This is a genomic window from Bradyrhizobium sp. SZCCT0231 (assembly GCF_018130245.1).
In the GTDB taxonomy this organism is placed as follows: Bacteria; Pseudomonadota; Alphaproteobacteria; order Rhizobiales; family Xanthobacteraceae; genus Bradyrhizobium; species Bradyrhizobium japonicum_F.
Genome location: NZ_JAFCKP010000005.1, coordinates 111,415 through 167,894, shown reverse-complemented (window position 1 = coordinate 167,894; position 56,480 = coordinate 111,415). Strand labels below are relative to the sequence as shown.

The window sequence follows — 56,480 nt, the reverse complement described above, 5'->3', positions numbered from 1 at the left end:
TGGCGTCGAGCGCGGCCGGCTCGACATAGCCTTTTTCGGTGAGGATCGTCTCGAGCGCGCGCACGCGCAGCTCGGTCTCCGACAGCTCGGAATGGTCGTGATCGTGGTGATGGTCGTGATCGTGGCTCATGGCGGCAAAGATAGGCGCAATGGCCCAGGCCTGTCGAGGGTTCGTTGCAGCGCGATCCGGGCACGTATGCGTGACGACATTTGTGCGCTAGCATCGCCGCAAACATCGTGGAGATGATGGTGACCGACTACGTGAAGATCGAGAAGGGTCTTGGGCCTGAGGGGCGGATAGCGGTGGTGCGATTCGACCGCGGGGACGGCATCAACGCGTTCTCGCCGGAGGCGCTGCGCCAGCTCACGGCGGCCGCGCGCAGCTTCGAGGACGATGCTGCGACCTCAGTCGTTGTGCTGACCGGCAGCACAAGCACGTTCAGCGCCGGCTTCGACCTCAAGGACGCCGAGGGACGTTCGCGCAAGGAGATGGATCTCGGCACGCTGCGGCGGCATCTCAAGCTCGGACCGCGCCTGACCCACGCCTGGCAGGAGATGGAGCAAATCACGATCGCGGCGATCGAGGGCTTTTGCGTCGGCGGCGGCGTGGCCCTCGCCGTTGCGCTCGACTTCCGCATCATGGGGCGCGACGCGCATCTGCGCGTGCCCGAGATCGGGCTCGGCATGAACATGAGCTGGCAGAGCATCCCACGCATGCTGCATCTGATCGGGCCGGCCCGCACCAAGCAGGCGGTGATTCTGGCCGACCAGCGCATCAGCGCGGACGAGGCCCATGAATGGGGCCTGGTGGAGCAGGTGACCGATCCCGGCCATGCGTTCGATGCCGCCATGGAGCTTGCCCGCAAGGTTGCCGCGCAGCCGCCGCTCTCGGTCGCCATGACCAAGCTGACCGTCAACCGGCTCGCGCACGTGCTGGACGATCTTGCGAGTCACATGGATGTCGATCAGTTCGCGCTCGCGAGCTTCACCGAGGACCACAAGGAGGGCGTCGAAGCATTCCTGGCCCGCCGCAAGCCGCGCTTCCGGGGGCGGTAGATCAGGGGCGGCAGGAGGATGATCCCCGTCGGCAGATGAATTTTCTTCGCACGCGACGGATTGGGAAAACTTCGTCCAACTCCTCGCAAATATCTGACATTGCAAGAAAGACTGGAAACGGCGATGGTGCGTGCTGCGGTGCAGCGCGCTTCACCCCAGCCGGCATCGCAATTTCACCCCCGTCGCTCCATGCGACCTGGTTCCCGTGCGCCCGTGAGCGGCGCGGGAACGCGAACTATTGTGCATGAAGGCCACCTCCATGAATGCCCACCAATCGCTCGCGGTCGGACAGCCGATCGAAACGCTTGAAGCGATTTCACCGGCCGCGACCGAGCCGGACGCGATGGTCCGTTTCGCTGGCATCTCGAAGACCTATCCGGCCTATCGCGGCAAGCCCGGCGTCAACGCGCTGCAGAACATCGATTTCGCTATACCGCGCGGTTCCATCACCGGTGTGATCGGCCGCTCCGGCGCTGGCAAGTCGAGCCTGGTGCGACTGATCAACGGGCTGGAGAAGCCGACCACGGGCCGCGTGATCGTCGACAACAAAGACATCTCGGCACTGACCGGCCGCGAGCTTCGGCTGGCGCAGCGCTCGATCGGCATGATCTTCCAGCACTTCAACCTGCTGTCGTCGCGCACCGCGGCCGACAATATCGCGCTGCCGCTGGAGATCGCCGGCTGGACCAAGGCGGACATCAAGGCTCGCGTCACTGAGCTGCTGGCGCTGGTCGGCATCGCCGACAAGCACGATCGCTATCCGTCAGAGCTCTCCGGCGGCCAGAAGCAGCGGGTCGGCATCGCGCGGGCGCTGGCGACGCGGCCGGACGTGCTGCTGTCGGACGAGGCGACCTCGGCGCTCGATCCGCAGACCACGCGCGCGATCCTCGATCTGCTCGCCAGCATCAACCGCGAGCTCGGCGTGACCATCGTGCTGATCACCCACGAAATGTCCGTGGTGCGCCAGCTCGCCAAGGAAGTCGTGGTGCTGGATGCCGGCCATGTCGTAGAGAGCGGTCATGTCGCCGACATCTTCACCCATCCCAAGCATCCCATCACGCAGTCCTTCCTGGCCGAGGTGGTCGGCGACAGCCTGCCGGTGTCGCCGGCGAGCCGGATCGTTTCAGAGCCATCCGCCGGCGGGCGGGCCGTGATCCGCATCCAGGTGCGTGGGGCAGGGGCCGGTGACACCGTGGTGGCGCGGCTCGCGCGTGAGCTAGGGCTCGACGTCGCGCTGCTGTCGGCCCGCATCGACGAGATCGGCGGCCAGCATGTCGGCTCGCTCACGCTCGGAATTCCCGGCGGCGAGGACGCGGTGACGCGGACGCTCACCTGGCTCTCTCAATATCAATTCTCGGCGGAGCGTCTCGGCTATGTCGCCTGAACTCATCAACCTGATCATCCAGGCCACGGGCGAAAGCCTGTACATGGTCGGCATCGCGGCGCTGCTCGGCACCGCCTTCGGCCTGCCGCTCGGCGTCTTCCTTGCCACCAGCCGCAAAGGCGAGCTGTTCGCCGCGCCCATCGTCAATCGCGTGCTCGGCATCGTCGTCAATGCGACGCGGTCCACACCCTTCATCATCCTGGTCGTCGCCATCATCCCGTTCACGCGCCTCATTGCCGGCACCTCGATCGGATCGACGGCGGCGATCGTGCCGCTGACCATCGCGTCAGCGCCATTCATCGCGCGGCTGGTGGAGGCCGCGATCCGCGAGGTCGACGGCGGTCTGATCGAGACCGCGTCCTCGTTTGGCGCCTCACCGCTTCAGATCGTGCTCAAGGTCCTGATCCCCGAGGCGCTGCCGGGCCTGTTGCTGGCGCTGACGCTCGCCGTGGTCAGTCTGCTCGGCTACTCCGCCATGGTGGGCGCGGTCGGCGGCGGAGGGCTTGGCGATCTCGGCATCCGCTACGGCTACCAGCGCTTCATGCCGGAAATGATGCTGGCCGTCGTGGTCGTGCTGATCGCACTGGTGCAGCTCGTCCAGAGCGCCGGCGATTATCTGGCGCGCCGGGTCAATCGCCGGCTGCGGCATCGCTGAACCGTTTCCAGATGTTGCGGACAGGCAGATTCTGCTTCTGCCTGTCTGGAAACATTCCAAACTCCGATGCACGCCTGAGCGCATTCGCCGCACGCGCTTCGCACACGTCTGGAGAGATTCTAACGTCGTTCCTATCGCGCTCGAAAACCGCCTGAGTTAGGGCGGGGCATCAAAAACGATACCGGCGAAGCCGGCAGTGCGTGGGGCCTCGAAAGACGTGACCGACTTCCAATTTTCTTCGCGTGGCGACACGCGTCGTCGACAGATTCAGGTGTTTTTCCTCGGAGCGGTCAGCACATTCTCCCTTGTCGTTCCCTTCGGTTCCGTGGAGGCGCAGACGCAAATTCCTGAAGTCACCGTGGAAGCGCCAGCACAGCGCGCCCGTCCGGCGGCGATTGCTTCGTCGCGAAGGGCGGCGGCGACACGCACCGCGCGCGCCAATCGTCGCGCTCCGGCGCAGCAGGCCGCGCCAACCCAGTCGGCATCATCGAATGGCGCCACGGGCGAACGCGCCAATGGTCCGGTGCGCGGTTTCGTCGCGACGCGCAGCGGCACCGCCACCAAGACCGACACGCCGCTGATCGAAACGCCGCAGTCGGTGTCCGTCGTCACCACCGATCAGATCAGGAACCAGGGCGCGGTCTCGATCGGCGAGGCCCTGCGCTACACCGCCGGCGTCAGTGGCGACGTCAATGGCGGCTCGGACACCCGCTTCGGCGCTCTCCAGATTCGCGGCTTCGACACGACCATGTCGGGCCTCTACATCGACGGTTTGCGGATTCCCTCCAGCGTCTACGTGCATTTCAACGGCCTCGATCCCTATGGCGCCGAGCGGCTCGAGATTCTCAAGGGGCCGTCCTCGGCGATGTATGGCGGCAGCGGCACCGGCGGCATCCTCAACTACGTGACCAAGCTGCCGACCGCGCAGCAGTTCGGGGAAGTCTCGATCTCCGGCGGCAGCTTCAACCGCTATCAGGGCCAGTTCGACATGGGCGGCCCCGCCAACAAGGAAGGCACCGTGCTGTGGCGCCTGACCGGCGTCGTCCGCGACGGCGAGACCCAGGTCGACTTCACCAAGGACAACCGCGTCTTCATCGCGCCCGCGGTCACGTTCAAGCCGAACGAGGACACGTCGATCACGTTGCTCGCCAACTACCAGCGGGACCGGGCCGGGTGGGGCCTGCAGTTCCTGCCGGCCTCGGGCACGGTGTGGCCGAACAACGGCCGCACCATCCCGGTCTCGTTCTTCGCGGGCGTGCCGAGCTTCAACGCGTTCAACACCGAGATCGCAACCGCCGGCTATCAGCTGTCGCACAATTTCACCGACAACATCACGTTCCGGCAGAACCTGCGCTACGCCTATCAGCACAACGAGGAAAAGACCTTCTACGGCACCGGATACACCGACGAGGCGGCGGGGCAGCTGGGGCGTTTCGGCAGCTACAGCAATTCCTACATCAACTCCTTCGCGGTGGACAACCAGCTCCAGGGCAAGTTCACCACCGGCATCCTCAGCCATACCACCCTGGTCGGGCTCGACTATCGCAACACCACGTTTCGCGATACGGCCTTTGCCGTCACGACGTCGGCGCCGGAGATCAACGTCTTCAACCCGGTCTACAGCTACGACTGGGCTCTCGGCGGCATGAACGACAACAAAGGCATCAAGCAGTCGCAGCTCGGCCTCTATGCGCAGGATCAGATCAAGCTCGGCCGGCTCTCGTTCCAGCTCAGCGGCCGCCAGGACTTCGTGACGACGCAGCTCGACACCAATCTACCGCCGGCCGATACTTCCACCTCGAAGGACTCCTCGGCCTTCACCGGCCGCGCCGCCGTGATGTACAATTTCGACAACGGCATCGCTCCCTATTTCAGCTATTCCGAGTCGTTTCTGCCGCAGCTCGCGACCAGTCCGTCCGGACAGATGCTCGATCCCGAGACCGGCGTGCAGTACGAGGTGGGCGTCAAGTATCAACCGCTGGGCTGGAACGCGCTTTTCACCTTCGCCGCCTTCGACCTGACGCGTGACAACGTCGCTGTGTACGTGCCTGCAACCACCTTTTACGAACAGATCGGGCAGGTAAAATCGCGCGGCGTCGAGCTCGAAGGCTCGATGTCGCTCGCCGACGGCTGGAATTTGCGCGCGGCCTATGCCTATGTCGATGCCATGGTCACGCAGGACCCGGTCAATGTCGGCAAGGCGCCGGTCACTGTGCCGCTCAACCGCGCTTCGTTGTGGAGCGACTACACGCTTCAGAACGGCATGCTGGCGGGCTTGCAGATCGGCGGCGGCATTCGCTATGTCGGCGCGACGTGGGGCGATGATGCCAACACGTTCAAGGTGGGATCAGCCACGGTGCTGGACGCGCTCCTTGCCTACACCAGGGAGAATTGGCGTCTGTCGCTGAACGTCACCAACCTTGCGGACACGCGCTACGTCGCGGCGTGCTATGGCCTCTCGGGCTGCATGTATGCCGAGGGACGGAAAGCCATCGGCAAGCTGACCTATCGCTGGTGAAATCGAAGACGGTCCGGCCCCCCGGGGGCCGGACCCGCTGGATGAGAGTGGAAGACGATGAGAGCGATATTCGGCAGGCTGCATCGTTGGGCGGGACTGCTCACGGCCGGATTCCTGTTCTTCTCCGGCATCACCGGCGCGATCATCTCCTGGGATCACGAGATCGACGACGTCCTGAACAGCCATCTGTTCGATGTCTCGACGAAGGGCCCGGCGATTCCCTCGATCGAGCTCGCCAAGATGATCGAGCAGCGCGATCCCCGCGCGCGCGTCGTCTATCTCTTCATGACGCCGGAGCAGGGCCACTCGCTGTGGTTCTTCGTCATGCCGCGGATCGATCCCGCAACCGGCAAGCGCTACCCGCTCGACTACAATCAGGTCTTCCTCGATCCCAACACCGGTGCGGAGCTCGGCCGGCGCTATTGGGGAGCAGTGTGGCCCGTGACGCGCGAGAACTTCGTCTCGTTCCTTTACAAGCTGCACTACACGATGCACATCCCGGAATTCTGGGGCAGCGACCGCTGGGGCATGCGCGTGCTCGGCATCATCGCCATCATCTGGACCATCGATTGCTTCGTCGGCTTCTACCTAACGCTGCCCTCGCGCCGGCGCGCCAAGGCGGCGCGGGCGCCCGCCGTCACGCGCCAGCTCGAACGTGGCTTCTGGGCGCGCTGGGCGCCGGCCTGGACCATCAAGACCTCGGGCAGCGCCTACCGGATCAATTTCGACATTCACCGCGCCTTCAGCCTCTGGACCTGGGGCGTGCTGTTCATCATCGCCTTCACGGCGTTCTCGCTGAACCTCTATTTCGAGGTGTTCTCACCGCTGATGAAGATGGTGTCGAACTACACGCCGACGCCCTATGAGCAACGGCCGTATCGGGATCTCGATGATCCCATCGAGCCCAGGGTCACCTTCGCCGACATCGCCGCGCGCGCCGCCGCCGACGGCAAGGCGCGCGGGTGGACCATCCCGGTCGGTTCGATCAATTACGGCCCGGCCCATGGCGTCTATGCCGCCGCCTTCTTCCACCCCGGCGACGACCACGGCGCCGGCGGTGTCGGCCCGGCTCAGCTCTATTACGACAGCGAGGACGGCCGCCCCATCGGCGAGCGGCTGCCCTGGATCGGCACCGCCGCCGACATCTTCGTGCAGGCGCAGTTTCCCCTGCATTCGGGCCGTATCGTCGGATTGTTCGGGCGCATCCTGATCTCGGTCATGGGGCTGGTGGTGGCGGCGCTCTCGGTGACCGGCGTCGTGATCTGGTGGCGCAAGCGCCGCGCCCGTGTTCGCGTGCGCGAGACCGCCGCGATGCGCCTGACCCGGCAGCAACTCACGCCGGCAGAGTAGGGCACCCGCATTCAAGGGATGAACCTTCGCCCCCGGCGCCCGCACAAAGACTGGAGATCGCTCCCAGTCTTCCGGAATTGCAATGAGATCGCTCGCCTTGCTCTGCCTGCTCGTGTTCGGGTCCTGCGCCCATGCGGCCACGCCCGAGCAGCACTATCTCGACCTGCGCGATCGCCATATCGTCAAATTCTCGAAGGCCAAAGAGAGCGAAGAGACCTCGAAGCAGCATGACGCGGCGCTCAGGGAACTCGCCACCGCGCTGCGCGCACTGGTGGGTCCGGTCACGATCAAGGGGCTTCCGGCCGACGGCAAGTCGAACGTCGACACGCTGTTCAAGGGAGACATCGGCTTCGGTCATCTCGACGGCCTCGGTTTCGCCACCGAAGGCGACAAGCTACAAGCGGTGGTGACCACGACCGGGCTGCTCAAGCACTGGCTTGCCGAGCACCGCGAGGACGGCATGCCGCAGGAGATCGGCGCGGCGCTCAGGTCGGACCGCTTCTATTATTACGCCATTCAGGACGCCGCCTTCGCGAAATATGCGGACCTGCCGATCGCCAAGCCCGCCGGCGCGGGCGCGGCGGTTGCTGTGCTCGGCGTGCGCGGCAATGGCGGGCTCAAGGGGCCGCCGAGCGAGATTGGCGTGGTTGCGATCCAGGGCGACAAGATCTTCTATCTCGCCGCAACCGACGCCGTGAGGACGGCCGAGATCCCGGCCTGCGAGAAGGTCTGGAAGCAGATGATGGCCAGGAAGATCCCGCAGGACGCCATGGCCCGCGAAGACCAGGCAATGGACGCCTACACCAAGTGCTTTGCCAGGGAAGCGCCGAGCCAGAGCTGGTTCGCGGCTGCCGTCAAGAAGGCGCAGAGCCAGCTGGACCTGCTGCCGCTGCGCTAGAATCCTGGCCGCGCCCGGGTGGCGTCGGCCAGGTGAAGACTCATTTCACGACGGAATCACGCTCGAACAATTACCAAAGCACGGTGCCGCCAGATCAGCGAGTGCGGCATCGACGCAGGGCTCCTGCACGCCCTATAAAGGGGTCTTTCGACCTGCAACTTTATCGCTAGTTTCTCCAGGGAACAATCATCCCCGTGTTGCAATCGATGGTCGTCGATTTGGGAGCATAAGCGGCGATGACACCACAGATCGAGTACGTTCTCGGCGCCACGGTCCTGTCGATCGCGCTTGGTCTGCTGATCGGCTTTGCTTACGCGCGCGGTTACCGCGGGATGTTGCTCTCGGCCTCGTTCGTTCACGCCTGCGTCGTCATTGTGCCGCTGACAGCGTTGGTGATGCATACGATCCGCTCGGCCACGGCGTTCGACAACGCCAACAGGGCCATGGGCGAGGGGTTCGCCTTCGCGTTGATCGGCCTTCTGGGCCTCATCCGATTCCGAACGATCGTCCGTGACACGCGAGAGTTCACCTTCGTCTTCATATCGATCGTAACAGGCGTTGGCATCGGAGGCGGTCAGTTCGTTCTGACCGCCGGCGGATGCGTATTCGTGCTGATCCTCCTGATCGTTTTGGAGCGCATAAAATTCGGCACACCCCGCGCGCCCTCGCTGCGCGTCAAGGCGACGGGCGCCGAAGATGCATTCGCACAGTACGAAACGACCCTGAGACGCGTTGCCGAGCGGGTCAATTCCGTGTCTTTGCGGCACACGGCCGATCGCGGCACGACCTACGCGTTTGAGATTGTCGCCGGCGCCGGCCAAGACATCCCGACCATCGTTGCGGCCGTTCGCGCCGTACCAGGGACGTCGGAGGTCAACATCGTTCGCCTGCAGCGCGGCAAAGGCCCGGAAGGGGACGGGGACTGACACTTGCGGAAGCGTCGGCAAGTCGATCCGGACAACGCGGCCCATCTGGGCAGACTAAAGCGCGATGCGATTAGGATGAATCGACATCGCGCTTTAGGCTATTGTTTGAGCATGATCTCCGCGCAAACGCGTTCCGCGTTTGTCGCGAGGGAAAACCGCTGCACACTTTTCCGGATCATGCTCTAGGCGACCAACTCGACCGACTTGCCGGCCTCGTCGATCAGATGCACGCGATCGATATCGACGCGCGGCAACAACGATCGAATCTCGTCCTCCTGCATCAGGCTGAACGCCGTCGACAATGCGTCCGCGGCCGTCGCGCTGCGGGACACCGTTGTCACACTGCGATGGTGCAGAGCGCAGCCGCCTGTCCGGGGATCGAACAGGTGGTTGAAGCGCGCCTTGGAATCGAACCGGAAGCCATAGCCGCCCGAGGTGGACACAGCGCGGTCGACGATCGGCAGCACCGTCTGCGTGCGGTCTGCAATGTCTGGATCGGCAATGCCGATGTCCCAGGGGCGTCCGTCCGGACGCGAGCCGATCGCGCGGGCCTCGCCCATGTCGACCAGACTGCGAGCGATGCCGTGCGCCCGCAGCAGGTCGACCACCTTGTCCGTGACGTAACCTTGCGCGATCCCGTTCAGGGTGACGGCCATGCCCCGAGGCATCACGATCCGGTCGCGGCTGATCGACATCCGGCCGCTACCGATGCGCGCGAGCGCGGTCTGGACCTCGGCTGCCTCGGGACCTGCCGGATTGGCGTCATCCTGCGCGAAGTGGCGGGCATAGAGGTCCCACAGCGGCTGCACCGTGACATCGAACACACCGCCGGTCAGCGTGGAGTAATGCTGCGAGATCGAGAGCAGGTCGACCATTTCGGCGGCGGGATCAATCAGGATGCCCTTCCGGTTCAGCTCGACCAGGGCGGAGTCGTCGAGGTAAAGGCTGAACAGCCGCTCGAGCCGGCGCGCCTCGGCGCATGCCAGCGATATCAGGAGCTCGGCCCGGCGGCGGTCGTCGTCGTGGATCTCCATCGTCGCGACCGCCCCCAGCATCATGCCCCGCCAGGTGACCGGCGCAGCCTCGGCACGAGCGGGACGTCCGAGGGACAGGGGGCCGAGCCCCGCCGCCGTGGCGCTGATCCGGATGAAGCGTCGGCGCGTCAGCGCTTGCATCATGGCATCCTCCTCGAGCGGTCGCCCGGCGGGCCTTCGGCCGCTTCGTCGGACGCCGCGCCGCCGGTGACATTCGCCGATGTCAGGACATAATCGCGGGGCACCTCGTCGAACCCGACGATCCTGCCCCCGTTCTCACCGGCGAACCTCTCCGCCGCCGCCCGGTCCGAGAACGGAACGGCCTCGTCCCCGCCCATGCCGCTCTTCACCCGGCTCTCGATCACGAACAACGCCTTGCGCGCCTCGACCCAGTTGTCGGCGCCGGGCTGGTCCCAGTTTGGCGCCTTGCCCATGTCGGAAACGTAGATCGCCTGGATGTCCTTGGGCTCGTCCGGCAGCATGGTGAAGGCGATTGTGTCGCGTACGGACGAGAACCAGACGGGCTGAATGAGGCTCGTGGCGAAGATATGGCCCTTCGGGCCCGGGTGCTCGAGCACGTTCATGCCGCAGTAATGGCCGATGTCCTCCGCCGTCATCCGATGCGGCGGCGGGATCTTCACAGCCTGCTTCTCGTTGCAGCCCGCGAGCGCCAGCGGCAGCAGCAAGGCACAAGCGATGGCCAGCCGCCTCATAGCTCCCTCCGTGAGAAAGCGAGTGCGGCCAGCCCCAGCGGCAGCAGCGTCCAGCAGAGCAGGGCGGTCAGAAGGACCGGTATCGTCAGGGACGTGCTTTGAGCAAGGCCGGCCATGCCGGCGAAGGTGCTGACATTGGCGAACCCGGTCAGGTTGATCAGCCGGTAAGCGTCGGTCGGGTTCGACAGGAGCAGGGCGTTGAGCACGCTCGCCGAGATGCTGCGTCCCTTGTCGAGCGCAAGCACGCCCAGCAGCGCCATGTCGTAGATCAGCACCAGCAGCAGCCACAACCCGATGCAGATGCCGGCTGCCGTTCCGCGGTCGCGCACGAGCGCGCTGACCAGATAGCCAATGGCGACGAACGCAGCTCCGAGCAGCACCGAGGAGCCGACCATCGCCGCAAAGGCCAGGAGACTATCGCTATCGATGTCGCTACCCGTCGCTGCCAGCGCTCCGACGGCCGCGCCATAGCCGAGACAGGTCGCAAAGCCGAGGACGGCGAGGTGGCCCAGGAACTTGCCGAGCAGCACCTGCCATCGCGCGACCGGATAGCTCAGCAGCAACAGCATCGTCCCTCGCTCCATCTCGCCGACGATGGCGTCGTGGGAGATCAGAAGCGCAATGAGCGGAACGAGAAAGATCGTCAGGCTCGACAGGCTGACGATGACCACGTCCAGCGCGCGCACGCCGACGTTTCCGGTTGGCGCGCTGCCGAGAAAGGTCAGTGACAAAGCGAGCCCTGCGAGCAGGAGCGTTGCCGCCAGCACCCAGCGATTGCGGATGGCCTGGTGGACTTCCTTGGCGGCGATGATCAGGACGTTCATGGCGCCTGCTCCGATTGCCGAAGGAAGTGAGCGTAGAGCTCGTCGAGGGTCGGTGGGACCACATCGACGTCCTCGACAGCATTGCCGGCGGCCGTCGCACGGTGCAGCAGCTCGATCTTCCGCTCCGGCGCGGCGTCGATCTCGACGATGTGGCCGTTCAAACGGCGGCAGGTCGCGTCCTTGGGCGCCCAGCCCGGCAGCTCGCTCGGAGCGAGCCCTGCGACCCTGAGGCGGATCCTGGTGGGCAGCCGGGCGAGGCGACGCAGCTCGTCGATCGATCCATCCGCGACCTTGATGCCGCGGTTCATGATGATCACCCGGCCGGCGCGTTCCTCGAGCTCGGTGAGCGCGTGCGACGACAGCAGCACGGTCGCGCCCCCGGCGGCGAGCCGCGCGATGATGTCGTAGAAGGCCTGCCGCAGCTCCGGATCGAGGCCGGTGGTCGGCTCGTCCAGCAGCAGCACGCGCGGCTGACCCAGCAGCGCCTGCGCGAGCCCGAGCCGCTGGCGCATGCCCTTCGAATAGGTGTTGACCCGGCGGCGGCTGGCGGCGCCGAGGCCAACGGCGTCAAGCAGCTCCAGGGCCTTGGCGACCGGCTCCCGCTTCAGCCTGGCATAGAAGGCCTGCGTCTCGCGGCCGGTCAGGGCAGGGTCGAAGGAGACGTTTTCCGGCAGATAGCCGAGCTGTCGTCGGCCCGCGAACTCGCCGGCGGCGGGATTGTCTCCGAGAACCTCGATGGCGCCGCTGGTCGGCCGGATCAAGCCGAGCATGAGCTTCATGAGCGTCGTCTTGCCGGCGCCGTTGTGGCCGATCAAGGCGACCAGCTCGCCTTGGCCAAGCGTGAACGAGGCATCGCACACGACCTTGATCTGGCCATATGCCTTGGTGACGTCGCTGACGCGTACCGTGCCGGTCATCGCGTTTCCTTCGAGGCTCGGCTCTTCGGTGGTGCCACCAGCGGATGGCTGTCGACCACGCCGCCCGGCAGCAGTGCCGGAAATTGTGCTTGCGCCCAGCGGATCACCTGGACGGCAGGGCTGTTGATCAGGACCTTCGCAGTGGGCGCCGTCCACAGCACGCGATCGATCAGGTCGTTCGGCCGGTACGCCGTGTCGGCTACTCCATCCCCGTTCAGGTCGAATGCAGGGTTGTCGCTCCAGTAGTTGCCGCGTCCCCCGATCGACCAGTCCAGATGCCGGGTGCCGACATATTTCACCTGGTTGGCGTTGCCGACGAAGGCATTGCCCGTGATTTCGTTGCCTTCGGAGCCGGCCGTGAAGTGCACTCCGATGGCGCAGCGTTCGAACCAGTTGTTGCGGAACTTGTTGTGATTGGTGTTGTAGATGAACACGCATTTCTCCGGGCCAGTCCTGAGAGTGCTCTCCCGCTTCGGCTGCGGAAGCATGCCTCGCTCGTCGTCCGGACCATCCTCCGTCTTCTGCATGATCGGGTTCAGCGGGCCGCCCGTGACCCGGTTGCCTTCGATCTGGGCGTAGTTCGCGTAATTGAAGAGAAGTCCATAGTCGCGATCGCGATCGGAGCTGTTGCCGCGGATCACCAGGCGGTTCGAATACATGATCGCGTAACCGACGTGGTTGCCGATCGAAACGTTGCCGCTGACTTCGCTGTCGTTGGTGTACATGTAGTGGACCGCGAAGCGAACCTGCTCGAAGCGGTTGTCGACGAAGCGGTCCTTGCTGCTGGAGATCGAGAAGATGCCGTCGCGACCGTAGCGGAAAATGTTGTTCGCGATGGTGACGTCGGGCGCATTCCACAGTGAAACGCCGTTGCCCGCCTCGCTGAGACGCCCGCCGCGCAGTCCCTCGATCTCGTTGCGGACGACCCGGGAGCCCCTGGCGCCATGCACATAGACGCCGAACAGGTTTCCCACCAGCCGGTTGTCCTCGATCGTCGCGCGCTCGGCCGTCTTCTGCAGGAAGATGCCGGAATTCATCGCCTGCAGATCGCGGCCGGAGGCCCGGATGGTCAGACCGCGGATGGTGACATCGGGCGCGCTGACGGTGATGACGTTGCCAGAGCCGTCGCCGTCGAGCACCGCGCCCTCGGTCCCGACCAGCTGCAGGGGGCGGTCGATCCGGATCGAGCCGTGATAGTCACCCGGTGCAAGCTTGACGACGTCGCCAACGCGCGCGCCATCCAGCAACGCCTGCAACGGCTGCCCAGGCGCAGCCGTCAAGGTCTCCGCTTCGGCGAAGCTGGACATTCCGGCGGCGACGAGCGCCGCCGGAAACATGCGTGACAGGAGACGCACGAGGTCGCTCCGATCAGACCGACTTCGGTTCGACGAACATCCGGCCCTTCATCTCCATGTGCATGGCGTGGCAGAACCAGGAGCAATAGTACCAATAGACGCCCGCCTTGTCGGCCGTGAAGGTCACGGACGCCGTCGCCATCGGCCCGATTTCCATCTGGATGCCGTAGTTCACGATACAGAAGCCATGCGTCAGGTCTTCGACGGCGTCGATGTTGGTCACGAAGACGGTCACTTCGTCACCCTGCTTGACCTGGAACTGATCGAGGCCGTAGGCGGGGGCGGTTGACGTCATGTAGACGCGCACCTTGTTGCCGTCGCGAATGACCTTCGAATCCGCCTCGAGGTTGATGCCGTCGGCCTTGGCCTGCTTGACCGCATCGGCAAACATCGGATCCGCGCGGTCATAGATCGAGATCGGGTTGATCTTGGAGCGGTGGACGATGGTCGCATCGTGCGGCTCGGCGAAGCTCGGGCCGTCATGCACCAGCTTCATCTGATCGCCCGAAATGTCGATCAGCTGATCGTTCTCGGGCTTGAGAGGCCCGACGTTCAGGAAGCGGTCCTTCGAGAACTTGTTCAGCGAGATGAGCCATTTTCCATCCGCCTCCTTGGTCTGTCCCATGGAGGTGTGGTTGTGGCCCGGCTGATAATGCACGTCGAGCTTCTGAAGGATGGGATTGACCTTCTCACCCTTGAAGGCCCGCTTGGCCAAGTCGATGTTCCACTTGCAGACCTGGCTGTCGAGGAACAGCGTGGTGTAGGCGTTGCCCTTGCCGTCGTAGGCGGTGTGTAGCGGGCCGAGGCCAAGCTCGGGCTCCGCGACGACGACGTCGCGCGGCTTGATCTTGTCGTCGAACAATTGATCGAACAGGCGAACGTCCATCACGGTTACGGTGGGCGAGAGCTTTCCGGCCGCCACGACGTGGATGCCGTCCGGAGCCGTGTTCATGCCGTGCGGATTGTTCGAGACCGGAACGTAGCGGGTGTAGGCCGAACCCTTGCGGCCGTCGATGACAGGCACGCCGTTCATTTCCTTGAAGTCGCCCTTCTTCACGGCCTCTTCGATCCGCTTGATGTTGAAGATGACGACCCAGTCCTGTTCGCTGGCGGTCATTTCCGCGAGAGTGACGCCTTCCTCACCGTTGTAGCAGGTCGCGAAGCAGTATTTGCCCTGATAGTCGGCGTCGACATTGTCGAGGTTGCCGCTGACGATCACCTGCCAGGCCACCTTCATGGTGTCGCCGTCGATCGCACTGAATATGGAGCGATACCGCTTGGGATCGTCGAGGACCTTGCCGTCATTGGGCAGCGGCACGCCATCCTCACCGTTGGCGAACACATAGCCCGTGCGCGGATATTTCTGCAGGCGCAGGCCGTGGACCGTGTGCTGGTTCGGCAGTTCGACGATCTTGTCGCATTTCATGATGTCGAGCCGCACGCGCGCAACGCGGCTATTGGCCTTGTCGTTCATGAAAGCATAGCGACCGTCATAGGTGCCGTCTGTGAACGAAATGTGCGGGTGGTGGAGGTCGCCGTTCATGAACGTGCCGCCGCGAGTCTTGAGGAATTCGCGGGTCGCGGGCTGCATCCCTTCCGTCAGAACCTTGAGACTCTCGTTGGTCTGGCCCCAGCCGGTCGCGCTACAGCGGTTGAACACCGGCACGCGCATCAACTCGCGCATCGAGGGAAGGCCGATGACCCGCATCTCGCCGGATTGGCCACTCGAGAAGAACACGTAATATTCGTCGAGCTCGCCGGGCGCGACCTCGGCCTTCTGCACCGCCGGCCGGGCAGCCGGAGCCTTCGGAGCAGCATTCTTGGTCTGCGCGTCCGCAGACGAGACGAAGCCGTCCTTCATCACTGCTCCGCCGGCAAGGCCCACGCCCGCCGCAGCCGCCGTCGTTCCCAGCACAGCTCGTCGGCTGACGCCGCCCTTTGCCCTATCGTTCTCGCTCATGATTGCCTCCTCGGCTTCCGGTTCAGTTTGGTGGTGGAGAGATGGCGGCTGCAGCGCGGACAGGTTTGCCGCCGGCGGTGATGACGGTCGCAGGACCCTTGCCGCCCGAGCGCATCGAGGGGGAGGACATGGCCGCGAACTTCTCGCGCTTGAGCCGCACCTGAATCATGTGCGGGCAGCGGTGATCGTCGTAATAGAGTTCCTGGCAGTGCATGCAGTAGATGCACTCATTGACGTTGATGTGCCCCTCGGGGTGGATCGACTGCACCGGGCATTCCTTGGCGCAGCGTTGGCAGGGCGACCCGCATTCTTCCCAGCGGCGGAGCCATTCGAACGTCCTGATGCGGCCGGGAATTGCAAGCGCCGCGCCGAGCGGACAGAGGTAGCGGCAGAAGAAGCGCTCAATGAAAAGGCCGATGACGAGAAGCGCGACGGCGTAGGCCACGAATGGCCAGCTCCGTGAAAACTTCAGGATGATCGCCGTCTTGAACGGCTCGACCTCGGCGAATCGCTCGGTCATCTCGACGGAGTAGAGCGACAGGCCGAACAGCCCGAGGAAGATGATGTACTTGATCGGCCATAGCCGCTCATGCAGTCCCCACGGCACGGTTATCTGCGGCACCTTCAGCCATTTCGCGGCCGTGTTGGTGAGCTCCTGCAATGCGCCAAAGGGACACAGCCAGCCGCAGAACGGGCCCCGGCCCCAGAACAGAAGCCCGCCGGCCGTCGCGGCCCACAGAATGAAGATCAGGGGAGCGGCCAGGAAGAATTCCCAGCGGAAGCCGGTCACCAACGCATTGGTGAAGGTGACGACATTGACGACGGAGAGCTGCGCGTTGGCGTACCAGCCGAGCCAGACCAGAACGAAGGCGAGATAGCCTCGTCGTACCCAGGTGTATAACACCGGCCGGCGCACAAGCAGATTTTGGAAGAAGAAGATGCCGGTGAGGGCGGCGAGCATGAACGCGGTGATGCCGATCGAGACAGTGCTCGACCGCCAGATCCGCATCCAGAGCGGCTCATCTGCCTCCGCGGGCGGTGCGGCCGCAGCTTTTGCCTGCGAGGGGGGAGGCGCGCTCTCGGGCACAGTTACAGCACGCTGCTCGCGGCGTATGTAGCCGTCGGGCAGGGCGTAGTTGATATCGAAGGTCAGGAATGCCTTGTCACGGCCGCCGAGGCTCCGCTGCACCAGCAGCTGAAGCTGCCACGGCTGCGTCGGATCCAGAGTGAATTCAGGAGGCGTGACGAACAGGCCGATTTCCCGGAACTCGGGCGCATCGACCGCGTCCAGCGCGCCAAGCCGAGTGTGATTGCGGTCGCGGAAGCGGGTGCTGTTGCCTTCCTGCAGGATCTCGATGCGATCGAAGATGCCGCCGCGAACATAGGCCGAGCCTTTGAAGGAGTAGGGCCCGTTGCCGGCGACGACGATCGCCTGCTGCCCGGGCTTCAGGCTGTGCTTCAGCCGTTGATAGCCGTCCTCACCGAGCAGGCTGCGGCCGATCGTGGGCGCGCTCACGAGCGCCACGTAGAGGTCGATGAAGCTGTCGCCCGCGTCGCCTGGTTCGGGATACTGGCTCGCCGCAGCGCTGCCGGACTTCGCAAAGGCGTCGTTGACGTCGCCGATGCCGAGATGAAGCCGGCGTATCGAACCGTCGCCGACGAGGCTCTCCCAGTCGTGGACCTCGCTGTGTTCGAGATCGAGCGTCTTGATGACAGGGGGCAGGGCTGCCGAAGCCGCCGCGCCGTCGCCGCCCCCAACGCGACCGCTTCGGATGAGCTTGGACGCCGCGCGGACGATACTGTCGCCCATCACCAGCACGGTGACGGTCGCGCCGCTCACGATGTCCACCTGCGGCGGCTTCTCGGCGCCACTTGCGACAGGCTTCATGTCCTTGCCGATCAGCGCGTTGACGGCGGCAATGATGCGGGCTTCCGGAATGCCGATCAGCACGATCGGCTCTTTGTGATCGACGAGCTTGAGGCCGGTGATGACGCCTTTCGGGTCGATGCCGGCCAGCAGGTGAATTGGTTTGCCCGAGTAGCCGACGGAATTCGCGAAATCGGAGTTGAGGAAGACAAATCCCTGGAGCTGGTCGCCGCGATAGACCGGCACGATGGGCGGATCGCCTTGTGGCGGGCCGAAGCGATCCGCGCCCGGGAAAAAATCCGCAGGCGCAATCTTCGGCAGGTAGGTCGGCAAATCGCCGGCGGCGCATGCGGGCGAAATATAAGTCAGGCACATCAGCAGCAAGCCTGCGAGCGCTAGCGCTGCACGCCTCCCGACGACGGTATCTTTCGGCCGCTTCGACATGTCGCTTCAAATGCGATTTGCGCGACCAATTGGGCCGCGTGTGCCTTGAACTTCTTCGTCGATGATTTGTCGCCGCTGACGTGCCAAACTCATCGCGCGCAACCGCATCTGTCAACCCCGGCGCAAGGATTGTGCTCGCGCGGAACCAAGCCAGACGTCTGCATTTGGAGACCTTGCCATGCCATTTCTACGCACTTCATTGCTCAGTGCTGAGCCCGCGGGTGTATTGGAGTCTCTCGACGAGCTCTTTGCGCTAGCGCATGCAATGGAGCAGGAGGCCGCGCATAGGTATGATGCTCTTGCCGAAGACATGCGCGGGCAAGGCAAGGCTGATCTTGCGGACGTGTTCACGCGACTAGCTGCCGCCGAGCGCGAGCACGTGGACAGCGTCACAAGGTGGTCGCAATCGCAGCGTGGCAAGCGGCCGGATCCCGCTCTGGTGCGCTGGGAAGCGCCCGAACGCCTCGATCCGGAAGCGGCCGCTGAAGTCAAAACATCCCGCTTGATGACGCCGTACCGCGCGCTCGCCATGGCAGTCCGCAACGAGGAACGTGCCTTCGCCTTCTGGTCCTATCTCGCAGCCTACTCGCGAGATCCCGAGGTCAAGAAGGCGTCCGAGGCCATGGCCAAGGAAGAACTCGTCCATGTCGCCACCCTGCGGAAGGAGAGGCGCCGCGCCTATCATCACGAACAAGAACGGAGCGGCGCCAAAACATCCGCCGCGCCCCAGCCGCCGATCGATGCGCAAAGCCTCGAGCTTCGCCTGGTGGCGCACCTCGGCGAACTCGAACAACGCCTGACCGGACCGGCTGCCGCCCGGACCCGGGACATACGCCAGCAAACGACCCAGATGGCGGCCGCCGCCGCGGGCCTGGGGAGCTTTCCGGCGTCCATGGAACGAAAGGATCCACTGGAGATCGCCGAGGCCCTTGTCGACGGCTACCTCGACGGCGCCGAGCGCGCGAGCGATGCGGCCCGGGTCGAAAGCCTGCAGCACTTGGCGGAGCAAGCGATCTCGAGACTGGCCTGGCTGCGCTCGCTGTCGGCGGACTAGACCTTGCGGATGCCGTGCCGAGTCGCGCGGCGGCTTCGCCGGGGCAGTGGCTGCCAGTCCTCCGGTGCAAGAGCAAGATGGCGATACGAGCTCAATGCGGAGAGGATCTGACCGGCAGGGCTGGATCGGCACAGCCCTATCTATAATTCGCATAAGGTATATTATGGAATATCTTTATATACAATCGGATCAGATATTTAGGCGAAATTCCTATCACTGCACCTTCGCTCCAGCGCCGTTTCCGGTCTGGCGCTCGACCATCGTCCAGAGCGCTTGACGGCTACTGTGCATGGGGTTGTTTTCGCATTTTTTTGTCAGGCCCCATGTAGCGAAAGCCGATATTGCCGTGACGTTGTCCGGCTGCAATAAGCGAGGCCTCGCGAGATCGCAGATGACCTTAAGACCGACCGTCCGTATAGGTTTGCATCTCAGAACAACAACAAACCTTCCGAGGAAGCAGACCCATGGTCTTTTCGACGCGCTTTTCCCGACGCACGCTTCTCAAGGCCTCCGCCGCGACCGCGGTCCTGGGCGGCCTCGGTGCGCCCCATGTGGCCCGCGCCCAGAGCGCCGAGTTCACCTACAAATACGCCAATAACCTGCCCGACACCCATCCGCTGAACGTGCGCGCCAAGGAGATGGCGGCAGCGATCAAGACCGAGACCAACGGCAAGTTCGACCTCCAGATCTTCCCGAACAACCAGCTCGGCTCCGACACCGACATGCTGAGCCAGATCCGCTCCGGCGGCGTCGAGTTCTTCACGCTGTCCGGCCTGATCCTGTCGACGCTGGTGCCGGCGGCGTCCATCAACGGCATCGGCTTCGCGTTCCCGGACTACGACACGGTCTGGAAGGCCATGGACGGCGACCTCGGCGCCCATGTCCGCGGCGAGATCAAGAAGGCCGGCCTCGAGGTGATGCACAAGATCTGGGACAACGGCTTCCGCCAGACCACGTCGTCGACCAAGCCGATCACCGGCCCTGACGACCTCAAGGGCTTCAAGATCCGCGTCCCGGTGTCGCCGCTGTGGACCTCGATGTTCAAGGCGTTCGATGCGGCGCCCGCCTCGATCAATTTCAGCGAGGTCTATTCGGCATTGCAGACCAAGATCGTCGAGGGCCAGGAGAACCCGCTGGCGATCATCTCGACCGCCAAGCTCTACGAGGTGCAGAAGTACTGCTCGCTGACCAACCACATGTGGGACGGCTTCTGGTTCCTGGCCAACCGCAGAGCCTGGGAAAAGCTGCCGCAGGACGTGCGCACCGTCGTCGCCAAGAACATCAACGCCGCCGCCGTCAAGGAGCGAGAGGATACCGCCAAGCTCAACGCCAACCTGCAGCAGGAGCTCGCGGGCAAGGGCCTGACCTTCAACCAGCCGGCCGTGGCGCCGTTCCGCGACAAGCTGCGCTCTGCCGGCTTCTATGCCGAGTGGAAGGGCAAGTATGGCGATCAGGCCTGGGATCTCCTGGAAAAGGCCGTCGGCAAGCTGTCGTAACGCGTTGGGGCCGCCGAGGTTCGTGTCAGGATGGCTCATGTCGAAGTGACCGAAGTGGTGGGTGAGGCGGCGCATCAGTCCCCTCGCCGACCTTCGTTGCTGGCTTCGGCCGAGCGCTTGCTCGGTCTCGTCGTCGAAGTCCCGGCTGCGATCCTGGTCGTCGCCGAGATCGTGATCCTGTTTGCCGGCGTGGTCGCACGCTACGGCCTGCACCGGCCGCTGATCTGGTCGGACGAGCTCGCCTCGATCCTGTTCCTGTGGCTGGCGATGCTGGGCGCGGCGGTCGCATTCCGCCGCTCAGAGCACATGCGCATGACCGCGGTCGTGGCCAGCGCCAGGCCGGCGATGCGGGCCTATCTCGATCTGGTCGCGACCTCAGCGGCGCTGGCGTTCCTGGCGCTGATCGTCTGGCCGTCCTGCGACTATGCCTACGAAGAGAGCTACATCACCACGCCGGCGCTGCAGATCTCCAATATGTGGCGCGCCGCCGCACTGCCGGCCGGCATCGGCCTGATGGCGGCCTTTGCCTTGCTGCGGCTGCTGCGCGCAGCCGACTACCGGATGGTCGCCGCCGCCGTGCTGTCGGTTGCGGTCGCGATCGGCCTGTTCTGGCTGGCGGGGCCGTTGCTGCGGCCGCTCGGCAATCTCAACCTCGTCATCTTCTTCGTCGGCGTTGCCGGCTTCTGCGTCTTTGCCGGCGTTCCCATTGCGTTCGGCTTTGGCCTCGCGATCTTCGGCTATCTCGCGCTGACGACACGCACGCCCGTCATGGTGCTGGTCGGGCGGATGGACGAGGGCATGAGCCACCTCATCCTGCTCTCGGTGCCGCTGTTCGTGTTCTTAGGCCTCCTGATCGAGATGACCGGCATGGCGCGGGCCATGGTGGCGTTCCTGGCGAGCCTGCTCGGCCACGTCAGGGGCGGCCTGCATTACGTGCTGGTCGGCGCCATGTACCTGGTCTCCGGCATTTCCGGCGCCAAGGCCGCCGACATGGCCGCAGTTGCGCCCGTGCTGTTTCCCGAGATGAAGGAGCGCGGCGCCAAGCCCGGCGATCTCGTCGCGCTTCTCGCGGCGACGGGCGCCCAGACCGAGACCATCCCGCCCAGCCTCGTGCTGATCACGATCGGCTCGGTCACCGGCGTCTCGATCGCGGCGCTGTTCACCGGCGGCCTGCTGCCCGGCGTCGTGCTGGCGATCACGCTGTGCATGCTGGTGTGGTGGCGCTACCGCCATGAGGACATGAGCCACGTCCGCCGCGCCACGGGTGGCGAGATCGGCAAGACCTTCGTCGTCGCCCTGCCCGCGCTCGCGCTGCCTTTCGTGATCCGCTACGCCGTGGTCGAGGGCATCGCGACGGCCACCGAGGTCTCCACCATCGGCATCGTCTATGGCGCTCTCGTCGGCCTCCTGGTCTACCGCCGCTTCGACTGGCGGCGGCTGTTTCCGATGCTGGTCGAGACGGCGGCGCTGTCGGGTGCGATCCTCCTGATCATCGGCACGGCGACCGGCATGGCCTGGGGCCTGACCCAATCTGGCTTCTCGCGCTCGCTGGCGGCGGCCATGACGGGATTGCCCGGGGGCGCGGCGACCTTCATTGCCGTCTCGATCCTGGCCTTCACCATCCTCGGCAGCGTGCTGGAGGGCATTCCGGCCATCGTGCTGTTCGGACCGCTGCTGTTCCCGATCGCCCGCGCCGTCGGCGTGCACGAGGTGCACTATGCCATGGTGATCATTCTCGCCATGGGTATCGGGCTATTCGCCCCGCCCTTCGGCGTCGGCTATTATGCCGCCTGCGCCATCGGACGCGTCGATCCGGCCGAAGGCATCAGGCCGATCTGGGGCTATCTGCTGGCGCTGCTGGTGGGATTGATCATCGTCGCGATCTTCCCCTGGATCTCGATCGGATTCCTGTGAGACGCATTTGAGGAGGGTGTCGATGAGTGAGCGGCAGAACCCATACAATATCGGCCTCGGCAAGACTCCCGCCAACTACGTGCCCCTGAGCCCGCTGAGCTTCCTTGCCCGCAGCGCCGCGGTGTATCCCGATCACGTCAGCACGGTCTACGAGGGGCGCAGCTTCACCTGGGCGCAGACTCACGAGCGCTGCCGACGCTTTGCCTCTTATCTGGCGGGCAAAGGCATCGGCGTGGGCGACACCGTGGCGGCGATGCTGCCGAACATCCCGGCGATGAACGAGGCGCACTTTGCCGTGCCGATGACCGGCGCCGTGCTCAACGCCCTCAACATCCGCCTCGATGCGCCCTCGATCGCGTTTCAGCTCGATCACGGCGGGGCGAAGATCATTCTTGTCGATCCCGAATTTTCCAGCGTGATCACCGACGCACTGGCGCAGATGAGCGGGCCAAAACCGTTCGTGATCGATGTCGACGACGCCGCCTTCAAGGGCGGCAAGCGGATCGGCGAGATCGAGTACGAGGCCGCCGTTGCCCAAGGCGATCCCGGCTTCGAGACGATCACGCCGAATGACGAGTGGGACGCGATCGCGCTGAGCTACACCTCGGGCACGACGGGCAATCCCAAGGGCGTCGTCACCCATCATCGCGGCGCGTACTTGAACGCGGTCAGCAACATCCTCGCCGGCAACCTCGGCCAGCATCCGGTCTATCTCTGGACACTGCCGATGTTCCACTGCAACGGCTGGTGCTTCCCGTGGACCATTGCGGCCGCTGCCGGCATCAATGTCTGCCTGCGCAAGGTCGAGCCGACCAAGATCTTCGAACTGATCAAACAGCACGGCGTCACCCACATGTGCGGCGCGCCGATCGTCTATAACACGCTGATCAACGCGCCCGATGCGCCCAAAGGCAATGCCGCCCGCCGCGTCGTCGGCCTGATCGCCGGCGCCGCTCCGCCGGTTGCCGTGCTCGAAGGCGCCGAACGCATCGGCATCAAGCTGACGCATGTGTACGGCCTGACCGAGGTCTACGGCCCCGCCTCCGTCTGCGCCGAGCAGCCGGGCTGGGACGATCTTCCGCCTGCCGAGCGCGCGCGCATGAAGCGCCGGCAGGGCGTGCCCTACCCGCTCGAGGAAAGCGTCACCGTCATCGATCCGCAAACGATGCAGGAGGTGCCGCGCGACGGCGAGACCATCGGCGAGGTCATGATCCGCGGCAACATCGTGATGAAGGGCTATCTCAGGAACGAGAAGGCGACCAGGGAAGCCTTCGAAGGCGGCTGGTTTCACACCGGCGATCTCGGCGTGCTCGACGAGCACGGCTACGTCATCATCAAGGACCGCTCCAAGGACATCATCATTTCCGGCGGCGAGAACATCTCCTCCGTCGAGGTCGAGGACATCCTCTACAAGCACCCGGCCGTGCTGTTCGCCGCCGTGGTCGCAAAACCCGATCCGAAATGGGGTGAAGTGCCCTGCGCCTTCGTCGAACTGAAAGACGGCGCAAGCGCGAGCGAGGCCGACATCATCGCCTTCTGCCGTTCGCACATGAGCGGCTTCAAGACGCCGAAGGCGGTCGTGTTCGGGCCGATCCCGAAGACGTCCACGGGCAAGATCCAGAAATTCCTGCTGCGCAACGAAGTGGGCTCGGCGAAGGCGATCTCGGCCTGAGAGCAGCCTGGAGAGTCTTCCGCCCGCACGCTGAATACAGCGAGCGGAAGCCTTTCTCCGTCCTCACATCTTCTTGTAGGCGTCGACGACCGCCTGACCGTCGGCGCCCGCCTTCTTGAGCCAGTCGCCCGTGAGCTGGTCACCGATCTTCTGGAAGCCGGCCTTCAGTGCCGGGCTCGGCGGCTCGACGCTCATGCCCTTGGCCTTGAGCTGATCGAGGTACCAATTGGCCTTCTCTTGCCAGGCCTTCCAGCCGCGCGTCTCCGCGGTGGCGGCGGCCTTCAGGATGGCCTCCTGGGTCGGCTTGTCCAGCGCCTCGAACGCAGCCTTGTTGACGAAGGTGTAGTCCTTCGGAATCCAGGCCTGGACGTCATAGAAATATTTGAGCGACTCCCAGGCCTTCGAATCGTAGCCGGTGCCGCCCGACGACATGAAGGAGTTCACCACGCCGGTCGCCAGCGCCTGCGGCAGTTCGGCGGCCTGGATCGTGACCGATTGTGCGCCGACCAGCTCACCGATGCGTGCGGTCCCGACGTTGTAGGCGCGCCACTTCAGGCCCTTCATGTCCTCGATCGTGGCAAGCGGCTTGTTGACATAGACGCCTTGCGGCGCCCACGGCACCACGAACAGCAGCTTGAGACCTTGGGCATCGAGCTTCTTGACGATCGCAGGCTTGGAAGCCTGATACAGCTTCATCGCGTCGGGGAAGCTGGTCGCGAGGAACGGCACGACGTCGATGCCGAACATCGGGTCTTCATTCTCGTGGATCGACAGCAGCACCTCACCCATCTGCGCCTGCCCGGTCACCACGGCGCGCTTGATGTCGGGCGCCTTGAACAGCGAAGCGCCCGGATGAATCGTGATCTGGAGCTTGCCGGAGGTGGCGGCTTCGACGTCCTTGGCGAACGCCACCAGGTTCTCGGAGTGCGGGTTATCAGCAGGATAGGCTGCCGGCAGATTCCATTTGGTCTGGGCCATAGCAGGTGTCGCGGCCATCACGACGCCGGCGAACAAGGATGCGCGGAATAAACGAGATATCATCGGGCTTCTCCTCACAGTCGATCTAGAGAACGGGTACGCTCAGTCTGGGAAAGCGAGCTTGGGCAGGAACATCACGATCTGCGGATACTCCGTGATGATGAAGACCGCAGCGAGCAATAGCACGAAGAACGGGAAGGCCGCCCGCGCGACCGTGAACGTATCGCGGCCGCTCATGTTCTGGAGCACGAACAGGTTGAACCCGACCGGCGGCGTGATCTGCGCCATTTCGACGTGGATGATCAGATAGACGCCGAACCAGACCAGGTCGAGACCGGCCTGCTTGACCATGGGCAGCACGATGACGGCGGTCAGAACGATCATCGAGATGCCGTCGATCAGGCATCCGAGGATGATGTACATGATGCTCAGATACAGTGCGAGCATGCTCGGCGTGAGCTGCTGCCCCTGGACCCAGGTGGCGAGCGCGGCCGGAATGCCCGTATAGGCCATCGCAGCCGTGGTGTAGGCCGCACCTGCGAGGATCAGCATGATCATGCAGGTCAGGCGCGTCGCGCTCATGATGCTCTCGAGGAAATTCTTGCGCGTGAGCGTCCCGCTCCACCACGCCAGCAGCAGCGCGCCCGTAACGCCCCATGCAGCGCATTCCGTGGCAGTCGCGAAGCCCAACACCAGTGACAGAAATACGGCCAGGATCAGCAGCAGGCAGGGCGCGAGCTTGGCGGACTCGCGCAGCTTCTGCCGGAATGGCATCGGCGGATCGCGCGGCGGAATTTTCTTCGGGTTGAGCAGCGACCAGACGATGATGTAGCCGGAATAGAGCACGATCACGAGCAGTCCCGGCAGGAAGCCGCCGAGAAACACTTGAAGCACGGAGACGTTCGCCGTGACGGCATAGACCACCATCGGAATCGACGGCGGGATCAGCAGGCCGAGCGTGCCGGAGCCCGCGAGCGAGCCGAGGCTCAGGCCCTTGTCGTAGCCGCGCTTGTCGAGCTCCGGCAGCGCGATCTTGCCGATCGTCGCGCAGGTCGCCGCCGACGAGCCCGACACCGCCGCGAAGATGCCGCAGCCGATCACGTTCACATGTGTCAGCCGTCCCGGCAGCCACTGCACCCAGGGCGACAGGCCGCGGAACATTTCCTCCGACAATTTGGTGCGGAAGAGGATCTCGCCCATCCAGATGAACAACGGTAGCGCCGCCAGCGTCCAGGATGAGCTCGCGCTCCAGGTGGTGGTCGCAAGCACGGTGCCGAGCGGCAGGCTCGTGGTGAGCGCCATCGCCACGAAGCCGACCAGCCCGAGCGAGACCGCGATCCAGACGCCGCTTCCCAGCAGCAGGATCATGACGCCGAGCAGGACGAACGACAGCTCGATCATGCCGAGATTGGCCATGGTCAGCCCCCACCGCCCTGCGAGATGCGTTCGACGAACTCTTCCGGAGTTTCGTCGGGCGAGCCCTTCTCGTAGCTCGGACGGTTGCCGCCGATGACGTTGACCATCTCGTCGATCAGCGCGATCGATAGGATCACGAGGCCGCCCGCGAAGCCGAGCTGGGGAATCCAGAGCGGAAGCGCGACGACGCCCTGCGCCACGTCGTTGAAGCGCCAGGAATCGTAGGTCATCTGCACCGCATGACGGGTGAAGTAGAGGACGAAGGCGGCGGCAATGCCGAGCGCCACGACCTCCGCGATCTGCTTGGTCCGCCCGTGCAGACGTTCCAGCAGAAGGCCGACGCGGATCATCTCTCCGCGCTTGAAGGTGTGAGCGAGACCGAGGAAAGCCATCGCCGCCATGCACCAGGACGCGAAATCATCGCCGGCGGGAATGTTGATCGCAAACTGACGCCCAACCGACATGACCATCATGATTGCAAAGATCGCAACCAGGAAGATGCCGGCGGCGTAGCCCGCGCCGAGATAAAGGAGATCCAGAGCGCGTCGCACCAGTCCCCGAGCCGCTACATCGTCCCCTGCCAACGCGATCCCCATCCTCACACGAGGCGTTTCGACCGACCCCGCGATTGCGCATCAGGGGTACCGGTCCAGCTTCGATATCGTCCTGCCCAGCGCCTGTCTTTCAGACGTTAGATCAACATGATGGGGCCCGTGCAAGCAAGGAGTATGCCGGCCGGCGCCGGAATTTCCACCGTAGGTTCAGCGCGTCTCCAGTCGCATCCCGTCATAGGCCGGCACCACGTCAGGGGGCAGCGACTGCCTGATGACCTCGTAGTCGACGTCGGCGGTCATATTCGTGATGACCGCGCGCTTCGGCTTGAAACGTTCGATCCACGACAGTGCTTCGTTGATGCTGAAATGGCTGACATGGCTGGTGTAGCGCAGGCCGTCGACGATCCAGAGGTCGAGATTTTCCAGTGCGCCCCAGCTCTCGCGCGGGATGTCGTTGAGATCAGGCGTGTAGGCGGCATCCCCGATGCGATAGCCGAGCGCGGGAATGTGGCCGTGCTGCACCAGGAAGGCCGTCATCGTCACCGCGCCGCCCTTCCCCAGGATGGTCTGGCTCTCGCCCGCCTCGATCGAATGCCGGGTCAGGATCGGCGGATAGTCGCTGCCCTCCGGCGAGATGAAGCAGTAGGAGAACCGCGCCATGATGTCCTTGGCGGTCGACAGGTTGAAATAGGTCGGGATGCGCCGGCGCATGTGCATGACGACTGAGCGTAGATCGTCCATGCCGTGGGTCTGATCGGCGTGCTCATGCGTCAGGAACACCGCGTCGATGTGGTCGACATTGGTCGAGAGCAATTGCTCGCGCAGGTCCGGCGAGGTGTCGATCACGATGCGTGTCGTGCCGTGCTCGGACGTCCGTTCGACCAACAGCGAGCAGCGGCGACGGCGGTTCTTGGGATTGTTGGGATCGCAGGCGCCCCAGCCGAGCGCCGGGCGCGGCACGCCGGCGGAGGAGCCGCAGCCCAGGATCGTCAGCGTCAGCGTCATGTGGTTCCCAGTCTCAAGCTCTCACCTTCGAGAACAGGCGGAAGAAGTTTTCGCTTGTTTGGCGCGAGATCTCGTCAAGCGACACGCCGCGCGTCTCGGCGAGCACCTTTGCGACCTCGACCACATAAGCGGGTTCGTTGCGTTTGCCCCGGAACTTGCCCGGCGCAAGATAGGGCGAGTCCGTTTCAACCAGGATACGATCGGATGGCAGTTCGGCCGCGAGCACGCGCAGGGCGTCCGATTTCTTGAAGGTCAGGATTCCCGTGAAACCGATATAGAGCCCCAGCGATACTGCCTTCAGCGCAAGCTCCCGCCCGCCCGTGTAACAATGCAGCACGGCGCGAAACGATCCCTTTGCCACCTCGTCTTCCAGAATGCGCGCGCAGTCCTCGTCGGCCTCGCGGGTATGGATCACCAGCGGCAGGCCGGTGGCGCGGGCGGCGGCGATATGGGCGCGAAAGCCCCTCGCCTGCGCTTCCGGCGAGCCGTTGTCGTAGAAATAATCGAGCCCGGCTTCGCCGAGCGCGACGACCTTGGGATGCTGCGTCAGCGCGATCAACTCGTCCGGCGCGATGCCATCCTCCTCGTCCGCGTTGTGCGGATGGGTGCCGACCGAGCAATAGACGTCGTCATAGCGCTCGGCGATCGCGAGCAGGTCCTTCAGCCGCCGCACCCGCGTCGAGATCGTGACCATGCGCGCGATGCCGGCCGCTCGCGCCCGCGACACGATCCCGTCGAGATCTTCCGCAAAGTCCGGAAAATCAAGGTGGCAATGGCTGTCGACCAGCATCACGCGAGCGCCTTCAGGCCGCCGGCTCGACGTAGCGCGGGAACGCCGGCGTCGGCGCGGGCAGCGTCGAACCGGGCGCGATGCGCCTGGCGCCGTCGAGCATGGCGAAACTGCGCTCGATCTCGGGGATGCCGAGGCTGTCGAGCAGCTTGCCGGAGGCGGTCGGCATCGCGGGCTGAGCCAGGATCGCGATCTGGCGCACGACTTCGGCGGTGACGTAGAGCACCGTCTTCTGCCTGGCGGGATCCGTCTTGGCGAGCGCCCACGGCGCCTCGCCCGCAAAATAGCGGTTGGCCTCCGCGACCACGGCCCAGACGGCGTTGAGCCAGTGGTGGATCTGCTGCGTCGCCATGGCCTCGCGGGATGCTGCGATCATGCCGTCGGCCATCGCCAGGATCGCCTTGTCGTTGTCGCTGAACTCGCCGGGCTCCGGCAGCACGCCGCCGAGCTGCTTGGCGATCATCGACAGCGAGCGCTGCGCGAGGTTGCCGAGATCGTTGGCGAGATCGGCGTTGATACGCGCGACGATCGCCTCGTGATTGTAGTTGCCGTCCTGGCCGAATGGCACCTCGCGCAGGAAGAAATAGCGCATCTGGTCGACGCCATACTGGTCGGCGAGGTTGAAGGGATCGACGACGTTGCCGACCGACTTCGACATCTTCTCGCCCCTGTTGAACAGGAAGCCGTGGGCATAGACCCGCTTCGGCAACGGGATTCCTGCCGACAGAAGGAAGGCCGGCCAATACACCGCATGGAAGCGGATGATGTCCTTGCCGATGATGTGCACGTCGGCAGGCCAGTAGCGCCAGTTCCTGTCGCTCTCATCGGGGAAGCCGACGCCGGTGATGTAGTTGGTCAGCGCGTCGACCCAGACATACATCACGTGCTCTTCATCGCCGGGCACCTTCACGCCCCAATCGAAGGTGGTGCGCGAGATCGAGAGATCGCGCAGGCCGCCCTTGACGAAGCTCACCACCTCGTTCTTGCGGGAGTCCGGCCCGATGAAATCGGGGTGATCCGCGTAGAGCTTGAGCAGCTTGTCCTGGTACGCCGAGAGGCGGAAGAAATAGCTCTTCTCCTCGACCCATTCCACAGGCGTGCCCTGCGGCCCGAGCCGCACGCCGTCGTCGTTCACGCGCGTCTCGTCTTCGGCGTAATAGGCCTCGTCCCGGACCGAGTACCAGCCCGAATAGGTGTCGGCATAGATGTCGCCGTTCGCTTCCATGCGCCGCCAGATCTCCTGGCTGGAGCGGTGATGCTGCTCCTCGGTGGTGCGGATGAAGCGGTCGAACGACACGTTCAGACGCTCGTCCATCTCCTTGAAGCGGCCGGCATTGCGGGTCGCGAGCGCAGAGGCGGACATGCCCTCGCTGGCCGCCGTCTGAATCATCTTCTGACCGTGCTCGTCGGTGCCGGTCAGGAAGAACACGTCCTTGCCCTCGAGGCGCGCAAAGCGCGCCAGCACGTCGGTCGCGATCGCCTCATAGGCATGACCGATATGCGGGCTGCCGTTGGGATAGGCGATCGCGGTCGTGATGTAGAAGACATTGTCGCGCGGGGGCGCGACTGTGGCCGCGGCGGCCTGCGGAGCCGCGACGGGATTCGGCGCACGCGGGGTCTTGACTTTCGATGCCATGGGCTTCGATGCCATGGGCTTCGATGCCTTGGGCTTCACGGCCTTCGGCGGCGTGACGACAGGGGCCGGTGCGACGGTCACGGCAGGCGCAGCCGCCTTTTTCGCGACCTTCTTCGCCGGAGCCTTGGCCGGCTTTTTAGCAGCCGATTTCGTCGAAGCCTTCTTGGCGACGACCTGCTTCTTCGCAGCCTTCTTGCCGGCCTTCTTTGCTGTGACCTTCTTCACGCTCTTCTTGGCGGCAGCCTTCTTGACCTTCTTGGCGGCTTTGCTCGCGCGCGCCTTCACAGCCTTTTTCGCAGCTTTCTTGACAGCTTTCTTGGCAGCCTGCTTGCTGCTCTTGCGTTTGACGGTCTTCTTAGCTCGCGTTGCCACCACGAATTCCTTTACCGGCTTGTCCGAAATTTGGAAACGAACCTGCGTTCGGTTATTGTTTTGAGCATGATCCTTTGGGAAAACCGCTGCACACGTTTCCGGATCATGCTCTAGCGCGTTGCGTCCGCCAGCCAGCCGAACACCGAGAAAACCAAGGGCTTTCGCTCCAGATTGTAGGTTTCGGTGTCGCGCGCGGCGCGGACGATCTTTTCCCATACCTCAGCTAGGCGCGCAAGGCGCGGCAGGTTCTGGTTGGCATTGGCCTCATCCGCATGCAGGCGTTCGGCGATCCAGCGGTCGATGCCGTCGATGAAGGCCGCAAGCGCGACGCGGTCGCTGGTGCCAAGCGAATCGCCGAGCGTGTGCAGTTCGCGCGGGTCGACCTGCGGCAAACGCGCCAGCAGCGCTGCCGTGCGCTGCTGCAGTTTCAGGGCGTCTCCCCCAAGCAACGTCAGCGCCCGTGCTACGCTCCCCTCGGAGGCCTCGGCCGCCTCGCGCAGCGCGGGATCGTTCGGATCGAGCTCGGCCGCCGAAGCCGCAGCCCCGATCACATCATCCGTGGCGAGCGGCCGCAGGCGCAGCTTGCGGCAGCGCGACTGGATCGTGGCGAGCACCCGAGCGGGCGCGTGGCTGACCAGCAGGAACAGCGATTGCTGCGGCGGCTCCTCGAGGATTTTCAACAGCGCGTTGGCCGCGTTTGGATTGAGCTCGTCGACCGTGTCGACGACGCAGACGCGCCAGCCTTCGGCTGCCGCGGTCGAGCCAAAGAACGCAATCGTCTCGCGCGTCTCGTCCACGGTGATCACGGTGCGCATCACGCCGCGATCGTTGGCGGTACGCTCCAGCGTCAGCAGGCCGCCATGCGAGCCGGCCGCCACCTGCCGCGCCACGGCATCGTCCGGATCGATCGCGAGGCCTTCGGCGCACTGCACGGCCGGCGCCAGCGGCTGAGGATGGGCGAGAACGAAGCGCGCCATGCGATAGGCCAGCGTCGCCTTGCCGATCCCTTGCGGTCCGCCGATCAGCCAGGCATGCGGAATGCGCCCGCTGCGATAGGCCGCAAGCAGCGCGGCCTCGGCCTCGCGATGGCCGAACAGCCGCGATGTCTCGCGCGGATGCGGAATGGCGGTTTCGCGCTCGGCCTGACGCGCCCTCATGCGGAAATCACCGATGCAGGCGTGGGGAGCAGACGCTCGCGCAGCGCGGTCCAGACGCGCCCGGCGACCGTGTCGGGATCGGAATTGGCGTCGATCAGCACGCAGCGCGCGGGATCCTCCGCCGCGATCTTGCGATAGGCCTCGCGCAGGCCCTGGTGGAAGCTGAGCTTCTCGGCCTCGAACCTGTCAGGCGTGCCGTTGCCGCGGCGCGCGGCGGCGCGTTGCAGGCCGATCTCGACCGGCAGATCGAGGATGATGGTGAGGTCTGGCTTGAGATCGCCGATGGTGACCCTTTGCATGGCGTTGATCAGACCCTCGGGTACGCGGCCAAGGCTGCCCTGATAGGCCCGCGTCGAGTCGGCGAAGCGGTCGCACAGCACCCAGACGCCCTGGCTCAGCGCCGGCTGGATCACGGTGCGGACATGATCGTCGCGCGCGGCGGCAAACAGCAGCGTCTCCGCCTCGGGGCCGAGCAGCTTGCCCATGCCCGACAGCACCAGGTGACGCATGATCTCGGCGCCCGGCGAGCCGCCCGGCTCACGCGTGACCCGGATGCGCAGCTTTGCCGCCTTGAGGCGGTCAGCGAGCTTCTTGATCTGGGTCGACTTGCCGGTGCCCTCGCCGCCTTCAAAGGTGATGAAGCGTCCGCGTCCGGACGGCCGCTGTGCCGCGCTCTCACTCATGATCAGAGCTTCTCGGCGCCCGCGCGGAACATGCCGATCACGAGCTCGCTGGCGCCGTCGATCGCGCGGCGCATGGTGGAGCCGGTGCCGATCGCTTCGGCGGCATAGACCGGCGTTTCGACCGCGATGTTGCCGCTGCGCCAGACCCTGACCACGCCGACCCGCTGGCCGGCCTCGACCGGCGCGCGCACCGGGCCGCTATAGACGATGCGCGCAATCAGCTTGTCGCTGCCATTCTTGTGCACCATCACCTTCACCGGCGTCTTGGCGACGAGCTTGACCGAGCGGCTCTCGCCGCCGAACACCTTGGCGTAGCCGACCGGCTGCTCGGCCGCGATCAGGGTGCGGGTCTCGAAATTGCGGAAGCCCCATTCCAGCATCTTCTTGGCTTCCGTGGCGCGATCCTCGGGGTCATCGAGACCGTTGACGACGACGATCAGCCGCGTGCCGTTCTGCACGGCCGAGCCCACCATGCCATAGCCGCCTTCCTTGGTGTAGCCGGTTTTGAGACCGTCAGCGCCTTCCATCGAATTGAGCAGCGGATTGCGGTTGGGCTGGCGGATCTTGTTCCAGGTGAACTCCTTCTCGCCGAACAGTTTGTAGAATTCGGGGAAGTCGAGAATGATATGCCGGGCGAGGATGCCGAGCTCGCGCACCGTCATCTTGTTGCCGGGGTCGGGCAAGCCGTTGGAATTGGCGAAGGTCGATCTGGTGAGGCCGAGCTCGCGCGCACGCTTGGTCATGAAATCGGCGGCAAAGATCCGCTCATTGCCCGCCATGGCTTCGGCAAGTGCAATGCAGGCGTCGTTGCCGCTCTGGATGATTGCGCCGTGGAGGAGATCGTCGACCGAGACCTTGCTGTTGATAGCGGCGAACATGGTCGAGCCGCCCGAGGGGGCCCCGCCCCTGCGCCAGGCATTCTCACTGATCCGGTACTCGTCGGTCAGCTTGATGTCGCCCTTCTTGATGGCGTTGAAGACGACCTCTGCCGTCATCAGCTTCATCATGCTCGAGGGCGCGCGCAGCTCGTCGGCGTTCTTCTCGAACAGCACGCTGCCACTGGAGGCTTCGATCAGGATCGCGGTCGGGGCATCGCCATCGAAGCCGACATCTTCCGCTTTCTTGGCGCCCTGGACGCTCTGGTTGGCGGCATAGAGCGCCCCGCCCCAGCCGATGCCAGCCACCAAAACCGTTGCGATCAGCCCGCGCGCCAGCACGCCGGCGCTGAGCCGGTTGCGACGAAGCAAAGGAACACGAAATGCCATGGCGAAGCCCTGAGAGAGGCCTTCTAACAGTTGGAACAGATGCGAACAACACGCGGTTCGACGCTTGTCCCTGAGATTGCACGATTCTCGTTGCGCCCCTATCGTGGCACCTCATGTTTCTCGACCAAACCCCTGAAACAAGGCAGAAAAGCGAATGTCCTCAACCCGCATGATCAAGGCCAACGGGATCGAGCTGTTCGTCCGCGAAGCCGGCCAGGGTCCGCTGGTGGTGCTGTGCCATGGCTGGCCGGAACTGTCCTACTCCTGGCGCCACCAGATCCCCGCGCTCGCCGGGGCCGGGTTTCACGTCGTCGCCCCCGACATGCGCGGCTACGGCCAGAGCGCGGCGCCGCCCGATGTGAACGCTTACTCGATCTTCGACACGGTCGGCGACGTCGTCGGCCTCGTCCAGGCGCTGGGCGAAACCAAGGCAATGGTGGTCGGCCACGACTGGGGCGCGCCGGTCGCCTGGCACGCGGCGCTGTTCCGGCCCGACATCTTCACCGCGGTCGCAGGCCTGAGCGTGCCGCCGCCGTTCCGCGGCCGCGGCAAGCCGCTCGACCTGTTGCGCCAAGGCGGCGTCACCAATTTCTACTGGCAGTATTTTCAGACGCCCGGCGTCGCCGAGGCCGAGCTCGAGCGTGACGTCGCCCGCACCATGCGCATCGTCCTCGGCGGACGGGGCCTCGCCGATCCCACCGCGGCCATGTTCGTGCAGGAGGGCAAGGGCTTTCTCGGCCATGCGGGCGCAGAGGAGCCGCTGCCCGGCTGGCTGAGCGAGGCTGATCTGGCCTATTTCACCGAAAGCTTCCGCAAGTCCGGCTTTCGCGGCGGGCTGAACTGGTACCGCAACATCGACCGCAATTGGGAGCTGACTGCGCCCTGGCAGGACGCGCAGATCCACCAGCCTTCCCTCTTCATCGCAGGCTCGAAAGACGCAGTGATCACCGGCCTGATCGGGGCCAAGCGCGTCAACGAGCTCGAGCGGGTGCTGCCCAATCTCAAGGGCAAGCTGATCCTCGACGGCGCCGGCCATTGGGTGCAGCAGGAGCGGCCCGACGAGGTGAACGCGGCGCTGGTGAAATTCCTGACGGCGAGCGCGGCTCAGTAGAGGCCGCGGCCGCTCAGGATGCTGCGGGCCTCGGCGGCGCCGTCGGCCGACGCGGGAGCGCGCTCGGTCGCGTAGCGGCCGTCCTCGTCATAGGACACCGCGCGGGCGTTCTGCAGTGCCCGGCCCCGGCTGCGGCTCGAGGCCGACATTTCCGAGGTCGCGTTGAGCGAGGCCATATCGGCCGAGCTGTTGCCGAGATTGTAGGGCCGTCCCTCCGGCATCGGGACCTCGCCGCGAATGGCGCCGCGGGTCGAGGACGGCAGCTCCGGCACGAACGGCTTGGCCGAGGCGACCCGGACCATCGAGGGCGACGGCGCTGGAACGCCGGTGCGCAGGGTCGCCAGAAGCTGGCGGTCGTCGGAGCCCTCAAGCGGCGCCCGGCCGACATATTCGACCCGGACCTTGGCGACGCCATTGCCTTTGAATTCAAGGAGTTCGGCGGCCTTGTTCGAGACATCGATGAGGCGGTTACCGTGATAGGGCCCGCGGTCATTGACGCGGACGATCAGCGACTTGCCGTTCGAGGTGTTGGTGACCCGCGCGTAGGACGGCATCGGCAGGGTCGGATGCGCCGCGGTCAGCGAGGTCATGTCGAACACTTCGCCGTTGGCGGTCAGGCGGCCGTGGAAATCATCGCCGTACCAGGACGCCATGCCCTCGGCGCGGTAGTTGACGTCCTCCTCCGGCACGTAGGTCTTGCCCGCCACGACATAGGGCTTGCCGACGCGGTAGGTGCCGCCGCCCTTCGGGACCGGATCGCCCCAGGCCACCACCCGGGGGCTGGAGGACACGCCGTATTTTGGATCGACGCGGCTGGCGAACTTGTTCGAGGAGGCGCAATTGGCGAGCACAACGCAGGTCGCGACCGCCGCAACACCGCGCGCGGCCCGCAAAACCGAATCTGACCGTCGGATCCCCATGCGCCCCAAATACCACTTTGCCGGAAGCCTACCCTACCCGCCTTGGCTACGGGGGCGCTGTCCGGTCGTTCTGATTCCGAGACGGCCCACCACCGCGTCGGAAGTAGTAAGGATAACGCAACCCGAACACGGCGGAAATGGGGAGCCCACAGCGATCACGCCGGGATGGTAAACGCGAGGTTCGCTTCTCCCCGTTGATCTACGGAACCTGGGTGCCCTGCTCTGTGCCAAGGCTGGACATTCTGTTGCGCCAAATCCTCACTCCACCCCCATTGTCACGCCGCTCGCCGAAATTCTTTTGACTGTGCAAGGCTCCACGCGTTCTCTCGGATGCAAGGGCGGGATTTGGAATTTAACGATGATCGAGACGGTTTCGGCACTGATGGGTCTGGTAAGCGCGGGGATCTTCCTGGCCCATGCGTTTGAAGGTTATCGCACGAGGGCCTGAAGGCACTCGCGCGGGCGGCAAGCATCACCTCTTTCAAGGCGGCGCGTTCGGACAATTTTGATCGATCCGATCGAGCATCGAAGACGAGAGCGGCAGGTGTCCCATGCGTAATCATGACCTCGTATCCGATGGCTTCCTGGCATTGACCGCGGGCGGCTTGGTGCTGCTCTGCTCGAGCCTCGTGGCTCTTGCGTTTGCCTGAGCCCCACTTCCACTTTTCCAACACGGCTCCACCGCGGCGCAGCAAGCGCTAATTGTTTCGCTCCCATTCAGTTGATCGAATTTCTGCGCTCGGCGCCTCGACTAATTGCGAGAGGTCATCACCAATGAGGGTGACGCAAATGCTTGCCGAGAAATTCTTCCTGGTCCTGGAATCCCTGATCCGCGGCGACCGCACCTATCCGGATGGAAGCCCCCTGGTCATCAGCACCTCCCCGCACGTGCCGGTCAGGCTGCCGGCGCAGAAATAGCCGGCGCGTCCGCAAGCCGGGGATACGCGCCGTTCAGCGCAGACCCAACAGCGAACGGCGGTAGAAGCTGTCGCGGGCCTCGTTCAGGCAGACGAAGCCGCCGTCAAAACCCTGGCCATAGCGCTTCTGACCCTTGCGGTAGTAGATACCCTTCCTGAAATCCAGCCAGACCACGCTGTCATGCGGGCAATGACGCTGCGCCTGCGCCTCGTAGCGAAACGGCGTCAGCGGCGTCGCCGAGACCTCGGCGCCGCCTGCACCAACCAGCATGGCGCCAGCACATGCGATTGCGCCGGACCACTTGCCAAAGCCGCTCCGAGACACGCCCCACCTCCCGCTCGTCGCCGTCGCCCGACGGCCGGTCGGCATGGTAGCACGAAACAGCACTGCCCATTGAATGCGCGTCGCGTCTTCCGCCGGCCATCTTGTCGGGGTACATGACGCGAGATCATCGCATGCCGAGTAAGCACCGCCCGCACGGCTTGCAACCCACCGGCTGCCCTGCGAGGCTTCATGTCCGCCGACAAGTTCATGTCCGCCGATAAGGAGGTGTCTTTCAGGCCGGCGCGTCCGTACGATGCGGAAACGGTGTTCAACGTCACCCAAGCCTCGATCGCGGGTCTGTCGCGTGGATGCTATTCGCAGATTCAGATCGAAAACTGGATGGGCGAACGGACACCCCGGTTCTACGAAAATCTCATCGCTAGGGGGCGAATGACGGTGGCCCTTCGCAACGGGATCGTCGTCGGCTTCGTCGATGCTGAGCCCGGCGAGGTCACCCGCTTGTTCGTCCTGCCCGAGGCGGCCGGCTCCGGGCTCGGTCAGCGGCTGCTCGACATCGGCGTCGCCCAGGCGCGCCTCGGCCATGACGGACCGATCCGTCTTGAAGCCACAATCAATGCCGAGACTTTCTACCGACGATACGGCTTTAGAAGCACGGGCAGAGGGCAGTTCTCTCACGGCCTCGGCGGCGAGCCCATCGAGATAGTGCACATGGAGCTGTGAGCGCGCGCCGCACGCTTGCTCAGGATTGTGCTTCGAGCTGCGCCAGCGCCTGGTGCAGACATTCCTGAAGCTTCTGAGCGACCTGCTCGCGCGGGATCCCCTTGCCTGCGAGATCGCCCGACACCTTGCCGACGACATCGTCGATCGTCCGGCTCTCCAGATGGTCCGTCACCAGCGCGGTTGCGTAGCTTGCCGCGGCATCGCCGCTGAGCCCGAGCTGGCCTGCGGCCCACAGCCCGAGCAGCTTGTTGGACCGCGCGGTAGCCTTGAACATGAATTCCTCGTCGTGGGCGAATTTGGCCTCAAAGCCCTGCTCGCGCTTGTCGAACGTGGTCATGGTCAGCTCCATTCTGATTCGCTGCTGAGGATCGGACTTGCCGGGAGCGAACGTCTCCGTGGTTCACGTCAGTTTAGGATCATTTGAAGCTTCCTCCCGGAAGCCGAACGCCGTCAAGCTTGCCGATGCGCCCCAGGGCGGGTGCACGGGACGCACCAGCCCCGCGCCAGTCAAGTCGGTCAAGCTTGGGATGTTTACCATCGCCGCCGGGAGAAGCGGTTCAGAAATTGGGTGGCGCGCGCGTTCGCTCAGCCCTTCGCCGCCGCAGCTTCACGCGCCAGCCGCTCGGCCTTCAGCCGTTCCTTGTTGGCATAAAACGCCTTCTGCGCCGCTTCATGATCGCGCATGGCCTTCTCCGCCTCGACCCGGCGTGCCGCGTCGCGCGCTTGGCGCTGTTCGGGGGTCAGGGGTTTGCGTCGGAAGGAAAGGTCTTCAGTCATGCCAAATCAACGTAGCGGCGAGGAAAAAGTTCCGCTTGGGTAAGCTGACGGGCCCAAGCGCTGACACAAAACCCGCGAAACAACCCCATGCACAGTAGCTAAGTCCCGTTGCGACAACGCCTTTTGCATCCGCGCAAAACTCGGTTGCCCCGTCGGGCGAAACCGTCGCACCTCCGTCTTCGGAAAACCATCAGGGAAGCGGATCGGCCGCACGAAGCTCCTCTTTCGTCAGCAGACAACATCTAAATCTCGATGTCTGCCATCACAGGCAAATGGTCTGAATGGGCCCTTGCCTCTCCATCGGTCCAAACTTTCACAAACCGGCTGTCGGGCGTTGCATAGATCCTGTCGAGCCGTAGAAGGGGCAGACGCGCCGGGAAGGTTCGCAACCGCGTGCGGTTTGGGCAGACCTGCGCGAGCACGCGCCGCACCGACTTCACCCAGAACCAGTCGTTGAAATCGCCGAGGACAACGGTCCTTCCAGGCTTCACCAGGCTCGCCAGGGCCTGAGCTTGCGCATAGCGCTCGTGGATACTGAGGCCGAGATGAGTGGCCACCACGCGCACATCGCCGGCCAGTGTCAGCAGTCCAGTGGCAATCGCTCTGCGTGGTTCCCGCTCCCGATACGACACGTCGACGATCTCGGGCACGTCGGCGAACGGAAAGCGGCTCAGGAGCATCTGACCGTAGTCGCCATCCTCAGTGACGATCGACTTGGCGTGAACGCCGTGATCGCCGACGACACTCGCCAGCTTCGCGAACGGATCGTCCGACCGCGAGCGCGAATCCACCTCCTGAAGCGCGACGACATCCGGCGACCACTTGCGAATGATGGAGCAAACGCCCTCCAGATCGAACTTCGGATTGAGATTGAACGTGCCATGCACATTCCACGTCATGAAGCGCATCGGCGCCATCAGCGCCTCCCGGCGAGCCACGTCGCGACGAATTGTGCGCCCGCGCAGATCCCGAGCCAGCCCAGAAACGCCAGGGCCAATAGCGAGATGTTGCTCCAGGAGGCATTCCTGGCCAGATCCGCGATCTGAGCTCCCAGAACGGCCATGGCGAGAATCCCGGGCATCATGCCCAGCAGAGTTCCAACCAGGAAGTCGCGAAGCGGCAGCGTGCTCGCACCGGCCGCGACATTCACCAACGAGAATGGTGCGACGGGAATCATCCGGATGACGACGACAGCCAGAATGCCCTTGCCTACGACACGTTCCTGGATGCGCCCTGCACGTCGCCCGAGCAACTTCTGGAGGCGTTCTCGGCCCAGTGACCGTCCGATCACAAACACGACGAAGGCGCTGAGCAAGACGCCGGCCATTGCGGTGACGAAGCCCAGCCATGGCCCAAGTGCGGCAGCAGTAGCTGCAATGAGCACGAGAACCGGAAACACGACCAGCCCGCCGACGACAAAAGCTGTGATCGCGAACAGTGGACCCCAGATGGACTGCGAATAGGCAGACAGTAGCGTCGAGATGCGCGCGGCGTCGGCAAAATCGCTCAAGGACGTGTACGACCAAGCCATTGCCAGCCCGAAAAGCCCCACCGTTATCGACGCAATGCCTATTATTGTATTCGTGCTCCACATGCGCGATGCCGCCCGTTCCAGATGAAGAGGCCGCTCAGGATCCGTCACCGGCTGGACCATTGTCGCCAGAGCACTGGTCAGGACCGAGGACTCCACGTCCCGCAGCGTCTTCGTCCCATCGGCCCTCGCCACGTCGTCCAGCAGAGCGAAAAGACGATCCTGGTTTTGCCCTATGATCTGTTCGTCGAGACCGCAGAAATGGGCTATCAGGCGGTGGCGGACCGACGCGATGAAATCCCGATGCTCCTCGGTTGCGGCTTCAAAAATCAGGTCACATTCGCAGTCGGCACCCATCGACCGATTGTTCAGGTTGGCCGATCCGATCCTCAAGATCCGGTTGTCGACGATCATGAGCTTGCTGTGCACCATCACGGCAGCTTCGGTGTCCCCGCTGCGCGAGACCGGGTAGACGAAGCGGATGCGATCGGCGACTCCTGCCGCACTGAAGCAGTCGATGAAGGCCCCGCGGCCGTTTTGCATGGCCTGGGATTCCAGCCATGAGGAGTGCAGCTTGGGAGCGACGACCAGAACCCGAAGCGAAGGCACGCGAAGCATCTGCTCCGCCAATTCACGGGCGATCTTGATGGCGCTGGTAAACTGGTTCTCGATGTAAACGAGGCTCGTTGCGGACCGGATCGCTGCAATCAACGAGCGTTCGACCTCATTGATGCTCGAGCCTGCAGGACAGACGACCTCGGTCCTAGCGATACCCACCGGCATATGCTCAGCCTCGACCGGGACGTTGGCCGGCCACCGACCGCTCTTCGGCGCGCGCCCGTCATGACGCGGGTCATGGGCCTTTTGACCTGCCGCACGCCAGCGCTGTTCCGCAATGTCGAATAGCGACGCCGCAGCCTCCCCGTCGACCATGCATTGAACATCATGAAAGGGCGGGTATGGCTTGCCCTCGGGGTCGCAGCGCAATGCGTGAACGGCGCGATGCTCACTCGTGTCCCAGCGCCTGATCGTCAGATCGAGCCCGCCGACGAACGCCAGTGAACCGTCGATACAGACGATCTTCTGGTGTTGGGCCGACCCAAACGGAAGCGTGGCATCCAGGTGAAATCGGACGCGGCCATATGTTTCGGCGGTCAGTTTCGCCGCGGAGTTCCATTCCCTTTCGGAGGCGTAAAACGAGACGAAATCCCAGACGAGAATGTCGATCCGCAAGGTGGGACGGCGATGAACGAGCGCGCGCAGGAATGCCCCGAGTTGTTCCGGCAGGCCGTCATCCGCTCGTCCGGAAGCACCGACCAGCCTGGTTTCGCTATGGATGTCCCAACCGATGATGTAGACGAGATCTTGCGCCTCCAGCAGCGCTTGCCGTAGCGCCGCGAAATAAGCGGCAGCATCGTTCAGAACCGCCACACGCTGCGCTTCACAGTGCCGCCAGACGGTGTCGCCGGGCATCAAGGTCGATGAACTCTGAAGCAGGTGGACCTCGCAATTCGCGTTTGCGTCTAAACGCGCTGGATGCTCAAGGGGTTCCACGTCTTCAGGGGGGCGGTTCAGTGTGTGCGAATGCCGTTACCTGGTACGCACGGTGGTTGCACCTGCGCTCCTCAAGGCGTCTGCAATCCTCTCAGGGGTATCGCCGTGGAAATCCACGGAGACCTCGATCAGACCTTCCAGCTTCTGCCGACCCTGTGGCGCGGGCGCAGCCTTGACGTCGCTACCGGCCGGCCGTGTCCCCACCGTATTCGCATCGCCGGCGGCTTGAACGAACACATCGCTTCGCGGCACGCCGCATTCCTGCACGACATGCTCGACCGCAAGCTCGGCGCCGCGGCGCGTGTCGAATTCTCCGATGATCGTGCTTTCCAAGGATGCTCTCCGTGTGGTCGAGAGTGCGAACAACAAGCGAGCTGGGGCCAAGTTCCTGGAGTGGAGTTCCTGGCGTTGAGCGAACGGCATCTCAAAGGCGGAGATGATGGATCGGCACCCACGCGGTGAAGATCAGAACCGAATGATCCCGAACAGGAAGAGCAGCGCCACGGTGATCAGGCCGGAGATCAGCAGCGAGCCGAGACATCCCAGCCGGTTGGAGAAGAAGAAGAAGAAGAACATGCGTGGCCCGCTGCGAAGCTCCCTGCCGGGCTAATCTCTCGAGTTCGATAGCGTTCCTGACGCGCTTTCGTTCGTCCTTATGGCCAAGCACGCCGGTGCCAGACCACAAGGTCATTGAGACAGGTCAATACGAGCAAGCCCGAGTTCTGGAATTCTAACTTCGACAACTCAACGGAGGCGGCCATGTCACAGCAGAGCAGCATGCATTTCTATCTCAACTGGGCCAAGGAGCGGATCGACGAAATGGACGCCGCGTTGGCCTCGTTCGAGGTCAAGGCCGGCCAGGCCAAGGCCGAGTCCAAGGTGAAGACGGATCAGCTCCTGTCCGATCTGACCAAGCGCCGCGATGAGTTTCAGGAACTGCTCAAGGCCAAGGCGCAGGCGGGTGAAGCCGCTTGGGCGGATGCCAGGGCCGACATGGAAAGGCAATGGAATGGATTCGAAGCCCAGGTGAAGACCTACTTCGAAGGCGCTGGCAAACAGCTCGAGCAGCAGCAGGCCACGTTCAGGGATCTTGCGGCTGCACAGGCCAAGGCCTGGCGGGAAGCCGCGGACAAGATCCGCGAGGCTGCGGGCAAGGTGGCCGCAGCCCGCACCGCGGACGTCGATGCCGCGCTCAAACAGATGAAGTCCGATGCCTCCGAAGCAGAAGCACGCCTGCAGAAGCTGAAGCAAGCGGGCAGCGAGTCCTGGTCCGTGATGAGCGCCGCGCTCGCCGAATCCCGGAAGGCGTTCGATCAGGCGAACAAGGCCGCGTGGGACGCGCTGAAGGGCGGTGATACCAAGAGCTGACGACTGGTTTCAGTCGCATGCCCGAAGAGAAGGAGAGTGAGACCCGTGTGGCGACGGCCGCGGGCCGAGCGTAATTCACGCCCCTGCCCTTACGGGCCAACACGACTATCGATCAGGACACTTGCAATAAGCATCTGATCTTCCGGATGAATCCGGGCGCGTGCGGCCAATACACAGACGGAAGGGGTGTCCTGTCAACTCCGTTGAAATCGCTAGGTTTTTGCCCCTGCCGCGAGAGCGATCTGCGGTCTTAGCCACGGTGGACATCCAAGACCGTAGCTTGGACAAACCTGCGAATGCTCGCCGTCAGCGTGCCATGGAGGCGTACAGAGATGGGACAAAAGGGGCGAGCTGTTGAACGTGCACACGAGCTGCCAGATCTCCTGAAAATGCTTCAGGAGCTTCACGAGCTGAGAGAAAGGGTCCGGCTCGCCGAAGCCGCTCGCGTGTTGCATTAGCCTGCGCCGGAAAGCTCATCGCCCTTCCGGGGGCTTCGGCGCGTCAGTCCCACAGCTCTTCGCTGATCCGGTCGCCCCGTGTCGCGCTGCCGTGCTCGAAAAGCACCTCGTCCAAGGACACCAGGGGGCTGTCGCCGAATTTCCGATACTTCTGAGGGAAGAGCTTGTTGTGCTCCCTGACGTGCCAGCTCACTTTTGATTGGCGTTCGAAATCGTTCGCGCAGGTGAGCGCGTTGATGTCTACATGTGATTTCCCAAAGAAAAAGCCCCAGAAGGGGGCTCTAGGCGGCGACGATGCGCCCTTTGATTGCGAATAGATCAGGCGGATCATATCGCCTGAATTGCTCTGCTACTCGTAGATCTGCCGGCGGATCGCCAGCCACTGAACTCTCTTCCATGATCGCAAATCCGGCCTCACGGAACAGCCTCAGATAGTCGCTATGCCGGAGCCGATTGACGAACTGCTTGCCGCTGTTGAATGGCCGCCACTCCTCGTCCGAGAAGCGGAGGAAATTCAGCCGGGAGACCGACTTGTCAGAACGTGCATAGTGATCGCTGTAGTCGATCGAATGCGTGGTGATCCCTTTTGTGACCGCTCGCAAACCCTTCAGGAGAGTAGCGAGTTGATCAGCTGGAACATGCTCCAGCACTTCATTTGAGCACGAGCAGTCGACCTGCTCGTCATCTGGACCAACATAGTGCGGAGCAAGATACTTTACCCCGAACCGCTCCAGATCGTCCCAGCCCGCCAACTTGACCTGTCCGGCCAGGATGCGATCCGCCGCATGCTGGATCAAATCCAGCTTGCCAAGCCGCTCCACGTCGGAACTGATGACTTGCGTCACGCCCAGGCGCCGCAAAGCCAGCGGCACGGCTAGGTCCCGGCCAGCCCCAACCTCGAGCACAGACGTTGGTGTTCCGCCAACATGGCGCGCGTAATCCTCGACAACGCGGCGCGCGATGCCAGCCAAGGCATCGAGCGTTTTGGCCGGCCGCGGCCAGTTCTTTGTGACGTGCCGTTGCAAGAAATAATGGACATGGGCCCCGCCAGGGAGGTCCAGACCTCGGAACGCCAACGCCTTAAGCCGCCAATACATGGCGGCCGATTAGCACGATTACAGGTTGAAAGAAACCCTCTTAGTAACTCGCCCAAGCCCCAACGAACGTCGTCGTGACCGATCCGCCATTGTTCACTGTGTTGGTGCAACCGTTCGGAACAGCGTTGCTAACGTAGACGGAGCTGGCGGCGGAAGCTCTGTTGCTGATCCCAGTTGCTCTCGTGTTCGGGCAGATCCCCGCGCACTACATCTTTGGCGCACTTCAGGATGACGGGCTGGGGCAGTCCTTGTTCCTTGTGTGGATCGGCGGCGCATACGTCTATTTTCTCGCTCGCCGCGGATGGCTCCCCGCTCGCGGTTTGTCGATAGCTAATCGTTGCATCCGCCGTGGCGTACTTCCTGGTTGCGTGCCCCTACGCGGAATATCAGCCGAAAACCTATCCTCTGCTGATACTATTCTTGCTTGGGGTCGTGGGGGCAACGCAGGCAATGTGGGCAATCAATTCAGATGCGCTGACAGGAGCCGTCGGGCTCTTTTCGGGATACTCCTTCACCCTATACCTGATCCACCACACGATCATGTATCCCGCCTTCCTTCTGTGGAAGGATGGCGGTTGGCTGGTCTTCGGATGCACGATCATCCTCGCCAATGTCGTAGCCGCCACTCTCGCGGTTTTTACCGAGATGCGTCACAAGCAGCTTGCGAAACACCTGTTGGCAGCGCGCGCAGTGTTTTCCGGCGATGCGACTGCTACCAAGCGCGCGGATTGGGCGTGAATACGACGTCCGTTGCCGACACCGACGTCACATTTGTCGTCGCTCCGGACTGACTGTTCGAAACCAGCACTGAGCACCCATTGATCGCCATCGGCGGGCTCAGCACTGCCCGAAGTGATGGCGTGTGGGCGCACGTGGCGTGAGCACAGCGTAGTTCACGCCCCCTCCACCTACGGGCCAACACCACGATCGATGCCCTCGACCAGGGACAATAGCGACTGACGGCAAGCGGCGCTCTATTGCTGATGGACCTGCCCGACTGCGCGGGGTCTCGTTCTTTCCGACACGCATTGTGGCCCCTCCTCGCCACTCGGGGCACGAGTGTCAACGAGCGGCAGCGGTTTGTTGGCTTGCGGAGTTCTCTGCATTGAACTCGGTCCAAGCCTGCCGGAGTACCTGGATCGAGGATGTCAGGAAGATGCCCCCCATCACGGCGGCGACGAGGAGATCGGGCCAAGCCGTGTCGGTGCCCCAGACGCCCAAGGCGGCGACCACCACGATCACGTTGCCGATTGCGTCGTTTCGCGAGCAGAGCCAAACAGATCGGACGTTCGCGTCCCCATCCTTGTACGGCCTGAGCAACAAGACCGAACCGAGATTGGCCGCTAGAGCAAGAAAGCCGATCGCGCCCATGACCTCTGCCTTTGGCAAACCGAGAATGAGCGTTTGGTAGACAGTTGACCCGACGACCCAGAGCGCCATCACGCTGAGAGAGAGGCCTTTGAAAAGGGCGGCGGTAGCTCGGCGTCGCAAGCTTGCACCGATCACGGCCAAGCTGAGACCATACGTCACAGTGTCGCCGAGGAAGTCCAATGCGTCCGCCTTCAACGCCTGCGAACCAGCCAACTGCCCAGCAAGCATCTCGATCAAGAACATGGTGCCGTTGATGGCGATCACGGTCCAGAGAATGCGCTTGTACGTAGGGTCCATTCCGTCGAAGACAGGCACCCCGCCGGAACAGCCACATGCCGCCCCTACGGACCCGCGCTCGGTTCGCCGAACAGGTTCGAGGTTCAACGGTGGTGGGCTGCAGCACGAGCTGTTCTGTCCACAGCATTCAGTCATGATGACGATCCCCAGTCTCCTGAGCCTATCAGCTAACGACGCTTCCCGGTAGCTGCGGTACCCCTCGCAGCTCTCGTGCTGGCTGCGCGACGAAACGCGCCGCCGCTCTCATAGTCCACGTCTTCCATGGGCTCGCTGCAGCAGCTCTCCGTAGCACCCGTCGACTGGAAGCCGTTGGAACTGCTGAACTTTGGGAAAGTCGACGACTTGGCGTCGGACTGGCGGAAGGGGTGGGATTCGAACCCACGGTACCCTTGCGGGCACGCCGGTTTTCAAGACCGGTGCCTTAAACCACTCGGCCACCCTTCCAGTCCCGGAACGGTGTCGCTTAACGTAGTCGACCGCGTAAGGCAACGCGAAGTTGGCGCCCTCCCCTCCAGCGTCTTTGTCAGGCAGGCGTCAGCCTGTTCCTCTAGTCTAGCCACTCGGCAATCCCGATGCCGGCGACATCTCCCAGGGCGTCGCTGGTTGCGAGGCCCGGTTGGATTGGTCTCCATACCCGGGCCTCGTTTTGCGCCTCGCCAAAAGCAAACGGCGCCCCGCGAGGAGCGCCGCTCTTAGCCGTCTGTTGCGTCAGCTCAGTAGCCGCAGGACGCGCAGCCCATCTGCACCGGGGCGTAATAGGAATAGCCGGGCGAGACCATCTCGACGCGTTGGCGTGTGGCGTATTGCGGCGGGATGCGCTCATACTGGACGCTCGGTGGCGCGACCATCACGGTCTGCGGCACCATCACGGTGCGATACTGCGCCGGCGAGCGGTGCGCGACCACGGCGCCCGGCGATACCATCACGGTCTCGTCGACGGTGCGGTATTGCGGCGGCACGTATTGCTGCTGATAGCAGGTCGTGCACGGCGGCGGCGTATAGCAATTATAGCAACCGGCGGAGGCTGCGCCCGTCATGGAAATTGCGGCGACGGCTGTGGAGAAAACAACGGCGAGAGTACGAGACATTGCGGTGGCGCCCCAGTTGCCCGAAATGGATTTGCGAAGGTCGCAGCATTATACGCCGCAAAACCTGGCTTTGCCGAACTTCGTCGGGGCATCCTTAATGCGAACGGCCGATCGCAGCGGAGCGGTAAGAACTCATTGACCACGCGCATTAACGCGCGGGATGTTTGCACCGAGGTCCGCATGACAAGCGAGAGCGCGATCGCTGCTCCGGCGCTCGAACATCGCCGCGGTACTCGTTCGAACATAACTCGAAGCGTTCATCTGCCTTCGATCGACGAGCTTCAACGCCTCGCTGCTCTTTCCAGGAACTCCAGCAGCGAGGGATCGGTCTCCTCCAGTTCGACAAAGCAGCGGCGCAGCTCGTCGGCGATCTCGGCGGTAGCGTCCCGCGACCATCCCTCCGCGGTATTGAAGGCGACGATACGTGTGGGATGGAGATACTGCCCTTCGGCGAGATGCCTGAGCAGGGTCGCACGATTGGCGTCCTCCTCTGCAGTCTCGCACCAGGCCCGGCCCAGCCGGCGGCCGAAGTCATCGAGCACGAGATAGACGTCCCGGTCTGTCGTAATTTGCGGCACGAGTGATGGAGAAGGACTCATGGCTGACTCCGCTGCTGGCAATCCGGACCGTTGCGGACGGATCTCGACACGGCGACCGCCTCGGCCGAATTCGGAAAAAGGGATTTCGGCTATTTTTCCTAGGATGGCATGATTAAATCAAAAATAAAATGCAAATTAATAAAAATTAAATGGCGATGTGTGGATAAATGCATTAAGTTGGCCGTGCCTGGCGGGCGAGCCCGCACGTCGGGTGCCCACTTCGCAAACGGCTCCCGCTCCCACCCCCAACAGCCCACGCCCCGGGAAGCGGGGGCCGTTCTTTCCGAAACTCCGTTCCGGCTCCGCGTTTCCAGCAACGGCGCATCTGCGCGCCCGCGTGGAGCCGCGAGTCGTTCCGAAGACCGTCGATCCAGCCTGTGACGTGCCGACCAGGCGGCTATTTCGAGCGCCGCTTCACCTCGCGCACCGCGCCGCGCGCGGCGCTGGTGGTGAGCGCAGCGTAGGCCTGCAGCGCGGTCGAGACGTTGCGCTTGCGGCCCGCCGCCTGCCAGGCGGCATCGCCCTTGGCCTCTTCCGCGGCGCGGCGCTTGGCGAGCTCCTCGTCGGCCACCTCGAGGCTGATGCTGCGGTTCGGGATGTCGATGGCGATGATGTCGCCGGTGCGCACCAGACCGATGTTGCCGCCCTCCGCCGCTTCCGGCGACAGATGGCCGATCGACAGGCCTGAGGAGCCGCCGGAGAAGCGGCCGTCGGTGACGAGCGCGCAGGCCTTTCCGAGGCCCATCGATTTCAGATAGCTGGTCGGATACAGCATCTCCTGCATGCCGGGGCCGCCGCGCGGGCCTTCGTAGATGATGACCACGACCTCGCCGGCGACGACCTTGCCGCCCAGGATGCCCTCGACCGCCGCGTCCTGGCTTTCGAACACGCGCGCGGGGCCGGAGAATTTCAGGATCGAGGCGTCGACGCCGGCGGTCTTCACGATGCAGCCGTCCTGCGCGAGGTTGCCGTAGAGCACGGCGAGGCCGCCGTCCTTGCTGAAGGCGTGCGCGAGATCGCGCACCACACCCTTCTCGCGGTCGGCATCGAGCTCGTCGTAGCGGCGCTCCTGGCTGAAGGCGACCTGGGTCGGGATGCCGCCGGGCGACGCGCGGTAGAAGGTGCGCACCGCTTCGCTCTTGGTGCGCTTGATATCCCAGCGCTCCAATGCCTCGTTCATGGTCGGCGCGTGCACGGTCGAGACCGAGGTGTCGATCAGGCCAGCGCGGTCGAGCTCGCCCAGGATGCCCATGATGCCGCCGGCGCGGTGCACGTCCTCGACATGCACGTCGGCGACGGACGGCGCGACCTTGCAGAGCACGGGCACGCGGCGCGACAGGCGGTCGATGTCGCGCATGGTGAACTCGACCTGCCCTTCATGGGCCGCGGCGAGCAGATGCAGCACGGTGTTGGTCGAGCCGCCCATCGCAATGTCCAGCGTCATCGCGTTCTCGAATGCCTTGAAGTTCGCGATGTTGCGCGGCAGCACGCTGGAATCGTCCTGCTCGTAATAGCGGCGGACGAGATCGACGATGGTGTGGCCGGCCTCGACGAACAGGCGCTTGCGGTCGGCATGGGTTGCGACCACCGAGCCGTTGCCGGGCAGCGCGAGGCCAAGCGCCTCGGTGAGGCAGTTCATGGAATTGGCGGTGAACATGCCCGAGCAGGAGCCGCAGGTCGGGCACGCCGAGCGCTCGATCACCTTGACGTCGTCGTCGCTGACCTTGGAGTCGGCCGCCGCCACCATGGCGTCGATGAGGTCGACGGCCTTGGTCTTGCCCTCGAGCTTGACCTTGCCGGCCTCCATCGGCCCGCCCGAGACGAACACGGTGGGGATGTTGAGCCTGAGCGCTGCCATCAGCATGCCGGGCGTGATCTTGTCGCAGTTGGAGATGCAGACGAGGCCGTCGGCGCAATGCGCGTTGGCCATGTACTCGACGCTGTCGGCGATCAATTCGCGCGACGGCAGGCTGTAGAGCATGCCGTCATGGCCCATGGCGATGCCGTCGTCGACCGCGATGGTGTTGAATTCCTTGGCGACGCCGCCGGCCTGCTCGATTTCGCGCGCCACCAGCTGGCCGAGGTCCTTCAGATGGACGTGACCGGGCACGAACTGGGTAAAGGAGTTGACGACTGCGATGATCGGCTTGCCGAAATCGGCGTCCTTCATGCCCGTCGCGCGCCAGAGCCCGCGGGCGCCCGCCATGTTACGGCCGTGGGTGGTGGTGCGGGAGCGATAGGCTGGCATGTTTCCGTCCTCGGGTTTGCGGGCCGGGCGGGAAAATGTGGAGCCGCCTCAGGCCTTTCCGGCCGGATAGCGCACGGACCGGGCGGGCGCAACGGAAACTTGGTCCGGACAGGGCTCCCCTGCTCCCGGCGCGGGCTGTCGCGGACGTTCCCCGGGCGCAGCGCAGCGTGAAACGGTGCGCTGCAGAACCGGGGTCCAGACTTGGGGCGGCGTGGGTCCCGGCTCGCGCTTTGCGCGTCCGGGACACGAGACCCCTGCCCCTATTGCAGCGTCGGATCCAGCCGGTCGCGCAGCCAGTCGCCGATCACGGAGACGGCCAGCGTGGTGACGACGATGGTGGTGGCCGGCGCCAGCATGATCCAGGGCGCCCGGGTCAGATATTCGCGGCCGTAGCCGACCATGTTGCCGAGGCTGGTCATCGGCGGCTGCACGCCGAGGCCAAGGAAGGACAGGCCGGACTCCATCAGGATCACCTCGGGGAAGACCAGCGTGGTCGAGACGATCAGGGTGGAGGCGATGTTGGGCAGGATGTGCCGGAGGTAGATCCGCGACGGCGTCGCGCCCAATTGGAGGACGGCGGCGGCGTAACCTTGCGCATTGGCGGAAATCGCAAGGCCGCGCGCGATGCGGGCGTAGCGCTCCCAGCCGAACAGGCCCATCAGGCCGATCAAGAGCGGCAGCGAATTGCCGAAGAAGGCGAGCACCGCCAGCGCCATGATCAGGAAGGGCATGCTGGCCTGAAAGTCGGACAGCATCAGCACGAGTTGCTCCACGGCGCCTCGGAAATGCGCGGCGAGGAAGCCGAGCGCGGTGCCGACGATCGCCGAGATCGCGGTGGCGCCGAAGGCGATCAGCAGCGAGATGCGGATGGACACGAGCAGCCGCGACAGCACGTCCCGGCCGAGCTCATCGGTGCCGAGCCAGTGCGCGGTATTGCCGGGCGCCGAGAGCCGGTTGCGCAGGTCGAGCTGGGTGAAGCCGTAAGGCGCGATCTTCTCCGCGAAAGCCGCGATCACCAGCATCGCGACGATCCATGTGATCGCGAGCGCGACCGAGACCGGGATGGCCGGCAGGCTGATGCGGCGCCGCAAGCTAGATTCTAGTCTTGACGCGTTTTCTTTACGCGAACCGGAATCCACTTCGCTTGAAAACGCTTTGGTATCCTTCAGCGTCGCGTCGGTCATGCGTGCGCTCCCTTGGTACGCAGGCGCGGATCGAGGAAGCCGTAGAGGAAGTCGACGATCAGGTTGGACGTCACCATGGTCATCGCGACCAGCAGCAGGATGCATTGCACGACCGCGAGGTCGCGGTTGGCGACGGCGACGACGAGCAGGCGCCCTACTCCCGGCCAGGCGAACACGCTCTCGACCACGACCGCGCCGGCGATCAGCGTACCCACCATGAAGCCGAGAATGGTGACGGTCGGGATCGCCGCATTCGGCAGTGCATGCGACGTCACCACCTTGCGCCACGGCACGCCTTTTGCGGATGCGGTGCGGATATAGGGCTGGCCCAGCACCTCCAGCATCGCACTGCGGGTGAAGCGCGCCAGCACCGCGGCGCCGCCAAGGCTCAGCGTTGCGATCGGCAGGATGGCGTGGCGCCAACTGTCCTGCCCGCCCGACGGCAGCCAGCCGAGCTGCACGGCGAACACGAGCACCAGCACCAGCGCGAGCACGAAGCTCGGCACCGTGAAGCCGGCGACCGCCGTCATCATCACGGCGCGGTCGATTCCCGAACCGCGATGCAGCGCGGCGTAAATACCGGCGGGAATGCCGAGCGCGACCTTGAAGGCGAAGGCCGGCAAGGTCAGCGCCAGCGTCGCCGGGATGCGCTCCAGCACGAGCTCGATCGCGGGCCGGCCGTCGCGCATGGAGCGGCCGAGCTCGCCCTTGGCGATGGCGCCGAAATAGTCGAAATATTGGGCCCAGATCGGATCATCGAGGCCCCACGCCTTGCGGAATGCCGCGAGCACCTCCGGCGGCGCCTCCGGTCCCAGGATCATCAGCGCGGGATCGCCCGAGAGGCGAAGCACGACGAAGGCGAAGGTGACGACGAGGACGATCGTCAGCGCCGCGCGTCCAATGCGAATGGCGAAATAGCGTCCCATCAGGCTGCGTCCCGTGTCACGGCGCCCGTGACGAGATGGCAGGCGACCTGCCTGTCGCCGCCGACGGTTTCGAGCGCCGGCACCTCGCTCGCACAGCGCGCGATGGCGCGCGGGCAGCGTGGATGGAAGGCGCAGCCTTGGGGGCGCGCGGCCGGATTCGGCGGATCGCCTGACAGCACGATCCGGCCGGCGCTGCGGCGGCCCGGCGCGGGCGAGGCCGAGACCAGCGCCTGGGTGTAGGGATGCTCGGGCCGCGCGAACAGGTCGTCGGCACTGCCGATCTCGACGATGCGGCCAAGATACATCACGGCAACGATGTTGCTGATCTGCCGGACGACGCGCAGATCATGGCTGATGAACAGCAGCGTCAGCCCAAGCTGCGCCTGGAGATCGGCGAGCAGGTTCACCACCTGCGCCTGGATCGAGACGTCGAGCGCGCTGACCGGTTCGTCGCAGACCAGGAAATCCGGCTTCGTCGCCAGCGCCCGCGCCAGCACGATGCGCTGGCGCTGCCCGCCGGAGAGCGCGCCGGGATAGCGTGCGCCATGCACCGGCGTGAGCTCGACCGCCCGCAGCAATTCGCGGACGCGCTCTTCGCGCATTGAGGCCGTGCCGAGGCCGTGAATGTCGAGCGGCTCGCGAATTTGCGTGGCGACCGGCAGGCGCCGGTCCAGCGCCCCGAGCGGATCCTGGAAGATCATCTGCATGCGCGCACGCTGCCCGCGCCAGGCGGCCGTTCCCGGCGTAGCCATCGGCTTGCCGTCGAACCGCACCTCGCCGCGGTCGGGCGGCTCGAGGCCGAGCACGATCCGGCCCGTGGTGGACTTGCCCGAGCCGGACTCGCCGACGAGACCCAGCGTTTGGCCTCTGGCAATCGTCAGCGACACGCCGTCGACGGCATGCACGGCCGTCGCTCGGCCGAACATTCCGGAGCGCATGCTGTAGCTGCGGGAGATCGCGGCGACCTCAACGAGCGGCGCGCTCATTCGGCAGCGATTCCGAGCAGCGCGCGGCGCGAGGATTCGGCGCGGATGCAGGCGACGCTCCGATCGTCTGCGATCGGCGCCAGGCTCGGCGCGGCCAGGCCGCACGGATCGGACGCCAGCGCGCAGCGCGGCGCGAAGGCGCAGCCGCCGGGCATGTGCGCGGGATCAGGCACGGTGCCGGGAATGGCGGTGAGGCGCCGGCGCGGTCCGTCGAGCGGCGGCAGCGCACCGATCAACCCTTGCGCGTAGGGATGCACGGGATCGGCGAACAGCTGGTTGCTCGGTGCCTCCTCGACGATGCGGCCGGCATACATCACCGCGACACGGTCGCAATTCTCCGCGACGACGCCGAGATCGTGGCTGATCAGCACCATCGCCATGTTCAACTCGCTGCGGATGGTGGAGAGCAGCTCCAGGATCTGGGCCTGAATGGTGGCATCAAGCGCCGTGGTCGGCTCGTCCGCGATCAACAGGTCCGGATTTCCGGCCAGCGCCATCGCGATCATGATGCGCTGGACCTGGCCGCCGGAGAATTCGTGCGGATAGGCCTCTAGCCGCCGCGCCGCATCGGGAATGCCGACGAGATCGAGCAGCCGCCGCGCTTCCGCCTTCACGGCGTTGCCTTGGAGATCACGATGCAGCGCCAGTGCTTCGCAGAGCTGCCTGCGGATGGTCAGCACCGGATTGAGCGCGCTCGCCGGATCCTGGAAGATCATGGCGACGCGCCCGCCCCTGACATGATCGAGCTCGGCGGCCGGCGCGCCGAGGATCTCTCGTCCCTCGAGCCGCACCGAGCCGGAGACCCGCGCATGCCGCGGCAACAGGCCAAGCGCAGCAAGCCACGTCACCGACTTGCCGGAGCCGGACTCGCCGACGAGGCCGAGGGCCTCGCCCTTCTGCAAGGCAATGTCGACGCCGCGCAGGACCGGCACGCCGTTGAAGGCGACGCGCAAGTCCTCGATGCTGACCAGCTGCGGCACCTCAGACCTCGAAATTGCCGGCGCGGAAATCCATCGCGAAGGCGGGCGCCGCCTTCCACTTGATCGATTTCGGCTTGGCCGTGAAGGTCGCGTTCTGGTGCAGCACCGTGTAGGCGGGATCTTCACGCTCGGCGATCTCGAGCATGCGGTGGAACGCCTTCCTGCGCGCGGCGCGGTCGGTCGAGGTTTCCAGGAACTCCGAGAGCTTGTTCAACTCGACATTGGTCCATTCGCCGATCTGCTGCTGCTGGCCGTTCGGACCGTGCTGGGCGACCAGCGAGGACACCGGATCGTTGAACGCGGCCGAGTTCGACCAGTCGCGCACCGCGCGCGTTGGGCTACGCTCCATGATCTGCGACCAGTTCTCCTTGGTCTCGATCTGCACGTTGAGGCCGACCGACTTCCACATCTCGACCAGGATCTGCGCGGTCGCCACCTGGTTGGTGTAGTAGTTGTTGAGCAGGCGGTACGGGATCGGGTCGCCCTTGTAATTGGCCTGCTTCAGCAGATCCTGCGCGAGCTTGGGATCATAGGCCGGCACGTTCCAGTCGGCGTTGAACATGTCGCCGTAGAACTCCCACTGCAGGCCCTTCGGCACGCGGGTGCGGCCGGCCCACAGGCTGTCGACGATGGCCTGGCGGTCGATCGCATGGGTAAAGGCGCGCCTGACAAGCGGATTGGCGAGCACGGCGTGGTTCTTGTCGAACACGGTCAGGCGGTGATTTTGGATGGTGCCGCCCTGCACTTCGAACGCGGCATTCTTCTCGATGCCGGCGATCTGGTCCGGCGGGATGTCGCAGGCGAACTGGTATTCGCCCGACAAGAGGCCGTTGATGCGGCTGGCGACCTCAGGCACTTCGAGGAAACGGATGCGCTTGAGCGGCGGACGACCGCCCCAATATTCGTCGTGGGCTTCGAGGGTCAGCGAGACGTCGGGCTTGAGCTCGACGACCTTGTAGGGACCCGTGGTGACGGGCTTGCGGGCCCAGTCGAGATAGCTGGTGGACTCTTCCCAGGCGCGGCGGTTCATGATGTCGGAGCCGTAGCGCGACAGCCGGCCCTCGATCGTGACGTCGGGCGTCGCGTTGTAGAAGCGCACCGTGTACTTGTCGACGGCATCGACCCGCACCAGGTCCGGCCAGATGCGGCGGGCGACCGCGGGCACATCAGGCGGCAGTTCCTTGCCCGGGCGCGGCGTCGGGATCTTCTCGAAGGCCTTGATGGTGGAGCGGTTCTTGGCCTCGGTGTCGCCGAACATGCGCTCGCGGCTGAAGGTGAAGACGACGTCTTCCGCCGTCAGCTCGTCGCCATTGTGGAACTTGACTCCCTGGCGCAGCTTCACCTCGACGGTCTGATCGTCGATGCGGCGCCATTCGGTGGCCAGCCCGGGCACGGCTTCGAGATTGCCGCGCCAGTTCTTCGAGATCAGGCCTTCCCAGATCGAAGAGAAGAACACGCGCTCGCCGACGTTGGACTGCTCACGCAGCACGTCGAGCACGTTCGAATTGGTGACCTTCTGCACGGCGATGGTCACCGACGGACGGTTGTCGCCTTGCGCGATTGCAAAGCGCGGCAGCAGCAATGTGCTTGCGGCCGCGCCGCCGGACTTCAGGATGGTGCGACGGGTGAATTTGCTCATGACGTAAGCCCTGCCCTTGTGATGTCGGTTATTCGGCGAGGCCGAGCGCGGCGAGATGGGCTGCGCCGGTGCGGACATCGTCGTGGTTGCGGAGTTCGAGGATCAGCCGCGGGTTTGAAGTCAGCCGGCCAAGGGCGCGGAATACGGCGACCCACGGGATATTGCCTTCGCCCGGCGCCCAGTGCCGGTCGGCAAAGCCGTCGGTGTCCTGGAGGTGCACGTGCGTCAGCATGTCGCCGGCGGTCTCGACGTAGTAGTCGACCGGCGGCGCGCCGGTGGAGATGTGGGCGTAATTGGCGTGGCCGGTGTCGAGCGAGACACGGACCTTGCTGCTTTCGAGCGCCTTGGCGAGGCGCACACGGTCGCGCGGATCCTTGTCCTCGATATTCTCGATGACGATCTCGCAGCCGATCGTCTCGGCACGCGCGATCACCTCGGCGAGCGTCGCCTTGACCCGTTCGACCAGATTGCCGCGATTGTCGGGATAGAGGTCGAGGTTGTTGTGGTCCCAGGTCGTGAACGGCGAATGG

At 64.4% G+C, this 56,480-nt stretch carries 52 protein-coding genes and 1 tRNA gene (2 of these 53 only partly in view); 16 read left to right on the top strand and 37 right to left on the bottom strand.

The genetic code is table 11. From position 1 onward, the window contains the following. A protein-coding gene (gene nthA, locus JQ566_RS15830) for a nitrile hydratase subunit alpha (RefSeq protein WP_212373324.1) crosses the window boundary here: on the bottom strand, nucleotides 1-130 show its beginning. Its footprint begins 500 nt before the window's first position; 130 of the gene's 630 nt are visible here — the first part of the coding sequence; its start codon is at nucleotides 128-130; its stop codon lies off the left edge, out of view. 119 nt (nucleotides 131-249) lie between these two features. Between nthA and JQ566_RS15825 the strand changes: the two genes are divergently transcribed. From JQ566_RS15825 to JQ566_RS15795, 7 genes are all read left to right on the top strand, one after another. Next, nucleotides 250-1,056 (top strand): enoyl-CoA hydratase/isomerase family protein, encoded by an 807-nt coding sequence (locus JQ566_RS15825; protein ID WP_212373322.1) that lies wholly within the window; start codon nucleotides 250-252, stop codon nucleotides 1,054-1,056. A gap of 244 nt (nucleotides 1,057-1,300) precedes the next feature. Further along, on the top strand, nucleotides 1,301-2,440 hold the full coding sequence (locus tag JQ566_RS15820) for a methionine ABC transporter ATP-binding protein (RefSeq protein WP_212373319.1): 1,140 nt from the start codon (nucleotides 1,301-1,303) through the stop codon (nucleotides 2,438-2,440). After that, nucleotides 2,430-3,095, top strand: coding sequence for a methionine ABC transporter permease (locus tag JQ566_RS15815; RefSeq protein WP_212373317.1), 666 nt, complete (start codon nucleotides 2,430-2,432; stop codon nucleotides 3,093-3,095). Before JQ566_RS15820 ends, JQ566_RS15815 begins: the two co-directional genes overlap by 11 nt. A 523-nt stretch (nucleotides 3,096-3,618) precedes the next feature. Continuing rightward, nucleotides 3,619-5,613, top strand: coding sequence for a TonB-dependent siderophore receptor (locus tag JQ566_RS15810; protein ID WP_212373572.1), 1,995 nt, complete (start codon nucleotides 3,619-3,621; stop codon nucleotides 5,611-5,613). Nucleotides 5,614-5,670: 57 nt separating this feature from the next. Then, nucleotides 5,671-6,963 carry a siderophore utilization protein FsrB gene (fsrB, locus tag JQ566_RS15805; protein WP_212373315.1) on the top strand — a complete coding sequence of 431 codons (1,293 nt, stop codon included), beginning with the start codon at nucleotides 5,671-5,673 and terminating at the stop codon, nucleotides 6,961-6,963. 82 nt (nucleotides 6,964-7,045) lie between these two features. Next, entirely contained in the window at nucleotides 7,046-7,861 is an 816-nt protein-coding gene (locus tag JQ566_RS15800) for a hypothetical protein (protein WP_212373314.1), read from the top strand. 236 nt (nucleotides 7,862-8,097) lie between these two features. After that, on the top strand, nucleotides 8,098-8,787 hold the full coding sequence (locus JQ566_RS15795) for a DUF4956 domain-containing protein (RefSeq protein WP_212373312.1): 690 nt from the start codon (nucleotides 8,098-8,100) through the stop codon (nucleotides 8,785-8,787). A gap of 182 nt (nucleotides 8,788-8,969) precedes the next feature. On the opposite strand, the gene JQ566_RS15790 is transcribed toward JQ566_RS15795, so the two are convergent. The 7 genes from JQ566_RS15790 to JQ566_RS15760 are packed head-to-tail and all read right to left on the bottom strand — an operon-like array spanning nucleotide 8,970 to nucleotide 17,901. Then, nucleotides 8,970-9,965, bottom strand: a complete 996-nt coding sequence (locus JQ566_RS15790; RefSeq protein WP_212373310.1) for an FAD:protein FMN transferase — start codon at nucleotides 9,963-9,965, stop codon at nucleotides 8,970-8,972. Further along, nucleotides 9,962-10,534, bottom strand: a complete 573-nt coding sequence (locus JQ566_RS15785) for a nitrous oxide reductase accessory protein NosL (RefSeq protein WP_212373308.1) — start codon at nucleotides 10,532-10,534, stop codon at nucleotides 9,962-9,964. Before JQ566_RS15785 ends, JQ566_RS15790 begins: the two co-directional genes overlap by 4 nt. Beyond that, on the bottom strand, nucleotides 10,531-11,358 hold the full coding sequence (locus JQ566_RS15780; RefSeq protein WP_212373306.1) for an ABC transporter permease: 828 nt from the start codon (nucleotides 11,356-11,358) through the stop codon (nucleotides 10,531-10,533). The genes JQ566_RS15785 and JQ566_RS15780 overlap by 4 nt, the downstream gene beginning before the upstream one ends. After that, the gene (locus JQ566_RS15775; RefSeq protein WP_212373304.1) at nucleotides 11,355-12,275 is read right to left on the bottom strand and encodes an ABC transporter ATP-binding protein; all 921 of its coding nucleotides are present in this window, start codon (nucleotides 12,273-12,275) and stop codon (nucleotides 11,355-11,357) included. Before JQ566_RS15775 ends, JQ566_RS15780 begins: the two co-directional genes overlap by 4 nt. Continuing rightward, on the bottom strand, nucleotides 12,272-13,612 hold the full coding sequence (locus JQ566_RS15770; protein ID WP_434057823.1) for a nitrous oxide reductase family maturation protein NosD: 1,341 nt from the start codon (nucleotides 13,610-13,612) through the stop codon (nucleotides 12,272-12,274). The genes JQ566_RS15775 and JQ566_RS15770 overlap by 4 nt, the downstream gene beginning before the upstream one ends. A gap of 31 nt (nucleotides 13,613-13,643) precedes the next feature. Further along, the gene (gene nosZ / locus JQ566_RS15765) at nucleotides 13,644-15,590 is read right to left on the bottom strand and encodes a TAT-dependent nitrous-oxide reductase (RefSeq protein WP_212373301.1); all 1,947 of its coding nucleotides are present in this window, start codon (nucleotides 15,588-15,590) and stop codon (nucleotides 13,644-13,646) included. Nucleotides 15,591-15,612: 22 nt separating this feature from the next. Next, complete coding sequence (locus tag JQ566_RS15760; RefSeq protein WP_212373300.1) at nucleotides 15,613-17,901, bottom strand: 4Fe-4S binding protein; 2,289 nt, start codon at nucleotides 17,899-17,901, stop codon at nucleotides 15,613-15,615. A 178-nt stretch (nucleotides 17,902-18,079) separates the two neighbouring features. Between JQ566_RS15760 and JQ566_RS15755 the strand changes: the two genes are divergently transcribed. From JQ566_RS15755 to JQ566_RS15740, 4 genes are all read left to right on the top strand, one after another. Further along, nucleotides 18,080-18,955 (top strand): ferritin-like domain-containing protein, encoded by an 876-nt coding sequence (locus tag JQ566_RS15755; RefSeq protein ID WP_212373299.1) that lies wholly within the window; start codon nucleotides 18,080-18,082, stop codon nucleotides 18,953-18,955. Between the two features lie 464 nt (nucleotides 18,956-19,419). Beyond that, entirely contained in the window at nucleotides 19,420-20,451 is a 1,032-nt protein-coding gene (locus JQ566_RS15750) for a TRAP transporter substrate-binding protein (RefSeq protein ID WP_212373298.1), read from the top strand. Between the two features lie 30 nt (nucleotides 20,452-20,481). After that, entirely contained in the window at nucleotides 20,482-22,365 is a 1,884-nt protein-coding gene (locus tag JQ566_RS15745) for a TRAP transporter large permease (protein WP_212373297.1), read from the top strand. Nucleotides 22,366-22,387: 22 nt separating this feature from the next. Beyond that, nucleotides 22,388-24,037 carry an acyl-CoA synthetase gene (locus JQ566_RS15740; protein ID WP_212373296.1) on the top strand — a complete coding sequence of 550 codons (1,650 nt, stop codon included), beginning with the start codon at nucleotides 22,388-22,390 and terminating at the stop codon, nucleotides 24,035-24,037. A gap of 63 nt (nucleotides 24,038-24,100) precedes the next feature. Here the strand turns inward: JQ566_RS15740 and JQ566_RS15735 are convergent, their stop codons facing one another. The 9 genes from JQ566_RS15735 to JQ566_RS15695 all read right to left on the bottom strand — a co-directional run bounded on the left by JQ566_RS15735 (nucleotide 24,101) and on the right by JQ566_RS15695 (nucleotide 33,893). Continuing rightward, the gene (locus tag JQ566_RS15735; protein ID WP_212373295.1) at nucleotides 24,101-25,078 is read right to left on the bottom strand and encodes a TRAP transporter substrate-binding protein; all 978 of its coding nucleotides are present in this window, start codon (nucleotides 25,076-25,078) and stop codon (nucleotides 24,101-24,103) included. Between the two features lie 39 nt (nucleotides 25,079-25,117). After that, nucleotides 25,118-26,431 carry a TRAP transporter large permease gene (locus JQ566_RS15730; RefSeq protein WP_212373293.1) on the bottom strand — a complete coding sequence of 438 codons (1,314 nt, stop codon included), beginning with the start codon at nucleotides 26,429-26,431 and terminating at the stop codon, nucleotides 25,118-25,120. 2 nt (nucleotides 26,432-26,433) lie between these two features. Continuing rightward, the gene (locus tag JQ566_RS15725) at nucleotides 26,434-27,027 is read right to left on the bottom strand and encodes a TRAP transporter small permease (RefSeq protein ID WP_212373290.1); all 594 of its coding nucleotides are present in this window, start codon (nucleotides 27,025-27,027) and stop codon (nucleotides 26,434-26,436) included. A gap of 165 nt (nucleotides 27,028-27,192) precedes the next feature. Further along, nucleotides 27,193-27,990 (bottom strand): MBL fold metallo-hydrolase, encoded by a 798-nt coding sequence (locus JQ566_RS15720; RefSeq protein ID WP_212373288.1) that lies wholly within the window; start codon nucleotides 27,988-27,990, stop codon nucleotides 27,193-27,195. Between the two features lie 13 nt (nucleotides 27,991-28,003). After that, complete coding sequence (locus tag JQ566_RS15715) at nucleotides 28,004-28,780, bottom strand: TatD family hydrolase (protein ID WP_212373287.1); 777 nt, start codon at nucleotides 28,778-28,780, stop codon at nucleotides 28,004-28,006. A 13-nt stretch (nucleotides 28,781-28,793) separates the two neighbouring features. Next, complete coding sequence (metG, locus tag JQ566_RS15710; protein ID WP_212373286.1) at nucleotides 28,794-30,788, bottom strand: methionine--tRNA ligase; 1,995 nt, start codon at nucleotides 30,786-30,788, stop codon at nucleotides 28,794-28,796. Nucleotides 30,789-30,898: 110 nt separating this feature from the next. After that, entirely contained in the window at nucleotides 30,899-31,945 is a 1,047-nt protein-coding gene (locus JQ566_RS15705; RefSeq protein ID WP_212373285.1) for a DNA polymerase III subunit delta', read from the bottom strand. After that, entirely contained in the window at nucleotides 31,942-32,628 is a 687-nt protein-coding gene (gene tmk / locus JQ566_RS15700; RefSeq protein ID WP_212373284.1) for a dTMP kinase, read from the bottom strand. The genes JQ566_RS15705 and tmk overlap by 4 nt, the downstream gene beginning before the upstream one ends. 2 nt (nucleotides 32,629-32,630) lie before the next feature. Next, nucleotides 32,631-33,893 (bottom strand): D-alanyl-D-alanine carboxypeptidase family protein, encoded by a 1,263-nt coding sequence (locus JQ566_RS15695; RefSeq protein ID WP_212373283.1) that lies wholly within the window; start codon nucleotides 33,891-33,893, stop codon nucleotides 32,631-32,633. Nucleotides 33,894-34,047: 154 nt separating this feature from the next. On the opposite strand from JQ566_RS15695, the gene JQ566_RS15690 reads away from it, so the two are divergent. Further along, a complete protein-coding gene (locus tag JQ566_RS15690) occupies nucleotides 34,048-35,004 on the top strand; it encodes an alpha/beta fold hydrolase (protein WP_212373282.1) in 957 nt (318 codons plus the stop codon). On the opposite strand, the gene JQ566_RS15685 is transcribed toward JQ566_RS15690, so the two are convergent. Next, nucleotides 34,998-35,924: a septal ring lytic transglycosylase RlpA family protein gene (locus JQ566_RS15685; protein WP_212373281.1), complete on the bottom strand. Its 927-nt coding sequence runs from the start codon at nucleotides 35,922-35,924 to the stop codon at nucleotides 34,998-35,000. The genes JQ566_RS15690 and JQ566_RS15685 overlap by 7 nt on opposite strands. Before the next feature lie 789 nt (nucleotides 35,925-36,713). Here JQ566_RS15685 and JQ566_RS34855 point away from each other — a divergent pair. After that, on the top strand, nucleotides 36,714-36,842 hold the full coding sequence (locus JQ566_RS34855) for a hypothetical protein (protein ID WP_283814348.1): 129 nt from the start codon (nucleotides 36,714-36,716) through the stop codon (nucleotides 36,840-36,842). 33 nt (nucleotides 36,843-36,875) lie between these two features. Here JQ566_RS34855 and JQ566_RS15680 read toward each other — a convergent pair whose 3' ends face one another. Then, entirely contained in the window at nucleotides 36,876-37,211 is a 336-nt protein-coding gene (locus JQ566_RS15680; RefSeq protein ID WP_434057821.1) for a hypothetical protein, read from the bottom strand. Nucleotides 37,212-37,355: 144 nt separating this feature from the next. On the opposite strand from JQ566_RS15680, the gene JQ566_RS15675 reads away from it, so the two are divergent. Continuing rightward, nucleotides 37,356-37,847 carry a GNAT family N-acetyltransferase gene (locus JQ566_RS15675; RefSeq protein ID WP_249139487.1) on the top strand — a complete coding sequence of 164 codons (492 nt, stop codon included), beginning with the start codon at nucleotides 37,356-37,358 and terminating at the stop codon, nucleotides 37,845-37,847. A 19-nt stretch (nucleotides 37,848-37,866) separates the two neighbouring features. Here the strand turns inward: JQ566_RS15675 and JQ566_RS15670 are convergent, their stop codons facing one another. The 5 genes from JQ566_RS15670 to JQ566_RS15650 form a co-directional block, all read right to left on the bottom strand. Then, entirely contained in the window at nucleotides 37,867-38,184 is a 318-nt protein-coding gene (locus JQ566_RS15670; RefSeq protein WP_212373278.1) for a DUF1476 domain-containing protein, read from the bottom strand. Nucleotides 38,185-38,432: 248 nt separating this feature from the next. Continuing rightward, nucleotides 38,433-38,624, bottom strand: coding sequence for a hypothetical protein (locus JQ566_RS15665; protein WP_100230537.1), 192 nt, complete (start codon nucleotides 38,622-38,624; stop codon nucleotides 38,433-38,435). A gap of 242 nt (nucleotides 38,625-38,866) precedes the next feature. Beyond that, complete coding sequence (locus JQ566_RS15660; protein ID WP_212373276.1) at nucleotides 38,867-39,541, bottom strand: endonuclease/exonuclease/phosphatase family protein; 675 nt, start codon at nucleotides 39,539-39,541, stop codon at nucleotides 38,867-38,869. Continuing rightward, nucleotides 39,541-41,628 carry a VTT domain-containing protein gene (locus JQ566_RS15655; protein ID WP_249139486.1) on the bottom strand — a complete coding sequence of 696 codons (2,088 nt, stop codon included), beginning with the start codon at nucleotides 41,626-41,628 and terminating at the stop codon, nucleotides 39,541-39,543. Before JQ566_RS15655 ends, JQ566_RS15660 begins: the two co-directional genes overlap by 1 nt. Before the next feature lie 117 nt (nucleotides 41,629-41,745). Continuing rightward, complete coding sequence (locus JQ566_RS15650; protein WP_212373274.1) at nucleotides 41,746-42,042, bottom strand: hypothetical protein; 297 nt, start codon at nucleotides 42,040-42,042, stop codon at nucleotides 41,746-41,748. 426 nt (nucleotides 42,043-42,468) lie between these two features. Here JQ566_RS15650 and JQ566_RS15645 point away from each other — a divergent pair, with 426 nt between their 5' ends. After that, a complete protein-coding gene (locus tag JQ566_RS15645; protein ID WP_212373272.1) occupies nucleotides 42,469-43,077 on the top strand; it encodes a sll1863 family stress response protein in 609 nt (202 codons plus the stop codon). A 501-nt stretch (nucleotides 43,078-43,578) separates the two neighbouring features. On the opposite strand, the gene JQ566_RS15640 is transcribed toward JQ566_RS15645, so the two are convergent. After that, on the bottom strand, nucleotides 43,579-43,866 hold the full coding sequence (locus tag JQ566_RS15640; protein WP_212373271.1) for a hypothetical protein: 288 nt from the start codon (nucleotides 43,864-43,866) through the stop codon (nucleotides 43,579-43,581). Continuing rightward, the gene (locus tag JQ566_RS15635) at nucleotides 43,817-44,560 is read right to left on the bottom strand and encodes a class I SAM-dependent methyltransferase (protein WP_212373270.1); all 744 of its coding nucleotides are present in this window, start codon (nucleotides 44,558-44,560) and stop codon (nucleotides 43,817-43,819) included. The genes JQ566_RS15640 and JQ566_RS15635 overlap by 50 nt, the downstream gene beginning before the upstream one ends. A gap of 420 nt (nucleotides 44,561-44,980) precedes the next feature. Between JQ566_RS15635 and JQ566_RS15630 the strand changes: the two genes are divergently transcribed. Continuing rightward, nucleotides 44,981-45,370 (top strand): hypothetical protein, encoded by a 390-nt coding sequence (locus tag JQ566_RS15630; RefSeq protein WP_212373269.1) that lies wholly within the window; start codon nucleotides 44,981-44,983, stop codon nucleotides 45,368-45,370. A gap of 324 nt (nucleotides 45,371-45,694) precedes the next feature. On the opposite strand, the gene JQ566_RS15625 is transcribed toward JQ566_RS15630, so the two are convergent. The 11 genes from JQ566_RS15625 to JQ566_RS15575 all read right to left on the bottom strand — a co-directional run. After that, on the bottom strand, nucleotides 45,695-46,435 hold the full coding sequence (locus JQ566_RS15625; protein ID WP_212373268.1) for a cation efflux transmembrane domain-containing protein: 741 nt from the start codon (nucleotides 46,433-46,435) through the stop codon (nucleotides 45,695-45,697). A 219-nt stretch (nucleotides 46,436-46,654) separates the two neighbouring features. Beyond that, a tRNA-Ser gene (locus JQ566_RS15620) sits at nucleotides 46,655-46,744 on the bottom strand. A 269-nt stretch (nucleotides 46,745-47,013) separates the two neighbouring features. Then, complete coding sequence (locus JQ566_RS15615; protein WP_212373267.1) at nucleotides 47,014-47,337, bottom strand: hypothetical protein; 324 nt, start codon at nucleotides 47,335-47,337, stop codon at nucleotides 47,014-47,016. Nucleotides 47,338-47,669: 332 nt separating this feature from the next. Continuing rightward, nucleotides 47,670-47,987 carry a hypothetical protein gene (locus JQ566_RS15610; RefSeq protein WP_212373265.1) on the bottom strand — a complete coding sequence of 106 codons (318 nt, stop codon included), beginning with the start codon at nucleotides 47,985-47,987 and terminating at the stop codon, nucleotides 47,670-47,672. A 397-nt stretch (nucleotides 47,988-48,384) separates the two neighbouring features. Beyond that, nucleotides 48,385-50,235 (bottom strand): dihydroxy-acid dehydratase, encoded by a 1,851-nt coding sequence (ilvD, locus tag JQ566_RS15605; protein WP_212373263.1) that lies wholly within the window; start codon nucleotides 50,233-50,235, stop codon nucleotides 48,385-48,387. Between the two features lie 260 nt (nucleotides 50,236-50,495). Next, nucleotides 50,496-51,419 (bottom strand): ABC transporter permease, encoded by a 924-nt coding sequence (locus JQ566_RS15600; RefSeq protein WP_249139485.1) that lies wholly within the window; start codon nucleotides 51,417-51,419, stop codon nucleotides 50,496-50,498. Continuing rightward, nucleotides 51,416-52,345, bottom strand: coding sequence for an ABC transporter permease (locus JQ566_RS15595; protein ID WP_212373260.1), 930 nt, complete (start codon nucleotides 52,343-52,345; stop codon nucleotides 51,416-51,418). The genes JQ566_RS15600 and JQ566_RS15595 overlap by 4 nt, the downstream gene beginning before the upstream one ends. Further along, the gene (locus JQ566_RS15590; protein ID WP_212373259.1) at nucleotides 52,345-53,331 is read right to left on the bottom strand and encodes an ABC transporter ATP-binding protein; all 987 of its coding nucleotides are present in this window, start codon (nucleotides 53,329-53,331) and stop codon (nucleotides 52,345-52,347) included. Before JQ566_RS15590 ends, JQ566_RS15595 begins: the two co-directional genes overlap by 1 nt. Then, nucleotides 53,328-54,311, bottom strand: a complete 984-nt coding sequence (locus JQ566_RS15585) for an ABC transporter ATP-binding protein (RefSeq protein ID WP_212373258.1) — start codon at nucleotides 54,309-54,311, stop codon at nucleotides 53,328-53,330. The genes JQ566_RS15590 and JQ566_RS15585 overlap by 4 nt, the downstream gene beginning before the upstream one ends. Nucleotide 54,312: 1 nt before the next feature. After that, entirely contained in the window at nucleotides 54,313-55,950 is a 1,638-nt protein-coding gene (locus JQ566_RS15580; protein WP_212373257.1) for an ABC transporter substrate-binding protein, read from the bottom strand. A gap of 28 nt (nucleotides 55,951-55,978) precedes the next feature. Further along, on the bottom strand, nucleotides 55,979-56,480 hold the 3' portion of the coding sequence (locus tag JQ566_RS15575; RefSeq protein WP_212373255.1) for a sugar phosphate isomerase/epimerase family protein. 314 nt of this gene lie beyond the right edge of the window; the window shows 502 of its 816 coding nt (coding positions 315-816); its start codon lies beyond the right edge, outside the window; it ends in the stop codon at nucleotides 55,979-55,981.

Excerpts from the sequence above, each read along its gene's own strand:
- JQ566_RS15820 (WP_212373319.1), top strand. The coding sequence starts at position 1,301 with ATGAAGGCCACCTCCATGAATGCCCACCAATCGCTCGCGGTCGGACAG.
- JQ566_RS15815 (WP_212373317.1), top strand. The coding sequence starts at position 2,430 with ATGTCGCCTGAACTCATCAACCTGATCATCCAGGCCACGGGCGAAAGC.
- fsrB (WP_212373315.1), top strand. The coding sequence starts at position 5,671 with ATGAGAGCGATATTCGGCAGGCTGCATCGTTGGGCGGGACTGCTCACG.
- JQ566_RS15800 (WP_212373314.1), top strand. The coding sequence starts at position 7,046 with ATGAGATCGCTCGCCTTGCTCTGCCTGCTCGTGTTCGGGTCCTGCGCC.
- JQ566_RS15795 (WP_212373312.1), top strand. The coding sequence starts at position 8,098 with ATGACACCACAGATCGAGTACGTTCTCGGCGCCACGGTCCTGTCGATC.
- JQ566_RS15790 (WP_212373310.1), bottom strand. The coding sequence starts at position 9,965 with ATGATGCAAGCGCTGACGCGCCGACGCTTCATCCGGATCAGCGCCACG.
- JQ566_RS15785 (WP_212373308.1), bottom strand. The coding sequence starts at position 10,534 with ATGAGGCGGCTGGCCATCGCTTGTGCCTTGCTGCTGCCGCTGGCGCTC.
- JQ566_RS15780 (WP_212373306.1), bottom strand. The coding sequence starts at position 11,358 with ATGAACGTCCTGATCATCGCCGCCAAGGAAGTCCACCAGGCCATCCGC.
- JQ566_RS15775 (WP_212373304.1), bottom strand. The coding sequence starts at position 12,275 with ATGACCGGCACGGTACGCGTCAGCGACGTCACCAAGGCATATGGCCAG.
- JQ566_RS15770 (WP_434057823.1), bottom strand. The coding sequence starts at position 13,612 with ATGTTTCCGGCGGCGCTCGTCGCCGCCGGAATGTCCAGCTTCGCCGAA.
- nosZ (WP_212373301.1), bottom strand. The coding sequence starts at position 15,590 with ATGAGCGAGAACGATAGGGCAAAGGGCGGCGTCAGCCGACGAGCTGTG.
- JQ566_RS15760 (WP_212373300.1), bottom strand. The coding sequence starts at position 17,901 with ATGTCGAAGCGGCCGAAAGATACCGTCGTCGGGAGGCGTGCAGCGCTA.
- JQ566_RS15755 (WP_212373299.1), top strand. The coding sequence starts at position 18,080 with ATGCCATTTCTACGCACTTCATTGCTCAGTGCTGAGCCCGCGGGTGTA.
- JQ566_RS15750 (WP_212373298.1), top strand. The coding sequence starts at position 19,420 with ATGGTCTTTTCGACGCGCTTTTCCCGACGCACGCTTCTCAAGGCCTCC.
- JQ566_RS15745 (WP_212373297.1), top strand. The coding sequence starts at position 20,482 with ATGGCTCATGTCGAAGTGACCGAAGTGGTGGGTGAGGCGGCGCATCAG.
- JQ566_RS15740 (WP_212373296.1), top strand. The coding sequence starts at position 22,388 with ATGAGTGAGCGGCAGAACCCATACAATATCGGCCTCGGCAAGACTCCC.
- JQ566_RS15735 (WP_212373295.1), bottom strand. The coding sequence starts at position 25,078 with ATGATATCTCGTTTATTCCGCGCATCCTTGTTCGCCGGCGTCGTGATG.
- JQ566_RS15730 (WP_212373293.1), bottom strand. The coding sequence starts at position 26,431 with ATGGCCAATCTCGGCATGATCGAGCTGTCGTTCGTCCTGCTCGGCGTC.
- JQ566_RS15725 (WP_212373290.1), bottom strand. The coding sequence starts at position 27,027 with ATGGGGATCGCGTTGGCAGGGGACGATGTAGCGGCTCGGGGACTGGTG.
- JQ566_RS15720 (WP_212373288.1), bottom strand. The coding sequence starts at position 27,990 with ATGACGCTGACGCTGACGATCCTGGGCTGCGGCTCCTCCGCCGGCGTG.
- JQ566_RS15715 (WP_212373287.1), bottom strand. The coding sequence starts at position 28,780 with ATGCTGGTCGACAGCCATTGCCACCTTGATTTTCCGGACTTTGCGGAA.
- JQ566_RS15705 (WP_212373285.1), bottom strand. The coding sequence starts at position 31,945 with ATGAGGGCGCGTCAGGCCGAGCGCGAAACCGCCATTCCGCATCCGCGC.
- tmk (WP_212373284.1), bottom strand. The coding sequence starts at position 32,628 with ATGAGTGAGAGCGCGGCACAGCGGCCGTCCGGACGCGGACGCTTCATC.
- JQ566_RS15695 (WP_212373283.1), bottom strand. The coding sequence starts at position 33,893 with ATGGCATTTCGTGTTCCTTTGCTTCGTCGCAACCGGCTCAGCGCCGGC.
- JQ566_RS15690 (WP_212373282.1), top strand. The coding sequence starts at position 34,048 with ATGTCCTCAACCCGCATGATCAAGGCCAACGGGATCGAGCTGTTCGTC.
- JQ566_RS15685 (WP_212373281.1), bottom strand. The coding sequence starts at position 35,924 with ATGGGGATCCGACGGTCAGATTCGGTTTTGCGGGCCGCGCGCGGTGTT.
- JQ566_RS34855 (WP_283814348.1), top strand. The coding sequence starts at position 36,714 with ATGCTTGCCGAGAAATTCTTCCTGGTCCTGGAATCCCTGATCCGCGGC.
- JQ566_RS15680 (WP_434057821.1), bottom strand. The coding sequence starts at position 37,211 with ATGCCGACCGGCCGTCGGGCGACGGCGACGAGCGGGAGGTGGGGCGTG.
- JQ566_RS15675 (WP_249139487.1), top strand. The coding sequence starts at position 37,356 with ATGTCCGCCGACAAGTTCATGTCCGCCGATAAGGAGGTGTCTTTCAGG.
- JQ566_RS15670 (WP_212373278.1), bottom strand. The coding sequence starts at position 38,184 with ATGACCACGTTCGACAAGCGCGAGCAGGGCTTTGAGGCCAAATTCGCC.
- JQ566_RS15665 (WP_100230537.1), bottom strand. The coding sequence starts at position 38,624 with ATGACTGAAGACCTTTCCTTCCGACGCAAACCCCTGACCCCCGAACAG.
- JQ566_RS15660 (WP_212373276.1), bottom strand. The coding sequence starts at position 39,541 with ATGGCGCCGATGCGCTTCATGACGTGGAATGTGCATGGCACGTTCAAT.
- JQ566_RS15655 (WP_249139486.1), bottom strand. The coding sequence starts at position 41,628 with ATGCCCGGCGACACCGTCTGGCGGCACTGTGAAGCGCAGCGTGTGGCG.
- JQ566_RS15645 (WP_212373272.1), top strand. The coding sequence starts at position 42,469 with ATGTCACAGCAGAGCAGCATGCATTTCTATCTCAACTGGGCCAAGGAG.
- JQ566_RS15640 (WP_212373271.1), bottom strand. The coding sequence starts at position 43,866 with ATGATCCGCCTGATCTATTCGCAATCAAAGGGCGCATCGTCGCCGCCT.
- JQ566_RS15625 (WP_212373268.1), bottom strand. The coding sequence starts at position 46,435 with ATGACTGAATGCTGTGGACAGAACAGCTCGTGCTGCAGCCCACCACCG.
- JQ566_RS15615 (WP_212373267.1), bottom strand. The coding sequence starts at position 47,337 with ATGACGGGCGCAGCCTCCGCCGGTTGCTATAATTGCTATACGCCGCCG.
- JQ566_RS15610 (WP_212373265.1), bottom strand. The coding sequence starts at position 47,987 with ATGAGTCCTTCTCCATCACTCGTGCCGCAAATTACGACAGACCGGGAC.
- ilvD (WP_212373263.1), bottom strand. The coding sequence starts at position 50,235 with ATGCCAGCCTATCGCTCCCGCACCACCACCCACGGCCGTAACATGGCG.
- JQ566_RS15600 (WP_249139485.1), bottom strand. The coding sequence starts at position 51,419 with ATGACCGACGCGACGCTGAAGGATACCAAAGCGTTTTCAAGCGAAGTG.
- JQ566_RS15595 (WP_212373260.1), bottom strand. The coding sequence starts at position 52,345 with ATGGGACGCTATTTCGCCATTCGCATTGGACGCGCGGCGCTGACGATC.
- JQ566_RS15590 (WP_212373259.1), bottom strand. The coding sequence starts at position 53,331 with ATGAGCGCGCCGCTCGTTGAGGTCGCCGCGATCTCCCGCAGCTACAGC.
- JQ566_RS15580 (WP_212373257.1), bottom strand. The coding sequence starts at position 55,950 with ATGAGCAAATTCACCCGTCGCACCATCCTGAAGTCCGGCGGCGCGGCC.